This window comes from Pseudonocardia sp. DxW (assembly GCF_058448985.1).
This window is the reverse complement of sequence record NZ_JBZFLK010000003.1, coordinates 1-55,468: the sequence shown is the minus strand read 5'-3', so window position 1 is coordinate 55,468 and position 55,468 is coordinate 1. Positions and strand designations below refer to the sequence as shown.

General features: G+C 74.8%; 60 protein-coding genes (1 of these 60 cut by a window edge). 31 read left to right on the top strand and 29 right to left on the bottom strand.

Annotated features, from left to right (window positions below; translation table 11 throughout):
• On the top strand, nt 1-60 hold the final stretch of the coding sequence (locus tag ACVJO7_RS05355) for an amidohydrolase (RefSeq protein WP_491671983.1). The gene continues 1,185 nt to the left of window position 1, outside the view; only the last 60 of its 1,245 coding nucleotides appear in the window; its start codon lies off the left edge, out of view; its stop codon occupies nt 58-60.
• Between the two features lie 24 nt (nt 61-84).
• Here the strand turns inward: ACVJO7_RS05355 and ACVJO7_RS05350 are convergent, their stop codons facing one another.
• Nucleotides 85-738, bottom strand: a complete 654-nt coding sequence (locus tag ACVJO7_RS05350) for an FMN-dependent NADH-azoreductase (RefSeq protein WP_491671982.1) — start codon at nt 736-738, stop codon at nt 85-87.
• Nucleotides 739-833: 95 nt separating this feature from the next.
• Here ACVJO7_RS05350 and ACVJO7_RS05345 point away from each other — a divergent pair, with 95 nt between their 5' ends.
• Nucleotides 834-1,316 (top strand): MarR family winged helix-turn-helix transcriptional regulator, encoded by a 483-nt coding sequence (locus ACVJO7_RS05345; protein WP_491671981.1) that lies wholly within the window; start codon nt 834-836, stop codon nt 1,314-1,316.
• A 13-nt stretch (nt 1,317-1,329) separates the two neighbouring features.
• Here ACVJO7_RS05345 and ACVJO7_RS05340 read toward each other — a convergent pair whose 3' ends face one another.
• On the bottom strand, nt 1,330-1,788 hold the full coding sequence (locus ACVJO7_RS05340; RefSeq protein ID WP_344029189.1) for a gamma-glutamylcyclotransferase: 459 nt from the start codon (nt 1,786-1,788) through the stop codon (nt 1,330-1,332).
• A gap of 151 nt (nt 1,789-1,939) precedes the next feature.
• Here ACVJO7_RS05340 and ACVJO7_RS05335 point away from each other — a divergent pair, with 151 nt between their 5' ends.
• Nucleotides 1,940-3,343, top strand: a complete 1,404-nt coding sequence (locus tag ACVJO7_RS05335) for an NAD(P)H-quinone dehydrogenase (RefSeq protein WP_491671980.1) — start codon at nt 1,940-1,942, stop codon at nt 3,341-3,343.
• Here ACVJO7_RS05335 and ACVJO7_RS05330 read toward each other — a convergent pair.
• The 14 genes from ACVJO7_RS05330 to ACVJO7_RS05265 all read right to left on the bottom strand — a co-directional run bounded on the left by ACVJO7_RS05330 (nt 3,313) and on the right by ACVJO7_RS05265 (nt 16,089).
• Nucleotides 3,313-4,086, bottom strand: a complete 774-nt coding sequence (locus tag ACVJO7_RS05330; protein ID WP_491671979.1) for an ESX secretion-associated protein EspG — start codon at nt 4,084-4,086, stop codon at nt 3,313-3,315. The genes ACVJO7_RS05335 and ACVJO7_RS05330 overlap by 31 nt on opposite strands.
• Nucleotides 4,079-5,710 carry a hypothetical protein gene (locus ACVJO7_RS05325; protein ID WP_491671978.1) on the bottom strand — a complete coding sequence of 544 codons (1,632 nt, stop codon included), beginning with the start codon at nt 5,708-5,710 and terminating at the stop codon, nt 4,079-4,081. The genes ACVJO7_RS05330 and ACVJO7_RS05325 overlap by 8 nt, the downstream gene beginning before the upstream one ends.
• Nucleotides 5,707-6,036: a hypothetical protein gene (locus ACVJO7_RS05320; protein ID WP_491671977.1), complete on the bottom strand. Its 330-nt coding sequence runs from the start codon at nt 6,034-6,036 to the stop codon at nt 5,707-5,709. The genes ACVJO7_RS05325 and ACVJO7_RS05320 overlap by 4 nt, the downstream gene beginning before the upstream one ends.
• 166 nt (nt 6,037-6,202) lie before the next feature.
• Entirely contained in the window at nt 6,203-6,694 is a 492-nt protein-coding gene (locus ACVJO7_RS05315) for a hypothetical protein (protein WP_491671976.1), read from the bottom strand.
• A 239-nt stretch (nt 6,695-6,933) separates the two neighbouring features.
• Entirely contained in the window at nt 6,934-7,515 is a 582-nt protein-coding gene (locus tag ACVJO7_RS05310) for a GNAT family N-acetyltransferase (protein WP_491671975.1), read from the bottom strand.
• Between the two features lie 5 nt (nt 7,516-7,520).
• On the bottom strand, nt 7,521-9,293 hold the full coding sequence (locus ACVJO7_RS05305; protein ID WP_491671974.1) for an acetyl/propionyl/methylcrotonyl-CoA carboxylase subunit alpha: 1,773 nt from the start codon (nt 9,291-9,293) through the stop codon (nt 7,521-7,523).
• A gap of 292 nt (nt 9,294-9,585) precedes the next feature.
• Entirely contained in the window at nt 9,586-10,443 is an 858-nt protein-coding gene (locus ACVJO7_RS05300; RefSeq protein ID WP_491671973.1) for a TIGR04222 domain-containing membrane protein, read from the bottom strand.
• A gap of 147 nt (nt 10,444-10,590) precedes the next feature.
• Nucleotides 10,591-11,025 (bottom strand): SufE family protein, encoded by a 435-nt coding sequence (locus ACVJO7_RS05295; RefSeq protein ID WP_344029213.1) that lies wholly within the window; start codon nt 11,023-11,025, stop codon nt 10,591-10,593.
• Nucleotides 11,022-11,924 carry a sulfurtransferase gene (locus ACVJO7_RS05290; protein ID WP_491671972.1) on the bottom strand — a complete coding sequence of 301 codons (903 nt, stop codon included), beginning with the start codon at nt 11,922-11,924 and terminating at the stop codon, nt 11,022-11,024. The genes ACVJO7_RS05295 and ACVJO7_RS05290 overlap by 4 nt, the downstream gene beginning before the upstream one ends.
• Nucleotides 11,925-11,965: 41 nt before the next feature.
• Nucleotides 11,966-12,424, bottom strand: coding sequence for a nuclear transport factor 2 family protein (locus ACVJO7_RS05285; RefSeq protein ID WP_491671971.1), 459 nt, complete (start codon nt 12,422-12,424; stop codon nt 11,966-11,968).
• Nucleotides 12,424-13,080 carry a Maf family protein gene (locus ACVJO7_RS05280; protein WP_491671970.1) on the bottom strand — a complete coding sequence of 219 codons (657 nt, stop codon included), beginning with the start codon at nt 13,078-13,080 and terminating at the stop codon, nt 12,424-12,426. The genes ACVJO7_RS05285 and ACVJO7_RS05280 overlap by 1 nt, the downstream gene beginning before the upstream one ends.
• A gap of 9 nt (nt 13,081-13,089) precedes the next feature.
• The gene (locus ACVJO7_RS05275) at nt 13,090-14,181 is read right to left on the bottom strand and encodes an alpha/beta hydrolase (protein WP_491671969.1); all 1,092 of its coding nucleotides are present in this window, start codon (nt 14,179-14,181) and stop codon (nt 13,090-13,092) included.
• A 19-nt stretch (nt 14,182-14,200) separates the two neighbouring features.
• On the bottom strand, nt 14,201-14,449 hold the full coding sequence (locus ACVJO7_RS05270) for an acyl-CoA carboxylase epsilon subunit (RefSeq protein WP_344029231.1): 249 nt from the start codon (nt 14,447-14,449) through the stop codon (nt 14,201-14,203).
• A complete protein-coding gene (locus ACVJO7_RS05265; protein WP_491671968.1) occupies nt 14,449-16,089 on the bottom strand; it encodes an acyl-CoA carboxylase subunit beta in 1,641 nt (546 codons plus the stop codon). Before ACVJO7_RS05265 ends, ACVJO7_RS05270 begins: the two co-directional genes overlap by 1 nt.
• Before the next feature lie 139 nt (nt 16,090-16,228).
• Here ACVJO7_RS05265 and ACVJO7_RS05260 point away from each other — a divergent pair, with 139 nt between their 5' ends.
• The 3 genes from ACVJO7_RS05260 (at nt 16,229) to ACVJO7_RS05250 (ending at nt 18,695) form a co-directional block, all read left to right on the top strand.
• The gene (locus ACVJO7_RS05260) at nt 16,229-17,083 is read left to right on the top strand and encodes a biotin--[acetyl-CoA-carboxylase] ligase (protein ID WP_491671967.1); all 855 of its coding nucleotides are present in this window, start codon (nt 16,229-16,231) and stop codon (nt 17,081-17,083) included.
• 98 nt (nt 17,084-17,181) lie between these two features.
• Complete coding sequence (locus tag ACVJO7_RS05255; protein ID WP_491671966.1) at nt 17,182-17,763, top strand: PH domain-containing protein; 582 nt, start codon at nt 17,182-17,184, stop codon at nt 17,761-17,763.
• A complete protein-coding gene (locus ACVJO7_RS05250) occupies nt 17,760-18,695 on the top strand; it encodes a hydroxymethylglutaryl-CoA lyase (protein WP_491671965.1) in 936 nt (311 codons plus the stop codon). Before ACVJO7_RS05255 ends, ACVJO7_RS05250 begins: the two co-directional genes overlap by 4 nt.
• Here ACVJO7_RS05250 and ACVJO7_RS05245 read toward each other — a convergent pair.
• A complete protein-coding gene (locus ACVJO7_RS05245; protein ID WP_491671964.1) occupies nt 18,670-19,521 on the bottom strand; it encodes an inositol monophosphatase family protein in 852 nt (283 codons plus the stop codon). The genes ACVJO7_RS05250 and ACVJO7_RS05245 overlap by 26 nt on opposite strands.
• 74 nt (nt 19,522-19,595) lie before the next feature.
• On the opposite strand from ACVJO7_RS05245, the gene ACVJO7_RS05240 reads away from it, so the two are divergent.
• On the top strand, nt 19,596-20,252 hold the full coding sequence (locus tag ACVJO7_RS05240; protein WP_344029248.1) for a response regulator transcription factor: 657 nt from the start codon (nt 19,596-19,598) through the stop codon (nt 20,250-20,252).
• 3 nt (nt 20,253-20,255) lie between these two features.
• Complete coding sequence (locus ACVJO7_RS05235; protein ID WP_344029493.1) at nt 20,256-21,530, top strand: sensor histidine kinase; 1,275 nt, start codon at nt 20,256-20,258, stop codon at nt 21,528-21,530.
• On the opposite strand, the gene ACVJO7_RS05230 is transcribed toward ACVJO7_RS05235, so the two are convergent.
• A complete protein-coding gene (locus ACVJO7_RS05230; RefSeq protein WP_491671963.1) occupies nt 21,527-23,065 on the bottom strand; it encodes an acyl-CoA synthetase in 1,539 nt (512 codons plus the stop codon). The genes ACVJO7_RS05235 and ACVJO7_RS05230 overlap by 4 nt on opposite strands.
• A 1-nt stretch (nt 23,066) precedes the next feature.
• Complete coding sequence (locus tag ACVJO7_RS05225; RefSeq protein ID WP_491671962.1) at nt 23,067-23,861, bottom strand: SDR family NAD(P)-dependent oxidoreductase; 795 nt, start codon at nt 23,859-23,861, stop codon at nt 23,067-23,069.
• 128 nt (nt 23,862-23,989) lie between these two features.
• On the opposite strand from ACVJO7_RS05225, the gene ACVJO7_RS05220 reads away from it, so the two are divergent.
• On the top strand, nt 23,990-24,604 hold the full coding sequence (locus ACVJO7_RS05220; RefSeq protein ID WP_491671961.1) for a TetR/AcrR family transcriptional regulator: 615 nt from the start codon (nt 23,990-23,992) through the stop codon (nt 24,602-24,604).
• Here ACVJO7_RS05220 and ACVJO7_RS05215 read toward each other — a convergent pair.
• Nucleotides 24,601-25,119, bottom strand: coding sequence for a GtrA family protein (locus ACVJO7_RS05215; RefSeq protein ID WP_491671960.1), 519 nt, complete (start codon nt 25,117-25,119; stop codon nt 24,601-24,603). The two genes, ACVJO7_RS05220 and ACVJO7_RS05215, sit on opposite strands and share 4 nt — an antisense overlap.
• Nucleotides 25,120-25,153: 34 nt before the next feature.
• Between ACVJO7_RS05215 and ACVJO7_RS05210 the strand changes: the two genes are divergently transcribed.
• The gene (locus tag ACVJO7_RS05210) at nt 25,154-26,374 is read left to right on the top strand and encodes a 5-(carboxyamino)imidazole ribonucleotide synthase (protein WP_491671959.1); all 1,221 of its coding nucleotides are present in this window, start codon (nt 25,154-25,156) and stop codon (nt 26,372-26,374) included.
• A complete protein-coding gene (purE, locus tag ACVJO7_RS05205; RefSeq protein ID WP_344029509.1) occupies nt 26,374-26,889 on the top strand; it encodes a 5-(carboxyamino)imidazole ribonucleotide mutase in 516 nt (171 codons plus the stop codon). Before ACVJO7_RS05210 ends, purE begins: the two co-directional genes overlap by 1 nt.
• Before the next feature lie 241 nt (nt 26,890-27,130).
• Here purE and ACVJO7_RS05200 read toward each other — a convergent pair whose 3' ends face one another.
• On the bottom strand, nt 27,131-27,820 hold the full coding sequence (locus tag ACVJO7_RS05200; RefSeq protein ID WP_491671958.1) for a TetR family transcriptional regulator: 690 nt from the start codon (nt 27,818-27,820) through the stop codon (nt 27,131-27,133).
• Nucleotides 27,821-27,880: 60 nt separating this feature from the next.
• Between ACVJO7_RS05200 and ACVJO7_RS05195 the strand changes: the two genes are divergently transcribed.
• The gene (locus ACVJO7_RS05195) at nt 27,881-29,035 is read left to right on the top strand and encodes an acyl-CoA dehydrogenase (protein ID WP_344029516.1); all 1,155 of its coding nucleotides are present in this window, start codon (nt 27,881-27,883) and stop codon (nt 29,033-29,035) included.
• Between the two features lie 44 nt (nt 29,036-29,079).
• On the opposite strand, the gene ACVJO7_RS05190 is transcribed toward ACVJO7_RS05195, so the two are convergent.
• Nucleotides 29,080-29,679, bottom strand: coding sequence for a DUF998 domain-containing protein (locus ACVJO7_RS05190; protein ID WP_491671957.1), 600 nt, complete (start codon nt 29,677-29,679; stop codon nt 29,080-29,082).
• Between the two features lie 41 nt (nt 29,680-29,720).
• Here ACVJO7_RS05190 and ACVJO7_RS05185 point away from each other — a divergent pair, with 41 nt between their 5' ends.
• The 3 genes from ACVJO7_RS05185 to ACVJO7_RS05175 are packed head-to-tail and all read left to right on the top strand — an operon-like array spanning nt 29,721 to nt 33,406.
• On the top strand, nt 29,721-30,686 hold the full coding sequence (locus tag ACVJO7_RS05185) for a squalene cyclase (RefSeq protein WP_491671956.1): 966 nt from the start codon (nt 29,721-29,723) through the stop codon (nt 30,684-30,686).
• A gap of 29 nt (nt 30,687-30,715) precedes the next feature.
• The gene (locus ACVJO7_RS05180) at nt 30,716-32,218 is read left to right on the top strand and encodes an HNH endonuclease (RefSeq protein WP_491671955.1); all 1,503 of its coding nucleotides are present in this window, start codon (nt 30,716-30,718) and stop codon (nt 32,216-32,218) included.
• 9 nt (nt 32,219-32,227) lie between these two features.
• On the top strand, nt 32,228-33,406 hold the full coding sequence (locus ACVJO7_RS05175) for a benzoate/H(+) symporter BenE family transporter (protein ID WP_491671954.1): 1,179 nt from the start codon (nt 32,228-32,230) through the stop codon (nt 33,404-33,406).
• Here the strand turns inward: ACVJO7_RS05175 and ACVJO7_RS05170 are convergent.
• The 4 genes from ACVJO7_RS05170 to ACVJO7_RS05155 form a co-directional block, all read right to left on the bottom strand.
• Nucleotides 33,396-33,668 carry an MSMEG_0570 family nitrogen starvation response protein gene (locus ACVJO7_RS05170; RefSeq protein WP_491672213.1) on the bottom strand — a complete coding sequence of 91 codons (273 nt, stop codon included), beginning with the start codon at nt 33,666-33,668 and terminating at the stop codon, nt 33,396-33,398. The two genes, ACVJO7_RS05175 and ACVJO7_RS05170, sit on opposite strands and share 11 nt — an antisense overlap.
• A gap of 58 nt (nt 33,669-33,726) precedes the next feature.
• Nucleotides 33,727-34,962: a threonine ammonia-lyase IlvA gene (gene ilvA, locus ACVJO7_RS05165; protein WP_491672212.1), complete on the bottom strand. Its 1,236-nt coding sequence runs from the start codon at nt 34,960-34,962 to the stop codon at nt 33,727-33,729.
• A gap of 86 nt (nt 34,963-35,048) precedes the next feature.
• Nucleotides 35,049-35,786, bottom strand: a complete 738-nt coding sequence (locus ACVJO7_RS05160; RefSeq protein WP_491671953.1) for a TIGR03089 family protein — start codon at nt 35,784-35,786, stop codon at nt 35,049-35,051.
• A gap of 29 nt (nt 35,787-35,815) precedes the next feature.
• Nucleotides 35,816-37,351 (bottom strand): LCP family protein, encoded by a 1,536-nt coding sequence (locus tag ACVJO7_RS05155; RefSeq protein ID WP_491671952.1) that lies wholly within the window; start codon nt 37,349-37,351, stop codon nt 35,816-35,818.
• Nucleotides 37,352-37,641: 290 nt separating this feature from the next.
• Between ACVJO7_RS05155 and ACVJO7_RS05150 the strand changes: the two genes are divergently transcribed.
• From ACVJO7_RS05150 to ACVJO7_RS05125, 6 genes are read left to right on the top strand one after another with little or no spacing between them, the layout of a single operon-like run.
• The gene (locus tag ACVJO7_RS05150; protein ID WP_491671951.1) at nt 37,642-38,520 is read left to right on the top strand and encodes a glycosyltransferase family 2 protein; all 879 of its coding nucleotides are present in this window, start codon (nt 37,642-37,644) and stop codon (nt 38,518-38,520) included.
• A gap of 58 nt (nt 38,521-38,578) precedes the next feature.
• Nucleotides 38,579-39,649, top strand: coding sequence for a mannose-1-phosphate guanylyltransferase (manB, locus tag ACVJO7_RS05145; RefSeq protein ID WP_344029538.1), 1,071 nt, complete (start codon nt 38,579-38,581; stop codon nt 39,647-39,649).
• 26 nt (nt 39,650-39,675) lie between these two features.
• Nucleotides 39,676-40,593, top strand: a complete 918-nt coding sequence (locus ACVJO7_RS05140; RefSeq protein WP_358488128.1) for a DNA-3-methyladenine glycosylase family protein — start codon at nt 39,676-39,678, stop codon at nt 40,591-40,593.
• A gap of 19 nt (nt 40,594-40,612) precedes the next feature.
• Nucleotides 40,613-41,620: a 2-phospho-L-lactate transferase gene (gene cofD, locus ACVJO7_RS05135; RefSeq protein WP_491671950.1), complete on the top strand. Its 1,008-nt coding sequence runs from the start codon at nt 40,613-40,615 to the stop codon at nt 41,618-41,620.
• Nucleotides 41,610-42,962, top strand: coding sequence for a coenzyme F420-0:L-glutamate ligase (locus ACVJO7_RS05130; RefSeq protein WP_491671949.1), 1,353 nt, complete (start codon nt 41,610-41,612; stop codon nt 42,960-42,962). Before cofD ends, ACVJO7_RS05130 begins: the two co-directional genes overlap by 11 nt.
• Nucleotides 42,963-42,964: 2 nt before the next feature.
• On the top strand, nt 42,965-43,534 hold the full coding sequence (locus tag ACVJO7_RS05125) for an NUDIX hydrolase (protein ID WP_491671948.1): 570 nt from the start codon (nt 42,965-42,967) through the stop codon (nt 43,532-43,534).
• Here the strand turns inward: ACVJO7_RS05125 and ACVJO7_RS05120 are convergent.
• On the bottom strand, nt 43,503-44,273 hold the full coding sequence (locus ACVJO7_RS05120; RefSeq protein WP_491671947.1) for a site-2 protease family protein: 771 nt from the start codon (nt 44,271-44,273) through the stop codon (nt 43,503-43,505). The two genes, ACVJO7_RS05125 and ACVJO7_RS05120, sit on opposite strands and share 32 nt — an antisense overlap.
• Before the next feature lie 164 nt (nt 44,274-44,437).
• On the opposite strand from ACVJO7_RS05120, the gene ACVJO7_RS05115 reads away from it, so the two are divergent.
• Complete coding sequence (locus ACVJO7_RS05115; RefSeq protein ID WP_491672211.1) at nt 44,438-44,773, top strand: WhiB family transcriptional regulator; 336 nt, start codon at nt 44,438-44,440, stop codon at nt 44,771-44,773.
• Nucleotides 44,774-44,830: 57 nt separating this feature from the next.
• Here the strand turns inward: ACVJO7_RS05115 and ACVJO7_RS05110 are convergent, their stop codons facing one another.
• Nucleotides 44,831-45,304: a metallopeptidase family protein gene (locus ACVJO7_RS05110; protein ID WP_085914786.1), complete on the bottom strand. Its 474-nt coding sequence runs from the start codon at nt 45,302-45,304 to the stop codon at nt 44,831-44,833.
• A gap of 135 nt (nt 45,305-45,439) precedes the next feature.
• Between ACVJO7_RS05110 and ACVJO7_RS05105 the strand changes: the two genes are divergently transcribed.
• The 5 genes from ACVJO7_RS05105 (at nt 45,440) to manA (ending at nt 49,949) form a co-directional block, all read left to right on the top strand.
• A complete protein-coding gene (locus ACVJO7_RS05105) occupies nt 45,440-45,802 on the top strand; it encodes a DUF3499 domain-containing protein (protein WP_344029835.1) in 363 nt (120 codons plus the stop codon).
• Nucleotides 45,803-45,827: 25 nt separating this feature from the next.
• Nucleotides 45,828-47,240: a phosphomannomutase/phosphoglucomutase gene (locus tag ACVJO7_RS05100; RefSeq protein WP_344029553.1), complete on the top strand. Its 1,413-nt coding sequence runs from the start codon at nt 45,828-45,830 to the stop codon at nt 47,238-47,240.
• Between the two features lie 113 nt (nt 47,241-47,353).
• Entirely contained in the window at nt 47,354-47,566 is a 213-nt protein-coding gene (locus ACVJO7_RS05095; protein ID WP_344029556.1) for a Trm112 family protein, read from the top strand.
• Nucleotides 47,563-48,669 (top strand): SIS domain-containing protein, encoded by a 1,107-nt coding sequence (locus tag ACVJO7_RS05090; RefSeq protein WP_344029560.1) that lies wholly within the window; start codon nt 47,563-47,565, stop codon nt 48,667-48,669. Before ACVJO7_RS05095 ends, ACVJO7_RS05090 begins: the two co-directional genes overlap by 4 nt.
• Before the next feature lie 32 nt (nt 48,670-48,701).
• Complete coding sequence (manA, locus tag ACVJO7_RS05085) at nt 48,702-49,949, top strand: mannose-6-phosphate isomerase, class I (RefSeq protein WP_344029563.1); 1,248 nt, start codon at nt 48,702-48,704, stop codon at nt 49,947-49,949.
• Here manA and ACVJO7_RS05080 read toward each other — a convergent pair.
• Nucleotides 49,943-50,446: an Lrp/AsnC family transcriptional regulator gene (locus ACVJO7_RS05080; protein ID WP_344029567.1), complete on the bottom strand. Its 504-nt coding sequence runs from the start codon at nt 50,444-50,446 to the stop codon at nt 49,943-49,945. The genes manA and ACVJO7_RS05080 overlap by 7 nt on opposite strands.
• An 89-nt stretch (nt 50,447-50,535) precedes the next feature.
• Between ACVJO7_RS05080 and ald the strand changes: the two genes are divergently transcribed.
• From ald to ACVJO7_RS05060, 4 genes are all read left to right on the top strand, one after another.
• A complete protein-coding gene (ald, locus tag ACVJO7_RS05075; protein WP_344029569.1) occupies nt 50,536-51,636 on the top strand; it encodes an alanine dehydrogenase in 1,101 nt (366 codons plus the stop codon).
• Nucleotides 51,637-51,766: 130 nt separating this feature from the next.
• Nucleotides 51,767-53,311 carry an amino acid permease gene (locus tag ACVJO7_RS05070; protein ID WP_491671946.1) on the top strand — a complete coding sequence of 515 codons (1,545 nt, stop codon included), beginning with the start codon at nt 51,767-51,769 and terminating at the stop codon, nt 53,309-53,311.
• A gap of 69 nt (nt 53,312-53,380) precedes the next feature.
• On the top strand, nt 53,381-54,703 hold the full coding sequence (locus ACVJO7_RS05065; protein WP_491671945.1) for a glutamate mutase L: 1,323 nt from the start codon (nt 53,381-53,383) through the stop codon (nt 54,701-54,703).
• Nucleotides 54,704-55,030: 327 nt separating this feature from the next.
• The coding region (locus ACVJO7_RS05060; protein WP_491671944.1) for an adenosylhomocysteinase at nt 55,031-55,468 on the top strand (438 nt) is incomplete at its 3' end.

Here is a 55,468-nt window from a genome sequence, read left to right as displayed (position 1 = left end):
CCGTTCGGCTCCCGGGTGCTGGTGCACGCCGCGCTCGCGGCGCTCGCGGACGCCTCCTGACCGTCGCCGGGGCGCCCGCCCCGGTCAGGCGACCGACCGCAGCCGCAGGGTGACCGCGCGCCCGCCGCGCCGCGCGGCGTCGTGCGACTCGGTGAGCTGGGCCCGGGCCAGCTCGCGCAGCTCCGCCATCTGCGGGTTCACCTCGGCGAGCGTGAGCTCGGTCTCGATGACGTCGAGATCGAGCCCCCAGACGTCGACCAGGATCCGGCGCATCCAGCCGGTCGCGTGGTCCCAGCCCTCGCGCGGGGTCCCGGGCGCGTAGCCGCCCCCGCGTGCCGTCACGAGGAAGGCCGGCCGATCGGCCAGGGGCGTCTGCCCCGGTGCGAGCCGCGGATCGGTGATCAGGGTGTCGACCCAGGTCTTGAAGTGCTGCGAGACGCCGAAGTTGTACAGCGGGGCGCCGAGCACGAGCACGTCGGCGGACAGGACCTCGTCGGCCAGCTCGCGGGCGGTCCGCACGGCGCGCTCCTGTTCCGCGGAGCGGCCCTGCTCCGGCGCGAGGGCGGCGCTCGCCCACGCGTCGGCCGGGACGGGTTCGACGGCGAGATCGCGCCGGACCACCCGGGCGCCCTCGCCGAGCTCCTCGAGGATCGTGCGCTGCAGCGTGTCGGCGACGGCCCGGGTGACCGAGCCCTCGGTGCGGATGCTGGTGTCGAGCCGGAAGAGGGTGCTGCTCATGCGGGACCTGCTCTCGCTGGAAGATAATCTGTGAACCAGATGATCGTACATCATGATTATCTTGCCGCGAAGGTCGAATCTGTACGATTCGGGGCATGGCGGAGGCGGTGCAGGAGGTGCCCGACACCGGCGAGCTCGGCCGGTCGCTCGGCACGGTGCTGCGCGCCTACCTGCGGTCGGTGCACGAGCAGGTCGACGATCTGCCGGGCGGGCCGCGGGGGTTCCAGGTGCTGTCCGTCGCGGCGGGCGGCGCCTGCCACAACCAGGCGACGATCGCCCAGCTGCTCGGGCTGGACCGGACGGTGATGACCTACCTGGTCGACGACCTGGTGAAGCGCGACCTGGTGGAGCGCCGCCCGGACCCGGCGGACCGCCGGGCCCGGCAGGTCCTGCTCACCGAGGCGGGCCGGCGGCTGCTGGCGGAGGTGTCCGCGCGCATCGCCGAGGTCGAGGACCAGCTCCTCGCCCCGCTCGACGACGCGGAGCGTCCGCTGTTCCGCGACATGATCGGGCGGATCGCCCGGGCCCGGCCGGCCGACGACGCGGACCCCTGCACCGAACCCGGATCGGCCTGCTGAGCCGCGGGTGGCGTCAGCCGCCGGGTGAGGACTTCCGGCTCGGCCGGCTGCGCAGGTCGTTGACGTAGTCCGCGGGCGCGCCGGCCATCTCGGCGGCGTCGGCGATCACCCCGAGGTAGCGGGCCGACGGCTCGCCGCCCTCGTAGGCGTTGAGCACGTAGATCCAGGCGAGGACGCTGCCGTCCAGGGTGGCGACCCGCAGCCGCAGCTTCTTGTGCAGGCCGAGCTCGCCGCCCTCCCAGCGGTCGAGCTGCGCCTCGTCGTGCTCGGGGACGTCGTAGAGCACGACGAACACCTGCGAGCCCGGCTCCTCCACCACGGTGGAGAGCGCGCCCTCCCAGGTGTAGTCCTCGCCGCCGAACGTCAGCCGCCAGCCCTGGAGCCACCCGGTCCCGGCCATCGGCGAGTGCGGGGCGCGCTCCTTCATCTGCTCGGGGTCCATGTTCGACCCGTACGCGGCATACAGCGGCACGGGGGCAGCGTAGTGGCTCGGGGTCGGAGGGCGGCCGGGCGGGCCCCGCCCCGCCCGGTCGGCTGAACCGGACACGCGTACTGTGAAGCACTGTCCACGCCGGTGGCGAGGCCGCCGGCCCACCACCACCGACGTCTCAGGGGGACTTCCCGTGACCCGCATCGTCATCATGGGCGGCGGACCTGCCGGATACGAGGCCGCGCTGGTCGCGGCGCAGCACGGCAGCGAGGTGACCGTCGTCGAGCGGGACGGGATGGGTGGCGCCTGCGTCGTCTACGACTGCGTCCCGTCGAAGACGTTCATCTCGTCGGCCGCCGTCCGGGTGGACCTGCACCGCGCCGAGGACCTGGGCGTGCTGGTCGACCGCGGCAACTCGGCGGTCGACCTGCCCGCCGTCAACCAGCGGGTCAAGTCGCTGGCGCTGGCGCAGTCCGCGGACGTGCGCACCCGGCTGGAGAACGAGGGTGTCCGGATCATCGCCGGCACCGCGCAGTTCGACGGGCCCGGTGCCGGCCGGGCGACGCACGACGTCACCGCCACCCACACCGACGGCACCGTCGAGCGGCTGGTCGCCGACAACGTGCTGATCGCGACCGGCGCGACCCCGCGGGTGCTCGACTCCGCCCGGCCGGACGGCGACCGGGTGCTGGACTGGCGGCAGCTCTACGACCTGGAGGAGCTGCCCGAGCATCTCGTCGTCGTCGGGTCCGGTGTGACCGGCGCCGAGTTCTGTTCGGCCTACGTGGAGCTGGGCTGCCGGGTCACCCTGGTGTCCAGCCGGGACCGGGTGCTGCCGCACGAGGACGCCGACGCCGCCGCGGTGCTGGAGGAGGTCTTCGCCGAGCGCGGCGTGGAGATCCTCGCGCATGCCCGCGCCGACAAGGTGGAGAACACCGGCGACGGCGTGCTGGTGACGCTGTCCGACGGCCGCACGGTCGAGGGCTCGCACGCCCTGATGACGGTCGGGTCGGTGCCGAACACCGGCGACCTCGGCCTGGAGAAGATCGGCGTGGAGACCGACCGCGGCGGGTTCATCCCGGTCGACAAGGTGTCCCGGACGGCGGAGCCCGGCGTCTACGCGGCCGGTGACTGCACCGGGGTCCTGATGCTCGCGTCGGTGGCGGCCATGCAGGGCCGGATCGCGATGTGGCACGCGCTCGGCGAGGGCGTCGCGCCGATCCGGCTGCGGACCGTCGCGGCGAACGTGTTCACCCGGCCGGAGATCGCGACCGTCGGGATCAGCCAGAACGCGATCGACTCCGGCGAGGTCCCGGCGCGCACGGTGATGCTGCCGCTGTCGACGAACCCGCGGGCGAAGATGCGCGGCCTGCGCCGCGGCTTCGTGAAGCTGTTCTGCCGGCCGGCGTCCGGCGTGGTCGTCGGCGGTGTCGTGGTGGCGCCGGTCGCCAGCGAGCTGATCCTGCCGATCGCGATGGCGGTGCAGAACGGTCTGGGTGTCGAGGACCTGGCGCACACCTTCTCGGTGTACCCGTCGCTGTCCGGGTCGATCACCGAGGCGGGCCGTCAGCTGATGCAGCACTCCGACCTGGACTGATCCCCGAACAGCTGGTCGAGCAGGGCGCGCAGCGCCTGCGGGGACACCGGGGCCAGGGTGACCCACTCCGGCCCGGGGCCCGGTTCGGCGTCGCGGGTCAGCCTGTACCGGCCGCGCGCGGTGTCGACGACGGTGACGTACCCGGGCAGCCGGGCCGGGTTGCCCCAGCGGTCGAACCGGACCGCGCACACCTGGGCGTGCCGGGCCGGTCCGCGCAGCACCGCCTCCAGCCGCGCCGACGGCCCGGACCGCTCGGTGCCGGCAGCGTGGTCAGCGCCGTCGCTGAGCAGCCGCGCGAGCTCGGCGGTCGGCATCCCGGCCGCGGGCCCGGGGCCCGGGGGCGCCGGCGGGAGCACGGACACCGCCGCGTGCGCCGGGGAACCGGCGGCGACGGTCACGGTGCCGCCGGTGTGCACGGCGAGCACGCCGCCGTCGGTGCTCCCGGCCGCGACGGCGCGCAGCGCGGCCCCGTAGCGGGCGCGCACCTCCAGCTGCCGTTCGGGCCGGGCGAGCAGGGTGAACAGCCGCACCAGCCCGGGTGCGGGCCCGCGCGGGCCGGCGAGGCCGCGATCGCGCAGGGCGGCCATCACGGCGGCGACGCCCCGGGTGCGCTCGTCCGTGCTCCGCCCGGGCGAGGGCACGGACAGCGCCGCCGGGGTGGTGCCGAGCCCGAGCAGCTCCCAGACGACGTCGAACTCGGCGGCGGTGAGCCGGAACCGGGTCGCCGGGTCCCGCTCAGCCACGGCCCCGCCAGCGCTGCTCGGGGCGCAGCACCGCGTCGGCGGCCGGTGCGCCGGGCCCGGGTTCACCGGTCCCACCGGTCTCGCCGCTGTCGCCGGCCTCGGGGTTGCCGGTTCCGCCGGGCGAGTTCCGGTCGGCGAGCAGGCGCCAGGCCGGTGCGCGCCCGTCCGGTCCGGGTGCGGGAGAGGCGGCGCCGGACGCGGCGGGATGCGGGTGCACGGCCGCCGGTGCACCGGGTGCGACGGCGGCGGGGAGCACCGGCGCCGCGGGTACGGGTAGACCCGGCGGGGGCGTTGCCAGCGCGGTGAGGTGCGGGTTCGTGGTTGCCCGTGCCTCGGGTGCGGCGAGGCCCGGTTCCGTGGTCGTCGGTCCGCCGGGTGCGGTGACGTGCGGATCTTCGCCCGGCGCAGCGGCCTCCGGACGGGCACCCGGGTCCGCCCCCGGACCGACAGCCGACCCGACAGCCGGGCCGACGTCCGGCCCGGCCGCGGGGTGCGCCGATCGGAGGTCGCCGGAGCTCTCGCCCGCCGCACCGGAGGCCTCGGTGTGGCCCGGCCCGTCGCCGGACTGCATCCGACTTGCGGCGCCGGTGCCGGGCGTCGCACCGGGCTCCGGCCGTCCGGCCGCTCGTGCTCCCGCGGCAGCCGCGACACCGGCGGCGCCCAGCGCCCCGGCGGCCCCGCCCGCCACCCACCCCGGCCCGCCGCCCGTTCCCGGCCCGGCCACGCCCCCGGCACCGCCGGCCCCGGACCAGCCGGCCCCGGACCAGCCACCGCCCGGCGCGGCAGCACCGGCCAGGCCACCGCCCGACCAACCACCGCCCGGCGCGGCAGCACCGGTCACGCCACCATCCGGCGCGGCAGCACCGGTCGGGCCCGGCGCGGCGGCACCGATCGGGCCCGGTGCGGCAGGACCGGTCAGGCCCGGCGAGCCAGCACCGGGCCCGGCACCGCCCGGCCCGGCTCCGGGACCGCCCGGTCCGGGACCGGCCACCGTCGGACCACCCGATCCCGGACCACCCGATCCCGGACCACCCGATCCCGGACCACCCGAACCCGGACTGCCCGGCGCAGCCAGCCCCGCCGCCACGGACGCCCCCGCGGGAGCCGCCCCCGCCGTCACCGCGGGCGGTGCGGCCCAGCCGGTCCAGTGGGCCCCGGCGATCCGGCTGTCCTCGGCGTAGCGCTGCATCAGCTCGGCGGCCCGCGCCGCCGCGTTCCCGGCGGCGGCGTCCGCCGCGGCCCAGTCGGTGAGCACCGCCGCCCCGGCCGGGACGACCGCCGGTGGGGACGCGGCCGGGGGCTCGGTCATCCGGGCCCGCAGGCCGGCCGCCAGCGCGGCGTGCGCGGCGAGCCCGTCGGCGGTCCGGACCGCGTCGGCCGCGGCGCCAGCGGCCCAGCCGGCGAGCGCCCCGAGCGCCCCGGCGGTCACGTCGGCGGCGCCGCCGGACCAGCCGGCCGGGAGCTCCCGCACCCGGTCGGCGAGCTCCCGGTGCACGTCGCCGAGGGCCTCCGCGGCGTCCCGCCAGGCCCGTTCGGCCGCCGCCGACGCCGCCGGGCCGGGACCGGCGGCGACCATCGCGTGCAGTTCGGCGTGGCTCATCCCGGTCCAGCGCGGTGCGGTCACGACCGGGTCCAGGAGCGGACGATCCCGGCCTCGGTGCCGGCGTAGTCCCGCCCGGAGCGGGCGACCGCGTCCCCGACCCGGACGATCTCGGAGCGCAGCGTCCGGATCCGTTCGATCGCCGCACCGGCGGCGTCCGCGGCGTGACCGGCGTACCGGGCGGCCGCCTCGGCGCTCACCGGGTCACCCAGCCAGGGCCGGATCCGGCGGGCGTCGGCGTCGAGCAGGGTGAGGACCGTGGCGAGCCGGTCCGCGGCCCGGTCCAGCGCGGCCACGACGGCGGGCGGTGTCGTCGGATCGATCCGCAGATCCGGGCGGGGTACGGGCACGGCTGGCCTCCGGGACGCTGGGCGGGACGGCGGCACGCTAGCCACGGTCGTCCGCGGTCACGTCCGGTCGGCGGACCGCGGTCGCCATCGCGAACGACGGGCACCCCCGCCCGTGCCGGTCGTGATCCGGCACGCGCGGGGGTGCGCGTCTGCTGTGGCGCCGTGGCTACGCGGCGGCGACCGCGTGGCGGTCGTCCGCGTCGACGGGCCGGCACCCGCTGAGCGGGCACGGTGGTGGGGCCCAGGTCGTGGTGGCGAACGCGGGGACGAGCCCGGCGAACGGCCAGCGGCCCGCGAACCGCTGCAGGTACCAGAACACGAACAGGTGGTCCGGTTCCGCCGGGTCGACGACGAACTGCGGTCGGCCGCCGAGGTCGTCGACCCAGGCGGCGTAGGCGTTCGCGACCAGCCCCGGCGGGCGGGCGGCCCGCCGGGTGAGGAGCCAGTCCTCGGCCCGGCCGCGCCAGTCTGCCAGCGCCGTCGGGTGCACGGTGGCCCCCGGCAGCTCGCGGAGGTTCGCGGTGAATGTGCCGATCGTGACCCCGTCCGCGCCGTACGCGGTCGAGATCAGGGTGAGCAGGGAGTGCGGGCCCGGGATCGGGCCGTCGGTGTGGATGTGCGTCGTCACGTGTGGTGACGCCGGTGGGGCGAGGGGCATGACGGATCCTGTGCGTCGTTGGAGCTGGTGACGGCTCACGGCGCGGGACTGGCCTGCGTGGTGAGCGGATCCGCGGCGCGGTACTCCGCGTGGCGGGGTGGACCGGGCCCCGTGGATCGGGCACACGGGTTCGGTTGTGGAGTTTGGCGGTATCAAGTTGGGCGGTATGCGGTTGTCCGCCGCGGGCACCTGCCCGGTGTGCGCGGCGCAACGACGCTAGGGCCGCGGCGGCCACCAGGTCAACGCGCGTCCCAGGGAGCGGGATCGGTGTGCAGCCTGCCCAGCACGAGCACGTCGACCCGGGCCCCGTCGACCTCCCACGCCTCCCGCATCCGTCCCTCGTGGACGAAGCCGAGCGCGGCCGCGAGCGCCGCCGAGGCGTGGTTCGGCTCGGCGTGGTGGTAGGTGACCCGGTGCAGCCCGAGGCCGCCGAACCCGAACCGGACGACGGCACCGACGGCGGCCCGGGCGAGCCCCCGGCCGCGGGCGGCGGGCAGCGTCCAGCAGCGCACCTCGGCGGTGCCGTGCGCCAGGTCGAGCTGCTCCAGGGTGACCTCCCCGAGCATCTCACCGGTGGTCGGCTCGGCGACCGCCCAGGCACACCGCGTCCCGCTGGCCCAGCCGTCGATCCGGCCCGCGACGTGCGCGGTCACGGCGGCGTCGAAGTCCGCGGCCTCCGGATCGGGACGGTTGCGCCAGCGCCGGATCTCCGGGTCCCGCGCGGACGCGGCGACGGCCGGGCGGTCGTCCACCCGGTCGTCGTGCCGCGGGCCGCGCAGGTACCAGGCCCCGGCGTTGATCTCGACCGGGTCGAGCGACACCTGGCTCAGTCCTTGATCTCGCAGATCACGGTCCCCTGCGACACCGACGCACCCTGCTCGGCGCTGAGCCCGGTGACGGTGCCGTCCTTCGGCGCGGTGACCGGGTTCTCCATCTTCATCGCCTCCAGCACGACGATCAGGTCGCCCGCCGAGACGGTGTCGCCGTCGGCGACCGCGACCTTGATGATCGTGCCCTGCATCGGCGCGGTGACGGCGTCGCCGGAGACCTTGGTGCCGCCGCCCTTGCCGGCCCGCTTGCGCGGCGCGGCCTTCGCCGCGCCGGCGCCGCCGCCCCCGCCCAGCGCGAGATCGCCGGGCAGCGAGACCTCCAGCCGGCGGCCGCCGACCTCGACGACGACGGTCTGCCGCTCGCCGGTCTCCTCGTCGGCCCCGGCGCCGCCCTCGAACGGCGGCACCGTGTTGTCCCACTCGGTCTCGATCCACCGGGTGTGCACCGTGAAGTCCTCGACGGACTCGGCGGTGAAGGCCGGGTCCGCGGCGACCAGCCGGTGGAACTCCAGCACGGTCGCCATGCCCTCGACGCGGAACTCGTCCAGCGCGCGGCGGGCCCGCTCCAGGGCCTGCCTGCGGTCGGCGCCGGTGACGATGAGCTTCGCCAGCAGCGAGTCGAACTGGCCGCCGATCACCGAGCCGTCCTCGACGCCGGCGTCCACCCGCACGCCGGGGCCCGCCGGGTACCAGATCCGCTCGACGGTGCCCGGCGCCGGGAGGAAGTTGCGGCCCGCGTCCTCGCCGTTGATCCGGAACTCGATCGCGTGCCCGCGCGGCGCCGGGTCGTCGGTGAGCTCCAGCTCGTGGCCCTCGGCGATCCGGAACATCTGCCGGACCAGGTCGATCCCGGTGGTCTCCTCGGAGACCGGGTGCTCGACCTGCAGCCGGGTGTTCACCTCCAGGAAGGTGATCATCCCGTCCTCGCCGATCAGGAACTCGACGGTGCCGGCGCCGAAGTAGCCGGCCTCCTTGCAGATCGCCTTGGACGCGTCGTAGAGGGTGGTCCGCTGCTCGTCGGTGAGGAACGGCGCGGGCGCCTCCTCGACGAGCTTCTGGAACCGGCGCTGCAGCGAGCAGTCCCGGGTCCCGACGACGACGACGTTGCCGTGCTGGTCGGCCAGCACCTGCGTCTCGACGTGCCGGGGCCGGTCCAGGTAACGCTCGACGAAGCACTCGCCGCGGCCGAACGCCGAGGTGGCCTCGCGGACCGCGGAGTCGTAGAGTTCGGCGACCTCGGAGCGCTCGCGGGCCACCTTCATCCCGCGGCCGCCGCCGCCGAACGCGGCCTTGATCGCGACCGGGAGGCCGTACTCGTCGGCGAAGGCGAGCACCTCGTCGGCGCCGGAGACCGGGTCCTTGGTACCGGGCACCAGCGGCGCCCCGGCCCGGGTGGCGATGTGCCGGGCGGTGACCTTGTCGCCGAGGTCGCGGATCGACTGCGGGGACGGCCCGATCCAGGTGATCCCGGCGTCGATCACGGCCTGGGAGAAGTCGGCGTTCTCGGAGAGGAAGCCGTAGCCGGGGTGGATGGCGTCGGCGCCCGCCTGCTTCGCGGCACCGATCACCTTGTCGATGTCGAGGTAGGACTCGGCGGCGGTCGAGCCACCCAGCGCGAAGGCCTCGTCGGCGAGCCGGACGAACATGGCGTCCCGGTCCGGGTCGGCGTAGACGGCGACGCTCGCCAGGCCCGCGTCCTTCGCGGCTCGGATCACACGAACGGCGATCTCGCCCCGGTTGGCGACGAGCACCTTGCGCAGTGCGGGCACGGTACGAACTCCTCGGGTCGCAGGCGCCGGCCCGGTGCTCCGGCGCTGGGTTACCGGCGAGTGTAAGAGCCGGATCCCCGATCGTTCCGCGCGGAGACTGTGGTGAACGCAACTCACCCCGGACGGGTGGGGTCGCTGACGTCGTCGTGATCGGTCCAGAGGTGAGTCGGGCCACGTGAGGGGTGGTGCCCCGGGCGGAGGGTCCCCGCAACTCCACACCCCCCAGTGGTGGAGTTGCGGGGATCGCCGAGCCCCGACCCCCCGGGGCAGTCCTGTGCGGCGCGGCCGCCGCTCAGCCGCGCCCGCCGAGGGCGACGGCCCGCTGCGCGGCCAGTTCCTCGGCGAACGCGGGCTCCGCGGCGAGCATCGCGCCGAGCCCGAACGCGCCGACGCTGAGCGCCGCCGCGGCCGGTCCGATCGCCGTCCAGTCCGGGCGCATCGACGGCGCCAGCTCGGGATGCCGCTCCCGCACCCGGCGCAGCGCCTCGTCGCCGGCCCTGGTGCGCACCGGGATCCGCGCGCCGAGCAGCACCGTCACGGCGACCATGGCGAGCGTCGCGACCAGCAGCGCACCGACCGGGCGGCCGTTCGCCAGCCCGGCGAGTACCCGGACCAGGCCGAGTGCGGCCACCAGGCCGGGCGCGACGGCGGCCGAGCGGAGCCGGTCCCGCCCGGGGGCGCCCAGCACCAGTCCGGCGACCTCGAGCCGGCGGGCGATCCGGTGCAGCTCGGCGGCGACCGCGGCGTGCGTGCCGAGGCTGCGGCACGGGATCAGTCGGTGCGCCGAACGGTGGATCGCCCGCTGCAGCCCGGTCGCCGACCGGGTGACCGGACCACCCGCACGGACCTGGCCGGGTGTCCGGTCGGAGGTGAGCACGGTGCCGTCGACGTGCATCGCGGACAGCGCCGCGTACACCGCGAGGGCGGGTCCGCCGTTGAGGTACGCGACGTCCTCCGGGCGGCCGTCCACCGTGCGGACCCCGGCCGGGTCACCGGCGACGACCCGGGAGCGGTACCAGAGGGTCAGTGCCGTCACGACGAGGGCGAGCAGCAGGTACGCCGTGAGGAAGGCCGATGCGCTGACACCCCAGGTCTCGCCGGTGAGGTTCGTGCCCATTCCGGCCTCCCCGTGCAGGTCCGCGCGCTTCATCGTTCGAAGCAGTGTGCGCCCGCTCACGGGGAGGCTCGCCGGATTTCACAGAGACTTGAGGTTGCCCGGAGCGAACGGCCGACACCCGATCGGGTGGACTCGGCCGTTCGGTCCAGCACCCTCCGGCGCGGCCGTCACGGCCCGGTGTCAGCCGGTCGCCGACCGCACCTGTCGCTTGATCCGGGCCAGCATCGCGGCGATCCCGCGCAGCCGCAGCGGGCTCACCGCCTCGGCCAGGCCCAGGTCGGTGTAGAAGTCGTCGGGGACCTCCAGCACCGCCTCGGCGGGCTGGCCGTCCAGCCCGGTGTACATGATCGAGGCGAACCCGCGGGTGGTCGGCGCCTCCGGCGGCGCCGAGAAGAACAGGTGCACCGGGCGGTCACCGTCGTCGGCGACCTCGACGGCCAGGAACAGCGGCGACTGGCACTCGTGCACCTGCTCCATCGAGTCGGCGGCGTCGGCGTACCGCTCGGGCAGCTCGGGCAGCTCCCGGGACAGCTCCAGCAGCAGCTGCAACCGGTCCTTCGGGCCGAGCGCGGCGAAGTCGTCGACCAGTTCGGCGAGAGCCGGTGGGAGGCTCACCCGCGCTCCTCGCCCTGCGCGATCGGCACCCGCACCGCGTTGCCCCACTCGGTCCAGCTGCCGTCGTAGTTGCGGACCCGGTCGAAGCCCAGCAGGTAGGTCAGGACGAACCAGGTGTGGCTGGAACGCTCGCCGATCCGGCAGTAGGCGACGACGTCGTCGGAGGGCTTGAGGCCCTGCTCCTGCTCGTAGATCGCGGCCAGCTCGGCGCGCGACCGGAACGAGCCGTCGTCGGCGGCGGCGCGGGCCCACGGGACGCTCGCGGCACCCGGGATGTGCCCGCCGCGGACCGCGCCCTCCTGCGGGTAGTCCGGCATGTGCAGCTTCTCGCCGGTGTACTCCTGCGGCGAGCGGACGTCGACCAGCGCCCCGCCGCCGTCCGGCACCAGCCGGAGGTGGGCGAGCACGTCGTCCTTGAAGGCCCGGATCGCCGCGTCGTCCCGCTCCACGACCGGGTAGTCGGCGCGGGCCGGGGTGGGGGTGTCGGTGGTGGTCTCGCGGCCCTCGGCGATCCACTTCGCCCGGCCGCCGTCGAGCAGCCGCACGTCGGCGTGGCCGAACAGCGAGAACACCCACAGGGCGTAGGCGGCCCACCAGTTGTTCCGGTCGCCGTAGACGACGATCGTGGTGTCCCGGCCGATGCCGCGCTCGGACATGATCTCGGCGAACCGCTCCCCGTCGACGTAGTCACGGGTCACCGGGTCGTTCAGCTCGGTGTGCCAGTCGACCTTCACCGCGCCCGGGATGTGGCCGGTGTCGTAGAGCAGCACGTCCTCGTCGGACTCGACGACGACCAGGCCGGGATCGGCCAGGTGCTCGGCCAGCCAGGCCGTGGTGACCAGCCGCTCGGGGTGCGCGTACTCGGCGAGCTTGGGGTCCGGGTCGTTCGTGACAGCCATGGCGGGAGGGTAACCGCGCGGCCGGTCACCCACACGCGGGCTCAGACGCCGAAGTCGGAGTCGTCCCCGTCCGGGCGCGGACCGTGGATCGTCCGGTCCTCCGGCGCGATCCACAGGTCGTTGATGCTGGCCTCGCGCCTGCGCATCAGGCCGTTGTCGGCGAACTCCCAGTTCTCGTTGCCGTAGCTGCGCCACCACTGCCCGTCGGCGTCGCGGGACTCGTACCGGAACCGCACCGCGATCCGGTTCCCGCCGAACACCCACAGCGACTTGCGCAGTGCGTAGTCGAGCTCGCGTTCCCACTTCGCGGTCAGGAACGCGACGACCTCGTCGCGGCCGGTCAGCCAGGTGTCGCGGTTGCGCCACACGGTGTCGGGTGTGTAGGCGAGCGCCACCTTCTGCGGGTCGCGGGTGTTCCACGCGGCCTCGGCGGCGAGCACCTTCTTCCGGGCGCCGGCCTCGTCGAACGGCGGGAACGGGGGACGGGAACCGTCACTCATCAGGACTCCTTGCCACCCGGGACCGGCACTCCGGACCGTGGGTGCCAGAGGTCGACCACGCTCACCCCGATCCCGCCGAGCAGCCGGCGCAGCAGCGGGAGGCTGATCCCGATCACGTTCGACGGGTCCCCGTCGATGCCGTCGACGAACCAGCCGCCGAAGCCGTCCAGGGTGAAGGCGCCCGCCACGTTCAGCGGCTCGCCGGTGCCGAGGTAGGCGGTCAGCTCCTGCGGGGTCGGATCGGCGAACCGGACCCCGGTCACCGCGTGCCCCTCGGCCTCCTTGGCGACCGCGCCGCCGGCCAGCAGCAGCACCGCGTGCCCGGTGAGCAGCTCACCGGTCCGGCCCGCCATGGACAGCCAGCGGCGGCGTGCGGTGTCCGGATCGCCGGGCTTGCCGACCAGCTCGCCGTCGACGTGCAGCATCGAGTCGCAGCCGACCACCAGCGCGTCCGGGTGCTCGGCGGCGATCCGGCCGGCCACCGCCGCCGCCTTGGCCGCGGCCAGCAGGGTCACCTTGCGCGCGGGCTCGGCGTCCGGGTGGGCGGCGAGCAGGGCGTCCTCGTCGACGTCGGAGACCTCGACGAGCGGATCGGCGCCCGCGGCGCGGAGCACGCCGAGCCGGGCGGGGGAGGCGGAGGCGAGAACCAGTCGCACGGGCGGACCCTATCCGCCGCCGGGACAGCCGACCGGCGGGAACCCGTCGGCGCGCCCGGCGAGCCACGGCAACGAGTCGGCGAGCGCGGCGGAGAACAGGTCGAAGTCGTGCCCGCCGCCGTCGACGGTCCGGGTGCAGACGTCGATCCCGGCCGCCCGGGCGGCCGGTGCGAGCCGGTGCGCGGCGGCCAGCGGCTGCGGATCGGCGGAGCCGGTCTCGAACCAGCCGCCGAGGCCGGGGAAGCGCCGGGTCGCCAGCAGCGCGGCGGGCTCGTGCGCGGCGAACGCGGCCCGGTCGCCGTCGAACAGGTCGCCGACGGTGGTCCCGACGGCGTTGGTGTCGCCGGACCGGGGCCCGGCCAGGCCCGCGTAGTCGCCGAAGGTGCCGAACACGGCGGGATGGCGCAGCGCGAGCATGACCGCGCAGGAGCCGCCCTCGGACAGCCCGGCCACCGCCCAGGCGGGGCCGGGACCGAGGGTGCGGAAGGTCCGGTGCACCGCGGCGACCAGGTCGTCGGTCAGGTAGGTCTCGGCCCTGCCGGCCGGGCCGTCGACGCACTCGGAGTCGGCGGTGACCGATCCGTTGATGTCCGGCATGACCAGGATCGGGGCCCGGCCGCCGTGCGCGGCGGCGAACGCGTTCGCGGTGTCGGCGGCGCGGCCGCCGTCGATCCAGTCCTGCGGCGATCCGGGGGTGCCGTGCAGCAGCACCACCACCGGGAGCTGCGGCCGGGGCCGGGCGAACCAGGCCGGCGGGACCCAGACCAGCGCCGGCCGGGCGTCGAACCCGGACGCCGCCGCCGGGATCGGGAACGGCGCGATCTCGCCGTGGCCGGGGACGCCGGTGCGGGTCAGCAGCTCGTCGAGCGCGACCTGGTCGGCCGGTGCGTCGCCGAGCACGAACCCGAGATCGCGGTAGTAGTCGTAGTAGCCGTTGGCGAGCGCGCCGGTGTTGACGACGAGCAGCACCAGCACGACGGCGAGCACCCCGGGCCGCGGGAGCCGCAGCAGCCGCAGACCGACGACCACCAGCACGCTGACCGCGGCCAGCGCGGCCAGGAACCCGGTCGTCGTGATGTCGGTCCGCAGCAGCGCGTTCACCGGGACGGCACCGGCGACGTCAGCGGGGCAGCCCCGAGGCGCGCCAGGCCCCGCGCCCCGCGACCAGCGGGGCGCGCAGCTGGGACGCCGGGTGCGACCACAGGTCCGGCGCGGCGGGTGCCCGCTCCGGCCCGCCCGCGCCGGCCGCCGCGGCGACGACCGCGGTGAGCGCGGCCAGCTCGTGGTCGTCCGGGTTGCCCCGGACCACCCGGAACAGCGCGCGGCGCTGCTCCGGGGTCTGCTCGGTGCTCTCCTGCGGGCCGGCCATCAGAGCGGGATGTTCCCGTGCTTGCGGGTGGGGCCCTGCTCCCGCTTGGTGGCGAGCATCCGCAGCGCGCGGCCGACGTAGCCGCGGGTGTGCGACGGCGGCACGACCGCGTCGATGTAGCCGCGGTCGGCGGCGATGTAGGGGTTGCAGAGGGTGTCCTCGTAGTCCTGCTGCAGCTTGGCCCGCTTCGCCGCCAGCTCGTCGCCCTCCAGGGCCTTGAGCTCCTTGCGGTAGAGGATGGACACCGCGCCCTGCGCGCCGGTGACCGCGATCTGCGCGGTCGGCCAGGCGATGTTCACGTCGGCGCCGAGGTGCTTGGAGCCCATCACGTCGTAGGCGCCGCCGTAGGCCTTGCGGGTGATCACGGTGACCTTCGGGACGGTCGCCTCGGCGTAGGCGTAGATCAGCTTGGCGCCGCGCCGGATGATCCCGTTCCACTCCTGCTCGGTGCCCGGGAGGAAGCCGGGGACGTCGACGAAGGTCAGCACCGGGATGTTGAACGCGTCGCAGGTCCGGACGAACCGGGCGGCCTTCTCGGAGGCGTCGATGTCCAGGCAGCCGGCGAACTGGGTCGGCTGGTTCGCGACGACGCCGACGCTGCGGCCCTCGATCCGGGCGTAGCCGATCACGATGTTCGGCGCCCACAGCTCCTGGATCTCCAGGAAGTCCTCGTCGTCGACCACCCGGCTGATGACCTCGCGGATGTCGTACGGGGTGTTCGCCGAGTCCGGGATCAGCGTGTCGAGCTCGAGATCGGAGTCGGTGAGCCCGTCGGTGATCGAGCCGTCGACGGGCTCGGCGGCCGGGAACTCCGGCGGCTCGGACAGGTTGTTCGACGGCAGGAAGCTCAGCAGCTGCTTGACGTAGTCCAGCGCGTCCGACTCGTCGCCGGCCAGGTAGTGCGCGACGCCGGAGCGGGAGTTGTGCGCCCGGCCGCCGCCGAGCTCCTCCATGTCGACGTCCTCGCCGGTGACGGTCTTGATCACGTCCGGGCCGGTGATGAACATGTGGCTGGTCTCGTCGACCATCACGGTGAAGTCGGTGATCGCGGGGGAGTACACCGCGCCGCCCGCGCACGGGCCCATGATCAGCGAGATCTGCGGGATCACGCCGGAGCTGCGCACGTTGCGGGTGAAGATCTCGCCGTAGAGGCCGAGGGCGACCACGCCCTCCTGGATCCGGGCGCCGCCGCCGTCGTTGATGCCGATCATCGGGCAGCCGATCTTCGTCGCCAGATCCATCACCTTGACGATCTTCTCGCCGTAGACCTCGCCGAGCGCGCCGCCGAACACCGTGGCGTCCTGCGAGAAGATCGCCACCGGGCGGCCGTCGATGGTGCCGGTGCCGGTCACCACGCCGTCGCCGAACGGGCGCTTGTCCTGCATCCCGAAGTTGGTCGACCGGTGCCGGGTCAGCGCGTCCAGCTCGACGAACGAGCCGGGATCGAGCAGCTGGTCGATCCGCTCGCGTGCGGTCTGCCTGCCCTTGGCGTGCTGGCGCTCGACGGCCGCCGCGGATCCGGCGTGGATCGCGTCGTCGAAACGCTGGTACAGGTCGGCGAGCTTGCCCGCCGTGGTGTGCACGTCAGGTGCGGCCCCACCGTCGTCCGGGGTCGCCATCGGCTCCGTTGCGGCGCTCATGAGGCGGGAGCCTAACCCGGCGGATGCGCGCCGATCGGCGTGATGTCCGCCGCAGCGCACCCGGTCGGGTGAGGAGCGTTATCGATCCGGGTCCTGCCGAGGGCGACGGTGTGCCGTACGCCCGTTACGGTGCGCGGTGATGACGACCGGGACGAACCCCGACGAGGGTGCCGACGAACCGCTGGACGTGTACGCCCTGCGCACGGCGGTGCTGCGCCCGGCGGGCGGCTGGACGGCGCTGGACGTGGTCGCCTCCACCGGCTCCACGAACGCCGACCTGCTCGCCGAGGCCGGTCGGGGCGCGCCGGACCGGTCGGTGCTGATCGCCGAGGAGCAGGTGCGCGGCCGCGGCCGGCTGGACCGCACCTGGACCTCGCGGCCCGGTGCGGCGATCACGATGTCGGTGCTGTGGCGCCCCGAGGGGGTGCCAGCCGACCGGCTGGGCTGGCTGCCGATGCTGGCCGGGGTGGCGCTGGTGGACGCGGTCACCGAGGTGGCGCCGGGCCTCCCGGCCGCCCTGAAGTGGCCGAACGACCTGCTCGCCGGGCCGTCCCGGGGCAAGGCCGCCGGCATCCTGGCCGAGATGACGGCGGTGTCCGGTGGCGGGCCGGGCGTCGTGCTGGGCATCGGTCTGAACGTCGCCACCCCGCCGCACGAGCTGCCGTGGGGGGCGACCTCGCTGGCCGCGCACGGGCTGAGCGCGACCCGCCCCGAGGTCGTCGTGGCGCTGCTCGGGCACCTGTACCTGCGCGAGGCCGAGTGGCGCGACGCCGGCGGGGACGCCGACGCGTGCGGGCTCCGGTCGGACTACCGGTCGCGCTGCGCCAGCCTCGGCTCCCGGGTCCGGGTGGAGCGCCCCGGCGGCGACCACATGGTGGGGATGGCCGAGGACGTCGACCCGCAGGGCAGGCTGCTGGTGCACCTGGAGAACGGCGACCGGGTCGCGGTCGCCGCCGGCGACATCGTGCACCTGCGCGCGGCCGATCATCCGTAGCACACCGCCGGCTCAGCCGGCTCACCCGTTGCGCTGACCAGCGGGTTCGCACCGCGCGTCGGCCCGGCGACCGGCCCGCGCCGTTCTAGCCTGGGGTCATGGCGTTCCCGGACGACGCGCTCGGCGAGGACGAGCGCGTCGTGCTGCTCGGCCGGCCGCACTGGCGGTTGTGCCTGCGCCCGGCCTGCGCGCTGCTGCTGGTGGCGGCGGTGGCCGGGTTCGCCGCGGCGGTGGTGCGGTTGCAGGTGTGGGCGCCCTGGGCGTGGGCGCTGCTCGGCGTGCTGGCCGGGCTCGCCGTGACCCGGACGACGGTGCTGCCGCTGGTCCGCTGGCGCTGCTCGCACCTGCTCGTGACGAACCTGCGGTTCGTCGTCCGGGAGGGGATGGGCGCCCGGGAGGGGCTGGACGTGCCGATCGACCGGATCGACGCGGTGCGGGTCCGCAGCACCACCGTCGAACGGCTGCTGGGCTGCGGCACCCTGGCGCTGGACGTGGCGGGGGAGCGGCTGACCTTCCGGCACGTCCCGGTGGTGGAGCGGGTGCAGGCCCGGCTGCACCGGGAGATCGGCCGGACCGGGAGCGCGCGGCGCGGCGCGGCGGACACGGCGCCGGGGGAGACGCAGCGCACATCCCTCCGGGGGCGTGCGGGTGCCGCGGCCCGGGAGAGGATGGGGGCGTGAGCAGCCTGCCGACGACGGTGCGCGACGCCGATCTCCCCGAGCGTGTCGAGATCTACGAGGTCGGGCCGCGCGACGGCCTGCAGAACGAGTCGGCCGTGATCCCGGTCGAGATCAAGGCGGAGTTCCTGGACCGGCTCGCCGACGCCGGGCTGCGCACCCTGGAGGCGACCAGCTTCGTGCACCCGAAGTGGGTCCCGCAGCTCGCCGACGCCGCCGACCTGCTGGCCCGGCTGCACCGCCGCGACGGGCTCGACTACCCGGTGCTGACGCCGAACGAGCGCGGCCTGGACCGGGCGATCGAGGCGGGCTGCGACCACGTCGCGGTGTTCGCCTCGGCCACCGAGACCTTCGCGAAGCGCAACCTCAACCGGACCCTCGACGAGCAGTTCGCGATGTTCGAGCCGACCGTCACCCGCGCCGTGCGCGAGGGCCTGCGGGTGCGCGCGTACGTGTCGATGGTGTTCGGCGACCCGTGGGAGGGCGGCGTCGACCCGGACCAGGCGGCCGCGGTGGGGGCCCGGCTGATGGAGATGGGCTGCGACCAGCTCTCGCTGGGCGACACGATCGGCGTCGCCACCCCGGCGCACGTCGGAGCGGTGCTGGACGCCTGCGCCGCGCGCGGTGTCGGCGTCGACCGGATCGCCGTGCACTTCCACGACACCTACGGCCAGGCGCTGGCCAACACCCTCGCCGCGCTGCGCCGCGGCGTGACGACGGTGGACGCCAGCGCGGGCGGTCTGGGCGGCTGCCCGTACGCCGGGTCGGCGACCGGCAACCTCGCCACCGAGGACCTGGTGTGGATGCTCGACGGGCTGGGCATCGCGCACGGCGCCGACCTGCGGGCGCTGGTCGACACCAGCGTCTGGATGGCCGGGCACCTGGGCCGGCCGTCGCCGTCGCGGGTGGTCACCGCGCTGGCGCCGGAGTCCTGACCCCGGCCGTCCCGCGGAGCACGCCCAGCACGTCGTCGTGCAGCAGTCCGTTGCTGGTCAGCCCGTGCCCGCCGGCGTAGGTCGGGTTCCCGGTCAGGTCGGTCAGCCGGCCACCGGCCTCGGCGACGACGGCGGCCGGTGCGGCCAGGTCCCACGGATTCGCCGCCGGTTCCACGGCCACGTCGAGCACGCCCTCGGCGACCAGGCAGTGCTGCCAGAAGTCGCCGAACGCGCGGGACTCCCAGCACACCTCGGTGAGCGCGGTCCAGCCGTCCCGGGAGACCGGCCCGGGCTCGGTGCGGAAGGTGTCCTGGTTGGTGGTGGAGACGTAGGCGTCGGCGACGTCCGAGACGCCGGACACCGTGATCCGGTGCGGGGTGCCGGACGGCAGGTCGCGGGCCCACGCCCCGGCGCCGGTCGCGCCCCACCAGCGCCGGTGCAGGGCCGGCGCGCTGACCACGCCGACCACCGGCACACCGTCGACGACCAGCGCGATCAGCGTCGCCCAGGCGGGCACGCCCCGGGAGAAGTTCTTGGTGCCGTCGATCGGATCGACCACCCAGCCGCGCCCGGTCGGCGCGCCGCCGCTCGCACCGCGCTCCTCGCCGAGCACGGCGTCCCGCGGGCGCTCGTGGCCGAGCGCCGCGCGGATCGCGTCCTCGGCGGCGGTGTCCGCGTCGGTCACCGGCGTGCGGTCCGGCTTCCGGGTGACCCGCAGGTCGGCCGCCCGGAACCGGGGGAGGGTGATCGCGTCGGCGAGATCCGCCAGCCGCAGCGCGAGATCGAGGTCACGCGGGTCGGCGGGCACGTTCTGCTCGGGGCTCACGTTCGGCGAGCATGCCAGTCCACACGCACGGCTCCGCGACCCCGTCCCGGGCCGGCGGGCCTATGCTCGGCACGATGACCACCGTGGTGCTTGCCGAGGACGATGCGGCGATCGCCGAGCCGCTCTCCCGGGCACTGCAGCGGGAGGGATACGACGTCGAGGTCGTGTCGGACGGGCTCGGGGCGCTGGACCGGGTCACCCGTGACCCGGCGGACCTGCTCGTGCTCGATCTCGGACTGCCCGGCATGGACGGCCTGGAGGTGTGCCGGCGGGTCCGGGCCGCCCGGTCCGATCTGCCGGTGCTGATGCTCACCGCGCGCACCGACGAGGTCGACTTCGTGGTCGGTCTCGACGCCGGCGCCGACGACTACGTGTCTAAGCCGTTCCGGCTCGCCGAGCTGCTCGCCCGGGTGCGGGCGCTGCTGCGCCGCCGCACCCAGGACGTCGTCGAGGTGGGGGGCCTGCGGATGGAGCTCTCCGGGCGCCGGGTGCTGCTCGACGGCGAGGAGGTCACCCTCGCGAACAAGGAGTTCGAGCTGCTGCGGGTGCTGATGACGCACGCCGGGCAGGTCGTCACCCGGGAGGAGATCCTGCACGCGGTGTGGGGCGACGCCGACATGAAGTCGTCGAAGACGCTGGACATGCACATGTCGTGGCTGCGCCGCAAGATCGGCGGCGAGAAGCGCATCGCGACCGTCCGCGGGGTCGGGTTCCGCTACAACGCGGACTGACCGATGCGCCGCCGGATCCTGGTCTCGACGCTGCTCACCGTCGCGGTGACGGCGCTGTTCCTGGGCGGTCCGCTGGCGCTCGCGACCTGGCAGCTCGTCGAGGACTTCACCCGCGCGGAGCTGACCCAGCGGCTCGAGCAGCTGACCGGGACCCTGGAGAACAGCGGCACCGCCGCGCCACCGCCGGGCGCGATCGAGCTGGCGATCCCGGCGAACAGCAGGCTCACCATCGAGATCCCGGACACGCCGACGATGGAGTACGGCGTCCGCGAGGTGGTCGACCCGGTCGCCGAGTCGCTGCCGTTCGGGCCGGGCGGGACGATCACCCTGGCCCAGCCGACCGCGATCATGCGGGCCCAGCAGACCCAGGTCGTCCTGGTGGTGATGCTGCTGGTCGGCTTCTCGGTGACGGTCGGCACCGGGGTCGCGATCTACACCGCGCGCCGGCTGTCCGATCCGCTGCGCGATCTCGCGGCCCGGGCGGCCCGGCTGGGTGCCGGGGACTTCCGCCGCTCCCCGGCCCGCTACGACATCGCCGAGCTGGACCGGGTCTCGGAGGTGCTCGACTCCTCGGCGACGGCGCTGGCACAGCTGCTGCAGCGCGAGCGGGCGCTGGTCGGGGACGTGTCGCACCAGCTGCGCAGCCGGATCACCGCGCTGCAGCTGCGGCTCGACGAGCTGTCCACCCATCCCGATCCGGACGCCCGCCGGGAGGCGCTGGCCGCGCTGGAACAGACCGAGCGGCTGACCGGGGTGCTCGACGACCTGCTGGAGTCCGCCCGCGCCGCCCGCGCGGTGGGCGCCGAGCCGGTCGACCTGGCCGAGGCGCTGGAGGAGGTAGCGCAGGAGTGGCGGGTGCCGCTGTCGCGGGCCGGGCGGTCGCTGCGGTTGCGGGTGCCGGACGGGATGCTCGCCCGGGTCACCGCGGCCCGGCTGCGGGAGGCCGTCGGCGCGCTGGTGGACAACTCGGTGCAGCACGGCGACGGCCAGGTGACGATCAGCGCGCGGGCCGCGGACAACGCGTTGCAGGTGGAGGTCTCCGACACCGGCCCCGGGGTGCCGGAGGAGCTCGTCCCGCACGTGTTCGACCGCGGGGTGTCCGCGCAGTCGTCGACCGGCCTGGGGCTGGCGCTGGCCCGCACCCTGGTGGAGGCCGACGGCGGGCGGCTGGAGCTCTACCGGGCCCGGCCGCCGGTCTTCCGGATCTACCTGCCCGCGGCCCGCACCGACGACGTCGCGGCCGGTGCGCCGGCGGCGGAGCGGACCGGCCCCCGCTAGGGCGCGGCGAGCTGCTTCTTGATCTCGGTCTTCAGCACCTTGCCGATCTTGGAGCGCGGCAGGTCCGGCCAGATCTCGATCTGCTTCGGTGTCTTGACGGCGCCGATCCGGCCCTTGACGAACGACGTCAGCTCCGCGGTGTCCAGCTCGGCGCCGGGGCGCAGCTGCAGGACGGCGGTGACCCGCTCGCCCCACTTGTCGTCCGGCAGCCCCACCACGGCGCAGTCGGCGATCCCGGGATGGGCCATCAGGGCCTGCTCCACCTCGGCGGAGTACACGTTGAAGCCGCCGGTGATGACCATGTCCTTGGCCCGGTCGACGATGAACAGGAACCCGTCGTCGTCGAGGTAGCCGATGTCGCCGGTGTGGTGCCAGCCGTGTGCCGACGCCTGGGCGGTGGCATCGGGATCGCGGTGGTAGCCGCGCATCACCAGCGAGCCGCGGACGACGATCTCGCCGCGCTCGCCCCGGCCGAGCAGCCGCCCGCCGTCGTCCATCACGGCGACGGTGACCAGCGGGGACGGCCGCCCGGCAGAGGACAGCCGGGCCCGCGCGGGCTCCCCGTCCGGGCCGAAGTGGTCCTCCGGGGGCATCGTCGAGATCATCATCGGCGCCTCGGTCTGGCCGAAGAGCTGGGCCATCACCGGCCCGATCCGGGTCAGCGCCTCCTCCAGGCGGGTCACCGACATCGGTGCGGCGCCGTACCAGAAGCACTGCAGCGACGACAGGTCCCGCCGGTCGAGCGAGGGATGGTCGAGCACCATGTAGATCAGTGTCGGCGGCAGGAAGGTGTGCGTGACCCGGTGCCGCTCGACGTGGTCGAGGAAGCCGCCGACGTCCGGGCTGCGCATCACGACGACCGAGCCGCCCCGGCACAGCACCGGGAAGCAGAGCACCCCGGCGGCGTGCGTGAGCGGGGCGAGCGCCAGGTAGACCGGCCGCCCGCCGCGGGCCGGCCACGGGTAGCTCATCAGCGTGATCGCCGTCATCGTCTCGATGTTCGTGCCGGTCAGCACGACACCCTTGGGGCGCCCGGTGGTGCCCCCGGTGCCGACGATCATCGCCACGTCGTCCGGGCAGGGCCGGTCGACCGGCCCGGTGCCGCCGGCCAGGAAGGTCTCCCAGCCCAGCGCCCAGCCGGGATCGCCGTCCAGGCAGACCAGCGTCCGCAGCCCGGGCAGGTCGTGCCGGATCGCGTCCACCAGCGGCGCGAACGCCGCCTGGAACACCAGCACCGAGCAGCCGAACAGGTCGAGCAGCTCGCGGTTCTCGGCGGCCTCGTTGCGCGGGTTGACCGGGCACCACACGGCGCCGGCCCGGCTGATGCCGAACACGCAGGTGAACGCGGTGGGATCGTTCGCGGACAGCACCGCCACCCGGTCACCCGGCTCGACCCCCGCGGCGGCGAGGGCGGCGGCGATCCGGTCGCCGAGCTCCCGCACCTCGCCGTAGCTGCGGATCTCGCCGTCGCAGACCAGGCACGGTGCGTCGGGGCCCAGCGACACACCCTTGTCCAGGTGGTCGATCAGGCGCATCTCACATGCCCATCCCGCCGTCGACGGGCAGCCCGGCGCCGTTGACGAAGCGGGCGGCGTCGGAGGCGAGGAAGGCGACCGCGTCGGCGATGTCGGTGACCTCGCCGAGCCGGCCGGACGGGGTCAGCTCGATCACCGCGCCGACCGCGGCCTCGGGGCTCTCGAACAGCCCCAGCCCGGACGTCTCGACGGCCAGCTTCTGGCCCATCGCGGTCGGGACCAGCCCGGGGTACACGCAGTTGACCCGCACCCCGTAGCCGAGCTTGCCGGACTCCATCGCGGCGACCCTGGTCAGCCGGTCGACGGCGGACTTGGTCGCGGAGTACCCGCCGATCGCCGGGAACGCGATGGTCGCGGCGACCGAGGCGACGTTGACGACGGTGCCGCCGCGGCCGGCCGGGCCGCCCGGGCGCATCGCCCGGAAGGCGTGCTTGATCCCCAGCATGGTGCCGACGACGTTGACCTCGAGCATCCGGCGGACGTCGTCCGGCTCGGTGTCGACGAGGAGCTGGGTGACCTCGATCCCGGCGTTGTTCACGACGACGTCGAGGCCGCCGAACCGCTCGACGGTGGTGGCGACGGCGGCCGACCAGGACGCGTCGTCGGTCACGTCGAGCCGGACGGCCCCGTGCTGGTCGCCGAGCGCCTCGGCGAGCTTGCCGCCGAGCTCCTCCTGGACGTCGGCGATCACCACCCGGGCCCCCGCGGCGGCCAGCGCCCGGGCCATGCCCTCGCCCAGACCCTGGGCTCCTCCGGTGACGAGTGCGGTACGGCCGGTCAGATCGATCTGGGTCACTGGCACTCCTGTGTGCAGGTGATGGGGACCACACCATGGGCGATGATCCATCCGGCTGTCAAGAAATCTCCGGCCAGATGTCAAGTTTTCTGTGACCGGTCGTCCGGTGATCGGTTAGAGTCCCGGTCATGGCGCGGGCGAATCCGGTCGACAAGCACGACGCGCGGCGTCGTGCGCTCGCCGACTCCGCGCTGCGGACGCTCGGCGAGCTCGGCTACGCGCGGTCGTCGCTGCGCGAGATCGCGAACAACTCGCCGTTCAGCCACGGGGTGGTGCACTACTACTTCGCCGACAAGCTCGATCTCATCGTCTACTGCGTGCGGCGGTACAAGGCGGTCTGCGTCACCCGCTACGACGGCGCGGTGGCCGGCGCGACGACCGCGGACGGCCTGGTGGCGGCGTTCGCCGGCAAGCTGCGCGAGACGATCGTCGAGGAGGCCCCGATGCACCGCCTCTGGTACGACCTGCGCGCGCAGAGCATGTTCGAGGAGAGCCTGCGCGAGCCCGTCGAGCAGATCGACCGGACGTTGGAGGAGATGGTGTGGCGGGTCGTCGTCCGCTACGCCGAGCTCGCCGTGGCCGAGCCCGCACTGCCCCCGCACACCGCCTACGGCATGCTCGACGGCATCTTCCAGCAGGCGCTGCTCGGCCACCTGTCCGGCGACGGCGCGGCGCTGGACACGCTGCGCGACGAGGTGCACGACGTCATGCCGCTGCTGGTGCGCGCGGCCGCCCGGGTCTAGTCGGCGGTCGGCGGCACCGGCTGGCGTCGCACGAACTGCTCCGGCCAGACGAACCGGCGGAACGCCCACCAGCGGAACGCCATCCCGGCCAGCGTCCCGACGATCTGCCCGGACACGAAGTCGGCGATCTCCTGGGTGACCAGCGAGACGCCCGGCACCTGCAGCTCGAGCACGTACCGCGAGATCGCCAGCGGCGCCGAGTACACGGCCACCCCGGCCCCGCTGATCAGGAAGAACAGCGCCGCCTCGTGATGCCGCTCGCGGCCGCCCCTGGTGCGGAACGACCACTCCCGGTTGAGCACGTACGACACGATCGTCGCCACCAGCACCGCGAACACCTTCGCGGTGACCGGCTTGGTGTCCAGCACGGTCGTCTTGAGCAGCAGGAACACCACGGTGTCGATGACCCAGGTGGTGCCGCCGACCATCAGGAACTTGATGAGTTCGCGGTGCTTGATGGCCTTGTCACGGTACGGCTGGGGGATCCGCGCGAGCGTCGCCTCCACCACCGTCACGTGGGCGATCGTGCCAGATTACGCTTCACGTCCTGTGGAGAGGGTTGACAGCGCAGGGAAGAGCGGGCTGCCCACGGTCGGCATGGTCGGCGGCGGGCAGCTGGCCCGGATGACCGCCCAGGCGGCCGTCGCGCTCGGGCAGACACTGCGGGTGCTGGCGGCCTCGCCGGACGACCCGGCGGCCCGGGTCACCCCGGACGTGGTGGTCGGCGATCCGGACGACGCCGGCGCGCTGCGCGAGCTCGCCGTCGGCTGCTCGGCGGTCACCTTCGACCACGAGGGCGTCCCGCAGGAGGTGCTGCGGCCACTCGCCGAGGCGGGGATCCCGCTGCGGCCGCCGCCGTCGGCGCTGGTGCACGCCCAGGACAAGCTCGTCATGCGCAGGCGGCTGGCCGCGATGGGCCTGCCGGTGCCCGACTTCGCGGAGGTGGACGGCGCCGCCGACGTCGAGGCGTTCGGCGCGGCGCACGGCTGGCCGGTGGTGCTCAAGGCCACCCGCGGCGGGTACGACGGCCGCGGCGTCTGGTTCCTGCGCGGCCCGGACGCCGCGCTGGTCACCGACCTGCTCGAGCGCGGCACCCCGCTGATGGTCGAGACCGCGGTGCCGATGGTCCGGGAGCTGGCGGCGAGCGTGGCCCGGTCGCCGTTCGGTCAGGCGGCCGCCTGGCCGGTGGTGGAGACCCTGCAGGTCGACGGCCAGTGCGCCCGGGTCACCGCGCCCGCACCCGGGCTCGGCGACGACGCGGCCGCGCGGATCCAGGAGACCGCCCTGCGGATCGCGGCCGAGCTGGGCGTGATCGGGCTGCTGACGGTCGAGCTGTTCGAGACCGCACCCGGCGAGATCGTGATCAACGAGCTGGCGATGCGCCCGCACAACTCCGGGCACTGGACGATCGAGGGCTCCGTCACCTCGCAGTTCGAGCAGCACCTGCGCTCGGTGCTGGACTACCCGCTCGGTGCCACCACACCGGTCGCGCCGGTCGCGGTGATGGCGAACGTGCTCGGCGCGCCCGAGGAGCCCGCGATGTCGATGGACGAGCGGCTGCACCACTGCTTCGCCCGCTTCCCGGACGCGCGGGTGCACCTCTACGCCAAGGACGGCCGGCCGGCCCGCAAGATCGGCCACGTGACCGTGCTGGGCTCCGACGGCGACGCCGTGCGGGAGCGCGCCGAGCTGGCCGCCGGCTGGCTGGCCACGGCGAGGTGGGCCGACGGCTGGTCGGCGCACGCGGACGACCCCCGAGAGGACTCCTGATGGCCGAGGCGAGCACCCCCCGGGTGGGGGTGGTCATGGGCAGCGACTCCGACTGGCCCGTGATGAGTGCGACCGGTGCGGCGCTGGACGAGTTCGGCGTGCCGTGGGAGGTCGGCGTCTACTCGGCGCACCGGACCCCGCAGCGGATGCTCGACTACGCCGCCTCCGCCGCCGACCGCGGGCTGCAGGTGATCGTCGCCGGGGCGGGCGGCGCCGCGCACCTGCCCGGGATGGTCGCCGCCGCGACCCCGCTGCCGGTGATCGGCGTGCCGGTGCCGCTGAAGTACCTCGACGGGATGGACTCGCTGCTCTCCATCGTGCAGATGCCCGCCGGGGTGCCGGTCGCGACCGTCGCGGTCGGGAACGCCCGCAACGCCGGGCTGCTCGCCGTGCGCATCCTCGGCGCCGGGGACGAGGCGCTGCGCCAGGCGATGGTGGAGTTCCAGGCCGACCTGGAGCGGACCGTGCTGGACAAGGACGCGGCGCTGCGGGCGACCGCGCGCGGGCAGGGCTGAATTCTCCTGGCGCCGGGCCCGAGCACGTGGTTACGGTGTCGGTACACGGGAGAGGAGGTGGTCCGAGCAGATGAGCTACTGGACACGTGAGGTGGCCCTCAGCTAGCACCACGTTCTGCCGGGCGGGGGGCGACCCCGGCCCGGAGACGGTCGTGGAAGCCGGTGTGGTGCCGGCAATACCAGACGGTCACCCGTGATCCCCGGATCCTGTGGATCCGGGGATCACGCACGTCCGGGTCGTTCAGCGGGAGTCGCTGCGCCGTTCGAGGGCCAGCGCGGCCCGCTCCAGCCGCCGGGTGACCTCGGCCAGGTCCGGCTCGGTGTCGACCTCCAGCGGCAGCATCGGCGCGACCCGGCGGAAGTGGTCGACGCAGGCGGGCAGGTCCGCGTCGCGAGCGCCGTCGGCGAGCCAGCGGTGCAGCGCCTGGTTGTGCGCGGCGACCAGCGCCGCCGCCGTCACCGCGGCGCGCAGCTCGCCGTCCGGCCGGCCGGTCAGCCGGGCCGCGAGCTCGCGGGTGAACAGCCGCCGGTAGTGGTGCACCGAGGCGGCCTCCCGGTCCCGCAGTGCGGGCACCGTGCCGACCAGCGCGAACCGCTGCCGGGCGACCTCCGGGTCGACGGTGTAGAGATCGAAGACGGTCTCCGCGGCACGCAGTGCCAGCGACAGCAGCGGCTCGTCCGGGTGCGCGTCGGCGAACACCTCGGCGATCCGGGAGAGGCCGCGCTCGTGGTCGGGCGACAGCGCGTCCTCCTTGCCGCGGAAGTAGCGGAAGAAGGTCCGGCGGCCGACGCCGGCCGCGGCCGCGATGTCGTCGACCGTGGTGTCGTCGTAGCCCCGCTCGGTGAACAGCCGGGCGGCCGCGGCGACCAGCTCCCGCCGGACCTCCGCACGCCCCTCGGGGGAACGCCCGCGGCGAGTGCTGCTCGTCATGGCACGGAGGGTAGCAAGACGCGTTGCCTCGTGGCACGGAGTGCCGTTAAGATTCGCACCATGAACAGCGACTTCGACAGCTACCGGCTCAGCGACGAGCACCAGGCCCTGCGCGAGGCGGTGCGGGACCTGGCGGAGAAGGAGATCGCTCCGCACGCCGCCGAGGTCGACGAGCAGGCCCGGTACCCGGTCGAGGCGCGGGACGCGCTGGTCAAGGCCGGTTTCCACGCCGTGATCATCCCCGAGGAGTACGGCGGCGAGGGTGCCGACGAGCTCGCCGGGTGCATCGTCATCGAGGAGGTCGCCCGGGTCTGCGGCTCGTCGTCGCTGATCCCCGGGGTGAACGGCCTCGGCCTCACCCCGGTGCTGCTGTCCGCCTCCGACGACCTGAAGAAGCAGGTGCTCCCCTCGGTCGCCGCGGGCGAGGCGATGTTCAGCTACGCGCTGTCCGAGCGCGAGGCGGGCTCCGACGCCGCCTCGATGCGCACCCGCGCCCGCCGCGACGGCGACGAGTGGGTGCTCAACGGCACCAAGTGCTGGATCACCAACGCCGGCGAGTCCACCTGGTACACCGTGATGGCGGTGACCGACCCGGAGAAGAAGGCGAACGGGATCTCCGCGTTCGTCGTGCACAAGGACGACCCCGGCTTCGAGGTCGGGCCGAAGGAGCGCAAGCTCGGCATCAACGGCTCGCCCACCCGCGAGATCTACTTCACCGACGCCCGCATCCCGGCCGACCGGATCATCGGCGCCGAGGGCACCGGGTTCAAGACGGCGCTGCGCACCCTCGACCACACCCGGCCCACCATCGGCGCCCAGGCCGTCGGCATCGCCCAGGGCGCGCTCGACGTCGCCACCGCGTACGTCAAGGAGCGCAAGCAGTTCGGGAAGGCGCTCGCCGAGTTCCAGGGGCTGCAGTTCATGCTCGCCGACATGGCCATGAAGGTCGAGGCGGCCCGGCAGCTGGTGTACGTCGCCGCGTCCCGCGCCGAGCGCGGCGAGGCCGATCTCGGCTTCATCTCCTCGGCCGCGAAGTGCTTCGCCTCCGACACCGCGATGCAGGTGACCACCGACGCCGTGCAGCTGCTCGGCGGCGCCGGGTACACCCGGGACTTCCCGGTCGAGCGGATGATGCGCGACGCCAAGATCACCCAGATCTACGAGGGCACCAACCAGATCCAGCGGATGGTGATGGCGCGCAACCTGCTCAAGTGAGACGAGCGGGGCGCTGAGCCCGGTGGTGGGGTCCCGGCGCCCGCTCAGCCGAGCAGTGCGACGTGCGCGAACACCAGGCCGAGCCACAGCCAGCCCACCCCGATCACCACGCGCTGCACCAGCCCGGCCCGCGGGTCGTCGTTCTCCCACGCGGTGCCGAACGCGCCGAACCCGGCGAGCAGCAGCGCGGCCGTCACGCCCGAGTACCAGCGCCAGCCGGTATCGGCCAGCGTGAAGGCGGCGATCGCGGCTGCGACCGGTAGGGCGAGGAACACCACCGCTCCGGCGTGGTCGTGCAGGTCGTGCCGCCGGGTCGTCGTCTCCGGCGTGCCGTCGGGCGTGCCGGGGGGATAGCCGCGCATCGGGTCCATCCGGAACACCCCGGACGCGACCAGTGCCAGCCCGAAGACGCCGACGGCCACGCCCAGCAGGACGTGCGTCGGCGCGAGCGCGAGCGCGCCGGTGGTGATCGCGAGCCCACAGACGACGAAGTTCGCCGTCTGGATCCCGCCGCGCGGCCCGAGCGCGAGCGCGCTGACCGGATGCCGGACCGGGCTGTAGCCGGGCCGGGTGGCGCCGTCGATCAGGAAGGTGACGACGAACAGCCACGAGCCGAGTGCTCCGGTCCACAGAAGAGCCGTCATAAGGGACAGTTCTAGTCGAACCGGACGGTGCTGGGGGATCGATGGACGCTGCGACGCGGGACTGGCTGCTCGACTCCGATCCGGCGCTGCGCTGGCAGGTCGAGCGCGACCTGATCGGCGCACCGTCGCAGGTGTGGCGACGGACCAGGGCGCGGGTCGCGACCGAGGGGTTCTGCGCGCGGTTGCTCGCCCACCAGGATCCGGACGGCCGGTGGGCGGGCGGCGCCTACTTCCCGGCGGAGCCGACCGGGGTGGACGGGCAACCCTGGACGGCCACCACCTGGTCGCTGAACGCGCTGCGCGAGTGGGGCCTGACGCCGCAGGTCCTTCGGGACCGCCGGACGGTCGAGCCGCTGGAGCGGAACTGCCGCTGGGAGTACGACGACCTTCCCTACTGGGACGGCGAGGTCGACTGCTGCATCAACGCCTGCACCCTCGCCAACGGGCTGTGGCTCGGGCGCGACATGGAGCCGCTGGCGCACCGGTTCGTCGAGCACCGGCTCGACGACGGCGGCTGGAACTGCGACCGGGGCGACGGTGCGCGACGGTCGTCGTTCCATTCGACCCTGAACTCGCTCGCCGGGCTGCTCGCGCACGAGACGGCGACCGGGGGCACCGCGGCGACCCGGGCGGCCCGCAGCGCGGGCGAGGAGTATCTGCTCAGCCGCCGCCTGCTGTACCGGCGCTCGACCGGTGAGCGGGTCGGGTCGTGGGTCGACCGGTTCGCCTACCCGTTCCGCTGGCGCTACGACGCACTCCGCGCGACCGACCACTTCCGTCGCGCGGCCGCACTCGACGGGGGACGGCCGGATCCGCGGCTGGCCGACGCGGTCGCGCTCGTCCGTGCGGCGCGGGGCGCGGACGGCCGGTGGCGGCAGGGCGAGCGTGATCCGGGAGCGGTCTGGTTCGAGGTGGACGCCCCGGCCGGGGAGCCGTCGCGGTGGCTGACGCTGTACGCGCTCCGGGTGCTGGCCTGGTGGGAATCCGATGTGGAAAGCGCTCGATAGAAGGCCTGGTGATGCGCTGCTGTTCGAACATGTGGTCGAGTGAGGGCGGACCGGGTGCCGATCCCGGCTGTGCCGATCCGGTCGTCGCCGTCCTCGGGTCGGTGCTCGAGGCGCTGGCCGGGCTCCCCTCGGATCCCGGTGGCGCCACCGGCGCCGGGCCGGCGGTCCGGATCGACCGGATCGCGCTGTTCGAGCGCCTCCGTGCCGTGGTCGCCGCCGGGCACGGCGCCGAGATCGTCGGCTTCGCCCGCGCCGCCGTCGAGGAGCGGATCGCCGCCGGCGATCTCGATCCACGCACCGCCGAGCGCGGGATCGCCGACCAGGTCGCGCTGGCCTGCCGGATCTCCCCGTCGGCCGGCTCGCGACGGCTGGGCAGCGCCCGCGCGCTGCACCTCGACCTGCCCCGGGTCTGCGCGCTGCTGCGGGCGGGGCGGATCAGCGAGGAGGTCGCCGAGCACGTCGTGTCGGAGACCCGCCATCTCGACCGGGAGGCCCGGCGCTCGGTCGACGAGCAGCTGGCCGGTGCCGGCATCGACGAGCTCGGCCGCCGGGCAGCGGCGGCGCTCGCGCGGCGGCTGGCCTACGAGTGCGACCCGGCGGCGTACGTCGCCCGGGGCCGCACCGCCCGCACGGACCGCCGGGTCGGGTGGCGGCCCGCGCCGGACACGATGGCGGTGCTGTCCGCCTGCCTCCCGGTCGAGCAGGGCGTCGCCTGCCTGGCCGCACTGCGCCGGCACGCCGATGCGGTGGTCGGCGCCGGATCCGATCGCAACCGCGACCAGATCATGGCCGACACCCTGGTCGAACGCCTGACCGGGCAGGCCCGGGCGGCCGACGTGAACGTCGAGCTCGGCATCGTGATCGGGGTCGACCAGCTGGTCGATCCCGCCGCCGGTGGCACCGCCGAGATCGTCGGCCACGGCCCGGTCCCGGTCGGCATCGCCCGCGACATCCTCGCCGGCACCCAGGGGCGGCGCTGGTGGCGGCGGTTGTTCGCCCGCCCGGCCGGTGGGCTGCTGGTCGGCGCCGATCCGCGGCGGCGGTACTTCGGCGGGGTGCCGGCCGCCCTGGTCCGGATCCGCGACGACGACCGCTGCCGCGATCCCTACTGCGACGCCCCGGGCCGGCACATCGACCACATCGTCCCCGCCCGCCGGGGTGGCCCGACGACCCCGGCGAACGGGCGGACGGTCTGCGTCCGCGGCAACCTCGTCCGGGAGCTGCCGGGCTGGTCGGTCGAGGTGCTGGCGGACGGCCTGGGCGACACGCCGCACACGGTGCGGACCACCACGCCGACCGGGCACACCTACCTCGGCCGGGCGCGCCGGACCGGATCACCAGGATCACGGCGGCGGGCCGGTCCCCGAGTGCTCGGTGGCTGTGCTCGCCGTCGCTGGTCCATGTCGCGGCTCCGCCGGCTACCGGGCCGACCTCGTCGCCTGCCCGCCCCGCCCCCGCGGGGCCGCGGGTCACCGGGAGGTGCCCGACGACGCACGGGCCGTGTCCGCCGGAGACGGGTGCCGCGGATCTAGGGTTCTCCCGTGGAACGATCGTTGCTGCAGCCGGTGTCGGTCGGGATCGTGTCCGCCGTCGTCGGGGTCACCAGCTCGTTCGCGGTCGTACTGGCCGGGCTCACCGCCGCCGGGGCCGATCCGGCGCAGGCCTCGTCCGGGCTGGTGGTGCTCACCGCGCTGATGGGCCTGGCCACGTTCTGGCTGAGCCGGCGCTCCCGCCGTCCGATCACCGTCGCCTGGTCGACCCCGGGGGCCGCGCTCCTCGCCACCACCGGGGCGGTCGCCGGGGGCTGGCCGGCGGTGGTCGGCGCGTTCCTGCTCACCGGGGCGCTGATCGTCCTCACCGGATTGTGGGGCCGGCTCGGTAGCCTCGTCGGATCGATCCCGGCGCCGCTGGCCCAGGCGATGCTCGCCGGGGTCCTGCTGCCGCTCTGCCTGGCGCCGGTCCGGGCGCTGGCCGAGCAGCCGCTGCTGGTGGCCCCGATCGTCGTCGTCTGGGTGGTGCTGCAGCGGTTCGCGCCGCGCTGGGCGGCGCCCGCGGCGTTCGTGCTGGCGCTGGCGATCGTCATCGTGCTCGCCGACGGCTGGTCCTGGCTGCAGCCGCCCACGCTGACGGTGACCGCGCCGTCGTTCTCGGTCGCGGCCGTCGTCGGCGTCGCGCTGCCGCTCTACGTGGTCACGATGGCCTCGCAGAACCTGCCCGGCGTCGCCGTGCTCGGCGCCGCCGGTTACCAGGTCCCGTGGCGGCAGGCGATGGTGGTCACCGGCGCCGGGACGATGATCGGCGCCACCGCCGGCGCGCACGCGATCAACCTGGCCGCGATCACCGCCGCGCTGCCCGCCTCACCCGAGGCGCATCCGGACCCGGCCCGGCGCTGGATCGCCTCCCAGGCCAACGGCATCACCTGCCTGGTGCTGGCACCGCTCGCGACGACCCTGGCCGCGCTGGTCGCGGCCGCGCCGCCCGGGGTGATCGAGTCCGTCGCGGGGCTGGCGCTGCTGGGGACGTTCGCGGCCGCGGTGACGGGGGCGATGGCGGTACCGGCGGGCGCCGAGGCGGCTCCGGCGGCCCGGGTGCCGGCCGCGATGGCGTTCCTGTTCGCCGCGGCGGGGTTCACGATCGGCGGGATCGGCTCGGCGTTCTGGGGGCTGGCCGTGGGGATCGTGCTGCACCTGGTGCTGACGGCGCGCCGGGTCAGTGCCTGAACGACTCCACCCGCACCTCGTCGGTGGGCTCGAACCGCCCGGCGGCGGCCGTGATCAGCGCGATGGTGCGCGCCGACTGGCTGCAGCCGAAGCCGTACTTCGCGCGGACCCGGGCGTCGGCGATCTCCATGCACGTCCGGCTGCGGTCCACGAAGTCCGCGACCGGGTACGACACCCCGGCCGCCAGGTGCTCCTCCACGACCAGCGACGGCGAGTAGTAGCTGACCTCGGTGCCGTCCGGCCACCGGACGTCGAACATCATCTCGGGCACGCCCGCGACGCTAGGTGCCCGCGGTTACCCCGGTGTTGCCCGCGGGCACTTACAGGATGAACCCGAACAGCGGGCTGTCCGGCGGGATCTGCTCGATGTGCGGCGGGGCCTCGTCCATCCGCTTGAGCAGCGCGGGCAGGTCGTCCGGCGAGCCCAGCTCGACCCCGACCAGCGCGGGCCCGGTCTCCCGGTTGGAGCGCTTGGTGTACTCGAACAGGGTGATGTCGTCGTCCGGGCCGAGCACGTCGTCGAGGAACCGGCGCAGCGCGCCCGGCTCCTGCGGGAACTCGACCAGGAAGTAGTGCTTGCGGCCCTCGAACACCAGCGCGCGCTCGACGATGTCGGCGTAGCGGCTGACGTCGTTGTTGCCGCCGGAGAGCAGGCACACCGTGCTCGCGTCGCGCGGGATGTCGAGCAGGTCCAGCGCCGCCGGGGACAGCGCGCCCGCGGGCTCGGCGATGATCCCGTCGGACTGGTAGAGCGCCAGCATCTCCACGCAGATCCGGCCCTCCGGCACCGCGACCAGCTCGACGCCGGACTCGCGCACGACGTCGAAGGTCGCCGCGCCGACCCGGCGCACCGCGGCGCCGTCGACGAACGGGTCCAGCGCGGCCAGCTCCACCGGCTCGCCGGCGGTCATCGCCGCCGCCATGCTGGCCGCGCCGGCCGGCTCGACGCCGACGATCCGGGTCGACGGCGAGTGTTCCCGCAGGTAGGTGACGGCCCCGGCGAGCAGCCCGCCGCCGCCGACCGGCACCACGAGCAGGTCCGGCGGGTCCGCCAGCTGGGACAGGATCTCCCGGACGATGGTGCCCTGCCCGGCGACGGTGCGCGGATCATCGAACGCGGGGACCTGGGTCGCCCCGGTGGACTCGGCGTCGGCACGGGCGGCCGCCGCGGCGTCGTCGTAGGTGTTGCCGACCACCCGGATCTCGACCGCGTCCCGGCCGAGGCGGGCGACCCGGTCGCGCTTCTGGCGCGGTGTGGTGCCCGGCAGGTACACCCGCCCGCGCACGCCGAGCCGCTGGCAGGCGAACGCGACGCCCTGGGCGTGGTTGCCCGCGCTCGCGCAGACCACGCCGGCCGCCCGGTCGGTCTCGGGCAGCTGGGCGATCAGGTTGTACGCGCCGCGGATCTTGTACGAGCGGACCGGCTGCAGGTCCTCGCGCTTCACCCAGACCTCGCCGCCGAGCGCGTCGGACAGCCGCGGGTTGAGCTGCAGCGGGGTCGGTCCGATCACGGCGCGGAGCCGGGCCGCCGCGTCGTCGACGTCCGCGGCGCTCACCCGGGTGCCGGGGGCAGGGGAAGTGCTGGGGTTCACGATCGACCAGCGTCTCACGGCCGCACCGGCCGGCCTGCACCAGGGAGTGGTCAGCCCAGCCGTACGGTGGCGCGCTCGGTCTCCGCCCGCCGCTCCAGCGATCCCTCGGCGTTCACCACCTGGACCAGCGAGGCGCCCGCCGCGAGCACCGCGAGCAGCCCGTCGCGCAGGCCCTCCGGCGAGTCCCAGGCGAGGGTGGACAGCACCCGCGCGCCCCCGGTCAGCTCCAGCGCGGCGGCCCGGGCGAGGGCGGCGTCGAGCACCTCGGCGCCGGTCGCCCCGTCCCAGGCGACGGCGTCGCCGGGCACCGGGTCCCAGGGCACGAAGTCGTCGCCGTGCACCCGCACCTCGCTCGCGAAGTCCAGCACCCCGGTGGGCAGCCCGGTCAGGCCGCGCCCGAACGCGTCCAGCGAGAACGCCACGATCGCGTCCGCGCCGGCCGCCAGCGCGGTGTCCAGCCGCGCGGCGTCGGCCAGCACCAGGTCCGCCGTGGCCGGGTCGCCGACCAGCTCGGCGCCGCAGGACCACACCGCCAGCAGCGCGGCCGCCGTCTGCCAGTGCGCGGGGAGCAGCACCGACACCCGGCTGCCGGGTTCGACGTCGCACTCGTCGCGCAGCAGGTTCGCCGCCTTCGCCGTCCAGTTCGCGGCGGTGGTGCCGGACAGCTCCATCCGCTCGCCGGTGGCGTCGTCGTAGTGGGTGAACAGCGGGCGCGCGGCGGCGGTGCCGAGCGCCGGGCCGAGCAGGGCGTCGGTGAGGTACAGGCCGGAGCCGAAGACGGTGGTCATCGTCCGCCGACGCTACCCAGCGCCGGTCGTCAGTCGATGCAGGGCACCCCGCCGGCCGAGATCGGCGGGGTGGCGGGCGCGGGTGCGGGGGAGGGGCCGGAGCCGGAGCCGCCGGTCTGCGCGGCGCCCGCGGACGACGAGGTGCCCGCGCCGGAGTAGTCGGCGCCGATCAGCACCTGCACCCGGCCCTGGCCGACGGCGTCGGACTGCTCGACCCCGATCCCGCCGAGCGCGCCGGCGACCCGCCGCGCCCCGGCGTCGCCGTCGGCCTGGCTGTAGCGGACGACCGAGGTGGTCCGTTCCGGCGCGTTGCCGATCTCGCCGGGGGTGATCCCGTTCTGCCCGAGCACGCCGGCGACCCGGGCGGCGAGACCGGTGGTGCCGGAGCCGTTCGCGACGTCGGCGACGACCGGTGCGGGTGCCGGTGCGGGCTCGGCCTCCGGCTCGGGTTCCGGCGCGGGCTCGGTGTGCCGGGCGACGAACTCCTGCACGTCCTGCGGGTCGACGACCAGCACGTCGCCGCTGCCGGTGTTGCGCGGGCCGCCGGTCGGGATGGTCAGGAAGTCCATCTGCCCGGCCGCGATCTGGGAGGCCTCCTCGGCGAACCCGAGGATGTCCCAGCCGCTGTCGATGACCACGGACCTGTGCACGACGTCGATCAGCGCGCCCAGCTTCGTCGGGTCGGCGAGCGTGCCCGAGGACAGCACCTTGTTCGCCACCGCGGCCAGGAACACCTGCTGCCGGGTGATCCGGGACAGGTCGCCGCCGGCCAGGCCGTGCCGCTGCCGGACGAAGGCCAGCGCGTCGGCGCCGGAGATGGTCTGCGGCCCGGCCGGCAGGTCGATCCCGGAGAACGCGTCCCGGGCCGGGGCCTTGAGGCAGACCTCGACACCGCCGATGGCCTGGGTGAGGTTGTAGAAGCCGAGCAGGTTGACCTCGGCGTAGTGGTCGATCCCGAGCCCGGTCAGGTCCTGCACGGCGCCGATCAGGGCCTGCCGCCCGGCCTGGGAGGACTCCTCGTCGACCTGCTTCGGGTCGGCCATGCCCTCCTCGACCAGGCGGGCCGCGGCCTGCGCCTTGGTCTGCGGGTAGGCCGCGTTGATCTTGTTGCGGCCGAGGCCCGGGATCCGCACCTCGGAGTCGCGCGGCACCGAGAACGCGGTGGCCCCGCCGCCGTCCGTCGGGACGTGCACGACGATGATCGTGTCCGAGTTGAGCACGCCGTCCTCGGCGCCGCTGCGCAGCTCGGCCAGCACCTCGGCGGGCAGCGGATCGCCCTGCGCGTCGGTGCGGCTGTCGACCCCGACCAGCAGGATGTTCCGCTCGCCGCCCGCCGAGCCGCCGAAGATCACGTTGGTGGTGGTGATGCCGCCGGTGACGTCCCGGTAGAGCGTCCACACCGCGCCGGTCAGCAGCAGGGTGAGCACCGACATCGCGGCGACGCCCACCTGGAACCGGTACAGCCAGCGCCGACCGGTGGACGGCCGGGCGGGCGGGCGGCGATCGGCCGGACGGGCGGACGACGGCGGGTACGGACGGACACGGGGCCGGCGGGGGTCGCTCATGCCCGCCTCCCCTCACGTCGGTCCGGGCTGCCGATCGGGTTCAGGGTGCAGCATCGGGGCCCTTCCCGGGGGCCGTACCGGCATGCGTGTCGGCCCGGTCGCCCGGATGCTTGATCCGGCACGGACTTGAGGGTGACGTTGCGGCGCACCGCGTCGTCGCTGATCGGACGGCCGGGGACGGTTCGGGAGGGGATATCCCCAGTGCTGCGGTCGTCACCGGGTGTGACGTTCGCGGCGCGATCGTGACGCCGCCCGGGCGGCGGTGGCCCGGCCTCGCTAGCGTGCCCGGTGTGCAGCCATCCGTGCGGACCTACGGCGACCGGGTCGCCGTCGTCACCGTGACCTACTCCCCGGGGCGCACCCTGGACGCCTTCCTGGACTCGCTGGCCGGTGCGACCGGCCGGTCCGGCGTGCCGGTGGTCCTGGCCGACAACGGCTCGGTCGACGGCGCCCCGGAGCGGGCCGCCCGGGAGCGGGACGAGGTGCGGTTCCTGCCGATCGGCGAGAACGTCGGCTACGGGGCCGCGGCCAACCGCGGGGTCGCCGGGCTGGACGACTCCTACGGCTGGGTGGTCGTCGCGAACCCGGACCTGGAGTGGGCCCCCGGCTCGCTGGACGCGCTGCTCGACGCCGGTGTGCGGCATCCGCGCGCCGGCGCGCTCGGCCCGCTGATCCGCGAGCCCTCCGGCGAGGTCTACCCGTCGGCGCGCGAGGTCCCGTCGCTGCTCGCCGGTGCCGGGCACGCCGCGCTCGGGCCGGTGTGGCCGGGGAACCCGTGGACCACGGCCTACCGGCGGTCCCGCGAGGACCTCACCGAGCGGCCGGCCGGCTGGCTGTCCGGGTCCTGCCTGCTGCTGCGGCGGACCGCGTTCGACTCGGTCGACGGCTTCGACCCGCGCTACTTCATGTACTTCGAGGACGTGGACCTCGGCCGCCGGCTCACGCTCGCCGGCTGGCAGAACGTCTACGTACCCTCGGCCGAGGTGACGCACGTCGGCGGCGTCTCCACCGGCAAGCCGGAGGTGTCGGCGCGGATGCTCGCCGAGCACCACCGCAGCGCCTACCGGTTCCTGGCGGACCGGCACCCGGGCCCGGCCCGGGCACCGCTGCGGGCCGCCGTCCGGGCCGGGCTCGCCGTCCGCTCGCGACTCGCGGCCCGCGCGGGCTGAGACCGGCTCACCGGAGCCGACCGAGAGCTGACGAGAGAACACCTGAGGGGGAACCGCGTTGCAGGACGTCGAGGCGGTCGTTCTGGTCGGGGGCAAGGGCACCCGGCTACGGCCACTGACCCTGTCGGCGCCCAAGCCGATGCTGCCCACCGCGGGGGTGCCGTTCCTGGCGCACCTGCTGTCCCGGATCCGCGAGGCGGGCATCCGGCGGGCGGTGCTGGGCACGAGCTACCTGGCCGAGACCTTCGAGGAACACTTCGGGGACGGCACCGCGCTGGGGCTCGACCTGACCTACGTGACCGAGACCGAGCCGCTGGGCACCGGCGGCGGGATCCGCAACGTCGCGCAGAAGCTCTCCGCCGAGCACGTCATGATCTTCAACGGGGACGTGCTGGCCGGCACCGACCTGCGGGCGGTGGCGGACACGCACCGCTCCTCGGGCGCCGACGTCACGCTGCACCTGGTCCGGGTGCAGAACCCGCGGGCGTTCGGCTGCGTGCCGACCGACCCGAGCGGCCGGGTCCTGAAGTTCCTGGAGAAGACCGAGGACCCGCCCACCGACCAGATCAACGCCGGTTGTTACGTGTTCCGGCGCGAGGTCATCGACACCATCCCCGAGGGGCGCCCGGTGTCGGTGGAGCGCGAGACGTTCCCGGACCTGCTGGCCTCCGGCGCGCACGTGCAGGGGCACGTCGACGTCGCCTACTGGCGGGACATGGGCACCCCCGGCGACCTGGTGCACGGCTCGGCGGACCTGGTCCGCGGCGTCGCGCCGTCGGCGGCGCTGCCCGGCCCGACCGGCGAGGCGATGATCCTCGACGGCGCCGAGGTGGCGTCCGACGCGCTGGTGTTCGGCGGATCGACGATCGGCCGCGGCGCCCGGATCGGGTCCGGCGCGAAGATCGAGGGCTCGATGCTGTTCGACGGCGCCGTGGTCGCCGCCGGGGCGGTCGTGGAGAACTCGGTGATCGGCGCCGGCGCCGTCGTCGAGGAGGGCGCCAGCGTGCGGGACACCGTGGTGGGCGACCGGGCGGTGATCGGCGCGCACTGCGAGCTGCGGCACAACCTGCGGATCTGGCCGGACGTCACGCTCCCGCCGCACGGGATCCGGTTCTCCCCCGACGTGTGAGCCCCGGCCGAGCCCCGGCGGTGACGATGCGAGACCGCGAGTGGCACCCGCCGTACCCGCTCGACCTGTACGGGGTGCTGTCCCCGCTGCGCCGCGGCCGCGGTGACCCGACGTGGCGGACGGCGAGCGACGGCGCCGTCGTCTGGCGGGTGAGCACCACGCCGGACGGCCCGGCCACGGTGGCCTACCGGCGCCGGGCCGGCGGGCCGGTGCGGGCCACCGCCTGGGGGCCCGGCGCGGACTGGGAGATCGACCGGCTGCCGTCGCTGCTCGGCGGCGACGACGACCCGTCGGTGTTCGTCGCGCACCATCCGCTGGTCGCCGACGCGGTCCGGCGGATGCCCGGCCTGCGCCTGGGCTCGTCCGGCCGGGTGTGGGACGCGCTGCTGCCCGCGGTGCTGGAGCAGAAGGTGACCGGCACCGAGGCCCGGCGGTCGTTCCGCGAGCTGGCCCGGCGGTTCGGCGACCCGGCGCCCGGCCCGGCCGGGGTGGTGCCGGACGGGATGCGGGTGCCGCCGACCCCGGAGCAGGTCCGGGCGATCCCGGACTGGGAGTGGCACCGCGCCGGGGTCGATCACGCGCGGCGCTCGGCGATCCTGCACGCCGCCGTCGTCGCGCACCGGCTGGAGGCGGCCGCCGGGCTGGCCGGCGAGCCGGGGCGGGTGCTGCTGCGCCGGGTCCGCGGGATCGGCGTGTGGACCGCGGCGGAGATCGCCCAGCGGGTGTGGGGCGATCCGGACGCGGTGAGCTTCGGCGACTTCCACATCCCGAACACGGTCGGCCACGCGCTGCTCGGCCACGACCTCGACGACGCGGGCCTGCTGGAGGTCCTGGCGCCCTACGCCGGGCAGCGCCAGCGGGCGGTCCGCTACATCGAGTCGTCGGGGTTCCGGCGGCCGCGGTTCGGCCCCAGGTTCTCCCCGCGCGACTACCGCACCCTGTGACCGCCGTAGGGTCGTTCCCGTGAAGGTCACCGTTCTGGTCGGAGGGGTCGGCGGGGCCCGCTTCCTGCAAGGCGTGAAGGCGGCGCTCGGCCTGCCCGCGACCGGGCCCGCGCCCGAGGGCCATCCGCACGAGATCGACGCGGTCGTCAACGTCGGCGACGACATCTGGCTGCACGGCCTGCGGGTCTGTCCGGACCTGGACACCTGCATGTACACCCTCGGCGGCGGCATCGACACCGGCAAGGGCTGGGGCCGTTCGGAGGAGACCTGGTCGGTCGCCGAGGAGCTCGCCGCGTACGGGGCCGACCCGACCTGGTTCGGGCTGGGCGACCGGGACGTCGCCACCCACCTGGTCCGCACCCGGATGCTGCGCGCCGGCTACCCGCTGTCCCAGGTCACCGAGGCGCTCTGCCACCGCTGGCAGCCCGGCGTACGGCTGATCCCGGCCTCCGACGACCGGGTCGAGACCCACGTCGTCATCGACAACCCGGAGCCGGGCGACACCGACGACGCAGCGCCGCAGGTCGCCGTGCACTTCCAGGAGTGGTGGATCAGGCACCGGGCCGCGCCGAAGGCGTACCGGTTCGCCTCGGTCGGCGCCGACCAGGCCGCGATCCAGCCGGACGCGCGGGCCGCGATCGCCGGGGCGGACGTCGTGCTGGTGGCGCCGTCGAACCCGGTGGTGAGCATCGGGACGATCGTGTCGGTCCCGGGTGTCCCACAGGCACTCGCGACGACCCCGGCGCCGATCGTCGGGCTGTCGCCGATCGTCGGCGGCCGCCCGGTGCGCGGGATGGCCGACGCCTGCCTGACCGCGATCGGCGTCGAGACCAGCGCCGAGGGCGTCGGGCGGCACTACGGCGGGCGCGGCGAGGGCGGCCTGCTCGACGGCTACCTGGTGCACACCGGCGACACCGCCACCGTGCCCGGCGCGACCGTCCGCGAGGTCCCGCTGCTGATGACCGACGTCGAGGCGACCGCGGAGATGGCCCGCGCCGCGTTCGAGGTGGCCGGTCGTGCCGTCTGAGCCGTTCCCCGACCACGCCTCGGCCGGGCTGGAGATCCGCCCGGTGCCCGGCCTGCCCGAGTTCCGTCCCGGCGACGACCTCACCGCGGTGCTCGCCGACGCGCTGGGCTGGCTGCGCGACGGCGACGTCGTCGTCGTCACCAGCAAGGTCTTCTCCAAGGTGGAGGGCAAGCTGGTCCCGGCCCCGGCCGACGAGGAGGAGCGCGACGCGCTGCGCCGCAGGCTGGTCGATCAGGAGACCGAGCGGGTGCTGGCCCGGCGCGGGAGGACGCTGATCGTCGCCGGGAAGCTCGGCATCGTGCAGGCCGCGGCCGGGATCGACGGGTCGAACGTGCGCCGCGACGAGCTGGCGCTGCTGCCCGCCGATCCGGACGCCTCGGCCGCCGCGCTGCGCGCCGGGCTGCGCGAGCGGCTCGGGGTGGACGTCGGCGTCGTCGTCACCGACACCCTGGGCCGGACCTGGCGGATCGGGCAGACCGACGTCGCGATCGGCTCGGCCGGCGTCCCGGTGCTGCACCGCTACGGCGGCGCCGTCGACGCCCAGGGCAACGACCTGCTGGTCACCGAGATCGCGCTGGCCGACGAGCTCGCCGCCGCCGCCGACCTGGTCAAGGGCAAGCTCGGCGCGGTGCCGGTGGCCGTCGTGCGCGGCATGACTTTGACCGACGACGGCTCGGTCGCCCGCGATCTCATCCGCCCGCTCGAGGACGACCTGTTCTCGCTGGGCACCGAGGAGGCGCTCGCCCTCGGCCGCCGCGAGGCGGTCCTGCTGCGCCGCAGCACCCGCGAGTTCGCCGACGAGCCGGTGGACGCCGCCGCGCTGCGCCGGGCCGTCGGCGTCGCGCTGACCGCGCCCGCCCCGCACCACAGCACCCCGTTCCGGTTCGTGTGGCTGCGCGACCCCGGGCGCCGGTCCGCGGTGCTGGACGCGATGCGCGACCGCTGGCGGGCCGATCTGGCCGCCGACGGGCGCCCGGCCGACGAGATCGAGCGCCGGCTGGCCCGCGGCGACCTGCTGCGCCGGGCACCCGAGCTGGTGCTCGCCTTCCGCAGCGGCGAGGGCATGCACGACTACCCGGACGCCGCCCGCGCCGCCGCCGAGCGGGACATGTTCACCGTCGCCGGCGGCGCCGCGGTGCAGGCGCTGCTGGTGGCGCTGGCGGCCGAGGGGCTGGCGTCCTGCTGGGTCGGGTCGACGATCTTCGCGCCCGAGGTGGCCCGCTCGGCGCTGGAGCTGCCGGCGGACTGGGCGGCGCTCGGCGCGGTCGCGGTCGGGGTCCCGGCGCAGCCGCTCGGCCCGCGCGCCCCGCGGGACACCGCCGAGCACCTGCTGGAGATGTAGCGATGGTGACAGCGGCGACGGCGGCCCGTGAGCTGACCGGCTGGGAGCCGCCGGACGAGGCGCAGCGGGCGCTGCGGTACGCGCTGCTGGCGTTCCTGGACGCCCGCCCGGACGACGCCTGCGACCGGTCCTGTGCCCCCGGGCACCTGACGGCGTCCGCCCTGCTGCTGGACGCGGCGGGCGAGCACACGCTGCTGACCCTGCACCCGCGGGTGGGGCGCTGGATCCAGCTCGGCGGGCACTGCGAGCCGGGGGACGACTCGCTGCGCGCGGCGGCGCTGCGCGAGGCGACCGAGGAGTCCGGGATGGACGGGCTGGCGATCGGCGAGCAGCCGCTGCACATCGACGTCCATCCGGTCACCTGTTCGGGCGGTGTGCCCACCCGGCATCTGGACGTGCGCTACCTGGTGCGCGCCCCGGCCGGGGCCCGGCCGCGGATCAGCGACGAGTCGCTGGATCTGCGCTGGTGGCCGGTGGACGCGCTGCCCCCGGACAGCGACACGGTGCCGGCGATGGTCGCCGCCGCCGGGGGAGCGGCGGTCACAGGTTCCGCCAGAAGAACAGCGCGCTGAACCCCTGCCCGGCGAGCTGGGCGTCGCCACCGGCCAGCGCGTAGAGGATCTGGGTGCCGGTGAAGAACAGCGCGCTCACCCCCGGCACGAACAGCAGCACCCCGAGCAGCGCCAGCGGCGCCCACGGCCGCACCTTCTCGCCGAACCGCTGCGCGGGGGCCGACAGGTAGGGCTCGAGCGCGCCCCACCCGTCCAGGCCGGGGACCGGCAGCATGTTCAGCACGAACGCGACGACCTGGAACAGCGCCAGCGCGGAGAGCCCGGCGGCGACCGGGCGCGGCATGCCCGGGAACAGCGCGACGACGACGATCAGCGCGAAGCCGACGACCAGGTTCGCGGCCGGCCCGGCCAGCGAGACCCCGGTCCGCCAGGCCCGCGAGCGCAGCGCCCACTGGTTGATCCAGACCGCGCCGCCGGGCAGCGGCAGGCCGCCGATCAGCAGGATGATCAGCGGCAGCACCAGGGACAGCCCGGGATCGGTGTAGCGGCGGATGTCGAGGGTGAGATAGCCCTTCATCGCGACCGAGGTGTCGCCGCCCTTGTAGGCGGTGATGGCGTGCCCGAACTCGTGCAGGCACAGCGACACGACCCAGCCGGCCAGCACGATCACGAAGACGCCGGTGATTGCGAGCGCCTCGGACCCGGCCGGGACCGCGGCGGCCGCCAGCGCCACCCCGAACAGGGTGATGCCGACGAGCAGGAGGAACCACGGGCTGATACGGCGGGTCAGGGAAGGCACGTACCCATCCTCCCGAACCGATCAAACGGACGCGCGTGGGGCTTCACTCGTTCGGCAGAGCCGGCTTGCACAGAGCGAATGTCGGCGCTGTACTTACAGCGGTGTCATTCGCCGGTGCGTTGCGGGGAGGTGGGCGAGTGGACGACGTCGAGGGGTTCATGCGGATGCTGCGGCCGGCGGAAGCCGGGCCGGGGGCCGAGCGGCCGGTCGTGGAGGATCACGACCGGGTCGCGCAGGTTCTGGACCTGAAGGGGCTGCTGGACGAGGTACCCGGGGACGAGGTGCCCGACTGGCAGGAGCGTGCGCTCTGCGCCCAGACCGATCCGGAGGCGTTCTTCCCGGAGAAGGGCGGGTCCACCCGGGAGGCGAAGCGGATCTGCTCCGGCTGCGAGGTCCGGGCCGAGTGCCTGGAGTACGCGCTGGCGCAGGACGAGCGCTTCGGGATCTGGGGCGGCCTGTCCGAGCGGGAACGACGGCGGCTGCGCCGAGCAGCCGTCTGAGCCGTACCGGCCCGGGTCACCGCGAGGTGCCCGGGCCGTCGTGCACCGGGGGCCCGGTCAGTTGCCGTCGACCGCGTCCGGCTCGATGTTGAGGTACTCCGCGACCTGCTCGACCAGCACCTCGTGCACCAGGTCGGCCAGGTCCTCGCCGTTGCGCGCGCGGGCCTCCAGCGGGCGGCGGTAGAGCACGATCCGGGCCCGGGTCGGGATCCCGGCCGGGTCCACCCCGGCCGGCACCAGGTGCGCCAGCGGGACGCCGACGTCGGCGAGCACCCCGGTGCCCCAGACCACCTCGTCGGGTGAGGTCCGGTCCACGCTCGGCACGTCGTCGACGGCCAGGTCGAGATCGGCCAGCTCCGGCCCCCAGCGGGCCTCGATCGGCTCCAGGGCCTCCAGCACCTTCGCGTCGAACCGTTCGGCCCGGGTGCGGAAGGCGGGCGTCGACACCGGATACATCAGTCCGCGCAGTCCCCGGCCGCGACGGTCCCGGCGGCGTGGGGTGCGGCGGAGCAGGCGGTGGGCGGTGGACACCGGTGCAGTCTAGGCCCCGCCGCGGCGGTCGCGGAGCGGTGACGGCCCGTCGGTGGAGCGCCGTACACCGAGCCGGGTGCGCGTCGCAGTGCGGCGGACGCGGGCGTACGGGCTATCGTCCCCCGTGTGTTGAGTGTGCGGAGATGTTCACGGACGGGCTGCACCGAGCTCGCCGTCGCCACGCTCACCTACGTCTACGCCGACTCCACCGCCGTCGTCGGGCCGCTGGCGACCCAGGCCGAACCGCACTCCTACGACCTGTGCACCGGGCACGCGCACAACCTGACCGCGCCGCGCGGCTGGGAGGTCGTCCGGTTCGAGGGCGAGTTCGCCCCGCCCCAGCACACCGGCGAGGACCTCACCGCGCTCGCCGACGCCGTCCGCGAGGCGGGCCGGGTGGACCGGCCGGTCGAGGTGGTGGCCCGGCCCGGCGGGACCGGCAGGCGGGGGCACCTGCGGGTGCTGCCGACCCCCGACGAGGACAGCGCGGACGGGTGAACGGCCTGAGATAGGGTCAGTCGTCGTGCCCGACCTCTCGGCGATCGTGAAGGCCTACGACATCCGCGGTGTCGTCGGCGAGCAGCTCGACGAACCGGCCGCGCGCGCCCTCGGCGCGGCGACCGCGCGGCTGGTCGCTGCGGACCGGCCGGCCCCCTCCGCGGTGGTCGTCGGCCGGGACATGCGGGACAGCTCACCCGCGCTGGCGGCCGCGTTCGCCGACGGGGTGACCGGTCAGGGTCTCGACGTCGTCGACATCGGGCTGGCCAGCACCGACATGCTGTACTTCGCCTCCGGCTCGCTGGACCTGCCGGGCGCCATGTTCACCGCCAGCCACAATCCGGCCCGCTACAACGGCATCAAGCTCTGCCGGGCGGGTGCGGTGCCGATCGGGCAGGACAGTGGGCTCACCACCATCCGGGACGACGCCGGCCGGCTGCTCGCCGACGGGATCGTGCCGGTCGCGGCCACCGGCACCGTCCGCACCGGGGACATGCTCGCCGGGTACGCGGCGTACCTGCGCTCGCTGGTCGACCTGTCCTCGCTGGACGCGGGCCCGGAGCTGACCGTGGTCGTCGACGCGGGCAACGGGATGGGCGGGCACACCGTCCCGACCGTGTTCGACGGGCTGAACGTGCGGGTGGTGCCGCTGTACTTCGAGCTCGACGGCACCTTCCCGAACCACGAGGCGAACCCGCTGGAGCCGGCGAACCTGGTCGACCTGCAGAAGCTCGTCGTCGCCGAGGGCGCCGACCTGGGCCTGGCCTTCGACGGCGACGCCGACCGCTGCTTCGCCGTCGACGAGCGCGGCGACGCGATCAGCCCGAGCGCCATCACCGGCCTGGTCGCGGTCCGCGAGCTGGGCCGGGCGCGCGACGCCGGCGAGCCGTCCGCCGCCGTCATCCACAACCTGATCACCTCGCGGGCCGTCCCCGAGCTGGTCGCCGAGCACGGCGGCCGGCCGGTCCGGACCCGGGTCGGCCACTCGTTCATCAAGCAGACGATGGCCGAGACCGGCGCGGTGTTCGGCGGCGAGCACTCGGCGCACTACTACTTCCGGGACTTCTGGAAGGCCGACTCCGGGATGCTCGCCGCGCTGCACCTGCTGGCCGCGCTCGGCGAGCACCGGCGCGCGCAGCCGGGCGGCACGCTGTCCGGCCTGATGACCGCCTACGAGCGCTACGCCGCCTCCGGCGAGATCAACTCGACGGTCGCCGACCAGGCGGCGAAGGTGGCCGAGATCGAGGCGGTCTACGGTCCGCGGCCGGGGGTGGCGCTCGACCGGCTGGACGGCCTGACCGTGACGCTGCCGGACGGCTCGTGGTTCAACCTGCGGGCCTCGAACACCGAGCCGCTGCTGCGGCTGAACGTGGAGGCGCCGGACGACGCGGCGGTCCGCAGCCTGGTCGACGAGGTGCTGGCGGTCGTCCGCGCCTGAGGTGCCGCGCACCCCGGGTGACCGCCGCAGCGGGCGCCGGTACCCGGTCGGCCCCCGCGCGGTGCCGACCCGTGGTGGCAGCATCGACTCCAGACATGACGACGAGGAGAACCGTGGCCGTACAGCTCGACCCCCAGCTGCTCGAGATCCTGGCCTGCCCGTGTGACGCGCACGCCCCACTGCGTCCCGGCACCGCGGGCGAGCCGGGCGCGGACGCGCTGACCTGTGTGTCCTGCGGCCGCTCCTTCCCGGTCACCGACCAGATCCCGGTGCTGCTGCTGGACGAGGCCCTCCCGGGGACCGGTCCGGCGAGGGACGACGGGTGAACGGCGTGCTCGACGACACCCTGCTGGCCGACCCGGGCGAGCTGATGGCCCGGGACACGACCGGCGTGCTGCGGGCCGCCGCGACGGCGGGGGCGCAGGTCCGGTCCGCGGTGCACGCCTGCGACGAGGCCGGTCTGGCCCGGCTGCGCGGGCACCGGCCGCGGGCGCTGGTGCTGCTGCGCAGGCCCGGCGTGTCCGGGGCGGTCGCCGATCTGGTGACCGCGCTGCTCGGTGACCGCTGCCCGGTCCCGGTGGTGCACGCCGCGGTGGTGCCGGGCTGGGTCGGGCCGCTGGACGTCGTCGTCGCGCACACCTCCGATCCGGCCGATGCCGAGCTGGCCGAGTCGATCGCGATCGCGGTCCGCCGCGGCGCCGAGGTGATCCTGTCGGCGCCGGACGCCGGGCCGGTCGCCCAGGCGGGTGCCGGGCGGGCCCGGCTGGTCGAGCCGCGGATCCCGCTGCCCGAGGGGCTCGGCTTCGCCCAGGCGCTGGCCGTCGTCCTGGTGACGGTCACCGAGCTGGAGCTGATCACGCCCGCCCCGGCCGCCGGGCTGGAGGCGCTGGCCGACGCGCTGGACGCCGAGGCCGAGCGGAACCAGCCGGGGCACGAGCCGTTCGTGAACCCGGCGAAGTCGCTGGCGCTGCGGCTGGCCGAGCGGACCCCGCTGCTGTGGGGGGTCGATCCGGCCGCCGCGGCCGTCGCCCGGCAGGGGGCGACCGCGCTGGCGGCGCACGCCGGCGTCGTCGCGCACGCCGCCGATCTCGGCCAGGCGGGCACGCTCGCCGGGCTGCGGGTGGCGGTGGACCTCGCCGAGCGTTCGGCCGGGGTGTTCCACGACCCGTTCGACGACGCCGATCCGGACCGGGACGCGGCCCCCGCCCCCCGGCTGGTGCTGCTGGGCACCGGCGAGGAGGACCCGCAGGCGGTCAGCCGCCGCACGCTCGGCCGGGAATGGCCGAACGCCGACGTCGCGCACCCGGTCGAGGAGGTGCCGCGGGGCACCCGCGACGCGGTCCTGCTGCGGGCCGCCGTGCTGGCGCTGCGCGTCGACATCGCCGCGGTCTACCTGGGCCTGGCCGGCCGGGCCGCGCTCGGCACCTGACACACCCGCGAACAGCTGACACCGGGAGACCCGTGGAACTGCTGGAGAACCCGATCCGGACCTACGCCTGGGGGTCGCGGACCGTCATCGCCGACCTGCTCGGCGAGCCGGTGCCGTCCCCGCACCCGCAGGCCGAGCTGTGGCTGGGCGCGCACCCGGCCGCGCCGTCGACGGTGGGCGGTCCCGCGGCGCGGCGCCCGCTGCACGAGCTCATCGGGCAGGACCCGGCGGCCGCGCTCGGCCCGGGCCGGGAGCGGTGGTCCGGGCGGCTGCCGTTCCTGCTGAAGGTGCTCGCCGCCGAGGAGCCGCTGAGCCTGCAGGCGCACCCGAGCCTGGAACAGGCCCGGGAGGGCTGGGCCCGGGAGAACGCGGCGGGCATCGCGGTGGACGCGCCGAACCGCAACTACCGCGACGCCAACCACAAGCCGGAGCTGATCTGCGCGCTCTCCGAGTTCGTCGCGCTGGTCGGCTTCCGCGAGCCGTCCCGGACGGTCGAGCTGTTGCGCGCGCTCGACGTGCCCGAGCTGGCGTCCTACACCGAGCTGCTCGCCGGGCAGCCCTGCTCGGACGGGCTGCGCGCGCTGTTCACGACCTGGATCACGCTGCCGCAGTCGGTGCTCGACGGCCTGGTCCCCGCGCTGCAGGAGGGGGCGGTGCGGCTGCTGGGGGCCCGCACGGCCGACAGCGAGCGGTTCGCCGGGGAGGCGCGCACCCTGCTGGACCTCTCCGAGCGCTACCCGGACGACGCCGGCGTGCTGGCCGCGCTGCTGCTCAACCGGATCACCCTGCAGCCCGGCGAGGCGCTGTACCTGCCCGCCGGGAACCTGCACGCCTACCTCTCCGGCGCCGGCATCGAGCTGATGGCGAACTCGGACAACGTGCTGCGCGGCGGCCTGACCCCGAAGCACGTCGACGTCCCGGAGCTGCTGCGGGTGCTGGACTTCGCCGCGCCGCCGCCGCCGGTGCGCACCGCGCGGCCGGATCCGGGCACCGACGGCTGGTACCGCTACGACGTCGGGGCGGAGGAGTTCCTGCTGCGCCGCGCCGACACCGGCGGCCGGGACAAGCTCGACGTCCCGGGTGCCGGGGCGCGGATCCTGCTGTGCACCGCGGGGGCCGCCACGGTCGCCGCACACGGCGAGGAGGTGGAGCTGCCGCGGGGCGCGGCGGTGTACCTGGCCGCCGCCGACACCGGCGCCGTGCTCACCACCGGCGACGACGGCGCCACCGTGTTCCTGGCGGGCGACGGGCTCCAGCCCGGCGGGGAGCGGTCTCAGTAGGTGTTCGGCGCCCGGTGGTGCTCGAAGATCAGTGACGTCCGGGTGCCCGCGACCTCGGTCCAGGAGTTGAGCGCGCCGACCAGCTCGCGCAGCGCGACCGTGTCGGCGGTGGCGACCCGGATCATGTAGTCGTCGTCGCCCGCCAGGAAGTACACGTCGCGCACCGCGGGCAGCCGGGACGCCCGGGCGACGAACTCGTCGAGGCGGTCCCGCGCGTCGGCCTGCAGCCGCACCGAGATCATCGCCTGCAGCGGGTGGCCGGTGGCGGCCGGATCGACGTCGGCGTGGTAGCCGCGGATCACCCCGCGCTCGCGCAGCGCCCGGATCCGGCCGAGGCAGGTGGACGGCGCGATGCCCACCGCGGCGGCGAGCGCGTTGTTCGGCGCGCGGGCGTCGCTCTCCAGCAGCCGCAGCAGCGCGCGGTCGATGTCGTCGAGCCGAACGTCGTTCGGCCGGGCTGTTCGACGGAGGGACAGTCCTGAAGATTCTTCGCTCAACGTCGCTCCTTTGAGAATCTTCGTCGTGCTTGTTGGCAGCGTACCGCTTCTTCTTCACCATTGACCGTAGTCGAGGTGAGGAGCGAGACATGCGCGTCGCAGTGCCGAAGGAGACCAAGGACAACGAGTTCCGGGTCGCCCTGACCCCCGCCGGGGTGCACGAGCTGGTCCGGCGCGGGCACGAGGTCGTCGTCGAGCACGACGCCGGTGCCGGCTCCGCGATCGCCGACGCGGACTACAAGGAGGCCGGCGCGCAGATCCTGGCCGACACCGCCGAGGTGTGGGGCTCCGCCGAGCTGCTGCTCAAGGTGAAGGAGCCGATCGAGTCCGAGTACGGCTTCCTGCGGCCCGACCTCACGCTGTTCACCTACCTGCACCTGGCCGCGTCCCGGCCGTGCACCGACGCGCTGCTGGCCGGCGGCACCACCTCGATCGCCTACGAGACGGTGCGGACCGCCGACGGCAGGCTGCCGCTGCTCGCCCCGATGAGCGAGGTCGCCGGCCGGCTGGCGCCGCAGGCCGGCGCGTACCACCTGATGCGCTCGGCCGGTGGCCGCGGCGTGCTGATGGGCGGCGTCCCCGGCGCTCCCGGCGCCGACGTCGTCGTGCTGGGTGCCGGGGTCGCGGGCGCGAACGCGGTCGCCATCGCGGCCGGCATGCAGGCCCAGGTGACCGTGCTGGACATCGACGTCGACAAGCTCCGCGCGATCGACGAGCGCTACGCGGGCCGGGTCCGCACCGTCTACTCCACCGGTCTCGCCGTGCGCGAGGCCGTGACGAACGCCGATCTGGTCATCGGCGCGGTGCTGGTGCCGGGCGCCAAGGCGCCGACCCTGGTGCCGAACGAGCTGGTCGCGCAGATGCGCCCGGGTGCGGTGCTGGTCGACATCGCGATCGACCAGGGCGGGTGCTTCTCGGACTCGCGGCCGACCACGCACGCCGAGCCGACCTACCCGGTGCACGAGACCGTCTTCTACTGCGTCGCGAACATGCCGGGCGCGGTGCCGCACACCTCCACCCGGGCGCTGACCAACGCCACGCTGCCCTACCTGCTGCGGCTGGCCGACCAGGGCTGGGAGGCGGCCACGGCGGCCGATCCGGCGCTCGCCGCCGGTCTGTCCACGCACCGGGGCGAGCTGCTCTCGGCCGAGGTCGCCGAGGCGCACGGGCTGCCGCACCGCGCGAGCTGAGCCGCCGCCGCGGCCGTTCCCGCAGGTCACGGGGACAAAAGCGACATTCCACCGCGCAATCTCATTGTGACCTCAAATCTGGGTTCCGATTCGTGACGCAAGGCTGCTGGCGGTCGTAACTTCACCGCCCATGACGGTCACGAGCCGTGGTGGCGGGATCTTCCGCACCAAGACGGTCGAGCAGTCCATCCGGGACACCGACGAGCCGGACACCCGGCTCAAGAAGGATCTGGGGACGATCGACCTGATCGTCTTCGGCGTCGCGGTGGTGATCGGTGCCGGCATCTTCACCCTCGCCGCGAGCACCGCGGGCAACATCGCCGGGCCCGCGGTCTCGCTGTCGTTCGTGCTGGCCGCGGTCGCCTGCGGCCTCGCCGCGCTGTGCTACGCCGAGTTCGCCTCCACCGTGCCGGTCGCCGGCAGCGCCTACACGTTCTCCTACGCCACCTTCGGCGAGTTCCTCGCCTGGATCATCGGCTGGGACCTGGTGCTGGAGTTCGCAGTCGGCTCGGCCTACGTGTCGAAGGGCTGGTCGGAGTACCTGGCCCAGACGCTCGGCCTGTTCGGCGCCGACGTGTCGACGTCGTTCGACCTCGGCGGGTTCTTCTCCTTCGACTGGGGCGCGCTGCTGCTCGTCGTCGCGCTGGCGTTCCTGCTCTACCGCGGCACGAAGCTGTCCAGCCGGGTCAGCCTGGTGATCACCGCGATCAAGGTGCTGATCGTGCTGTTCGTGATCGTGCTCGGGCTGTTCTACGTCAACGCCGCCAACTACACCCCGTTCGTGCCGTCGCCGGAGGCCGGGACCACCGAGACCGGCACCGGCATTCAGCAGTCGCTGCTGTCCTTCTTCGGCGGCGCCTCGTCCAGCGTGTTCGGCGTCTACGGGGTGTTCGCCGCGGCCGCGATCGTGTTCTTCGCCTTCATCGGGTTCGACGCCGTCGCTACCACCGCGGAGGAGACGAAGAACCCGGCCAAGGCGCTCCCGCGGGGCATCCTGGGTTCGCTGGCCATCGTCACCGTGCTCTACGTCGCGGTCGCCCTGGTGATCACCGGGATGGTCCCGTACACCGAGCTCGCCACCCAGCCGGACGGCACCCGGGCCACCCTCGCCACCGCGTTCGCCTCGCTCGGCGTCGACTGGGCGGCGACGATCATCGCCCTGGGCGCCCTGCTCGGCCTCACCACCGTCGTCATGGTGCTGATGCTCGGGCAGATCCGGGTCATCTTCGCGATGTCCCGCGACGGCCTGCTGCCGACCGGTCTGGCGAAGACCAACAGCTTCGGCACCCCGGGCCGCGCCACTTGGCTGATCGGCACCGTGATCGCCCTGGTCGCGACCTTCTTCCCGGCCGACGACCTGGAGCAGATGGTCAACATCGGCACCCTGTTCGCGTTCGTGCTGGTCTCGATCGGCGTGGTCGTCCTGCGCCGGACCCGGCCGGACCTGCCGCGCGGCTTCCGCACGCCGCTGGTGCCGCTGGTGCCGATCCTGGCGGTGCTCGCCTGCGTGTGGCTGATGCTCAACCTGTCGGTGGAGACCTGGCTGCGGTTCGTGCTGTGGATGATCATCGGCGTGGTGATCTACTTCGCGTACTCGCGGAAGAACTCGGTGCTCGGCAGGCGCGAGCGCGGCGAGCTCCCGGCGCAGGCGCAGGCGCAGGCCGCCCCGGAGTAGCCCAGGGCCGGGCGCTACCGCTGTTCGGCGACTCCTCGTGACCGCCCGACAGCAGTACGCTCGCATCCCATGACCGTCCCACCGCCCGGTGATCCGGACAGCCCCGCGGTCTGTCTCGACGTCGGCTCGTCCTGGACGAAGGCGGTGCTGGTACTGCCGGACGGCACCCCGGCCGGCTTCGCCGAGCACCCGACCACCCCCGACGTGGACGAGGGCGTCGACGCCGCGGTCGCCGCCGCGGCGGCCTCGGCGGGCCGCGCCGGCGGCCCCACCCCGCCGGTGCTGGCCTGTTCCTCGGCGGGCGGGCCGCTGCGGCTCGCCGTGGTCGGCGCGGAACGGCTCACCACGGTCGAGGCCGGGCACCGGGTCTGCCGGTCCGCGGGCGCCCGGGTGGTCGGCGTGCACACCGGGCCGCTGGAGGGCCGCGGGGTGCGCGAGCTCGCCGCCCAGGAGCCCGGCGCGGTGCTGCTGCTCGGCGGGCCGGACGGCGAGGACCCCGGCGTGCTCCTGCACAACGCCGGCCGGCTGGCCCGCACCCGGGGCCGGTGGTCGGTGCTGCTCGCCGTCGATGCCTCGGCCCGGGCGGACGCGCTGGAGCTGCTGCGGGCCGGTGGGCGCACCGTGCGGTCCTGCCCGAACCCGACACCGCGGCCGGGCGAGATCGTGCCCGGCCCGGTCCGTGACGCGGTCGCCGAGCTGTACGCCCGGCAGGCCCCCGGCGCGCGGCCGCGCCGCCCGGGGGAGCGGGCCCGCACCCGGACGCCGGTCGCCGTCGCCGACGGTGCGCGGGCGCTGGCCCGGCTGACCGGGACCGGGGTGCTTGTGGTCGACGTCGGGTCGGCGACCACCGGCGTGCACGGCTGCGTGCCGGACGGCGGCGGGTTCCCCGCCGAGGCGGTGATGACGGTCGAGGGGGACCTCGGCGTCCGCGACGGTGCCGCAGGCGTCCTGGTCGAGGGCCAGACCGAGGGGCTGGTCGATCCGGTGGAGGCGGACCTGCTCGGGCCGGCTGTCGCCGCGCTCGCCACCTCGGGCGCCGCGGTCCCGGCCGACCGCGGTGCCGCGGCGGAGGACCGGCGGCTCGCGGCCGTCGCCGCCGTCGTCGCGCTGCGCAGGCACCTGCGGTACGCCGGCCGGATCGATCCGGCGGGCTCGGGCGGCCGTGATATCGGTCTCGTCGTCCTGACCGGCGGGGTGTTCCGGCAGCGGGACCCGGCGGGGCTCGCCGCGGTGGCCGCGACGGTGCGTCGTGATCCCGCGCTGATGACCGCTCTCGCGCAGGTCGACGTCGAGGTCGACAGCGAGTCCGTGCTGGCCCCGGCCGGTCTGCTGGCCGCGCACGGACGCGAGCGGGCGGCGGGTGTGCTGCTCGCCGAGCGGCTGCTGGGATGATCGTCACCGGCGCCCGGAGCGGTTGACACCCACCGGGCGCCTGGGAACGATGGAGCCCGCGAGAGAGTCGGGCGCCGAGAGGCGCTGCAGCGGTGAACCGCTCGGCTGCGCGAGCAGCGGGCACGATCCGCCACGCTCGGGCCCGACCCGCCACGGACGAGGAAAGGGCGCCTGTCTCCGACGAGGAGGGAGGGCCGACGTGACCCGTCCTGGGCCCGTTCTCCCATCCTTCCTGCGCGGAGCGCCCACCCGTCCGGTTCCGCGGCCGGTCACCCCCGGCCGTACGGATGAGTTCGACCCGATCGCCCGAGGAGGCGCACCCACCCCATGACCGCATCCCAGACCACCGGCCACCCCAAGCTGCAGACCGTGAACGGCCTCGACTTCGCCATCGCCGACATCAACGGTCACGAGGCGGGCCGCAAGGACATCCGGCTGGCCGAGAACGAGATGCCGGGCCTGATGGACCTGCGCCGCGAGTACGCCGAGGCCAAGCCGCTGCACGGCGCCCGGATCGCGGGATCGCTGCACATGACCACGCAGACCGCGGTGCTGATCGAGACGCTGGTCAGCCTGGGTGCCGACGTGCGCTGGGTGTCCTGCAACATCTTCTCCACCCAGGACGACTCGGCCGCCGCGACCGTGGTCGGCCCGCACGGCACCCCGGAGAGCCCGCAGGGCGTCCCGGTGTTCGCCTGGAAGGGCGAGACGCTCGAGGACTACTGGTGGTGCACCGAGCAGCTGTTCAAGTTCCGCGACGAGAAC

Coding starts and splice junctions, on each gene's coding strand:
- ACVJO7_RS05195 (WP_344029516.1), top strand. CDS start 27,881: ATGAACAGCGACTTCGACAGCTACCGGCTCAGCGACGAGCACCAGGCC.
- ACVJO7_RS05065 (WP_491671945.1), top strand. CDS start 53,381: ATGACCGTCCCACCGCCCGGTGATCCGGACAGCCCCGCGGTCTGTCTC.
- ACVJO7_RS05290 (WP_491671972.1), bottom strand. CDS start 11,924: ATGGCTGTCACGAACGACCCGGACCCCAAGCTCGCCGAGTACGCGCAC.
- ACVJO7_RS05190 (WP_491671957.1), bottom strand. CDS start 29,679: ATGACGGCTCTTCTGTGGACCGGAGCACTCGGCTCGTGGCTGTTCGTC.
- ACVJO7_RS05220 (WP_491671961.1), top strand. CDS start 23,990: ATGGCGCGGGCGAATCCGGTCGACAAGCACGACGCGCGGCGTCGTGCG.
- ACVJO7_RS05345 (WP_491671981.1), top strand. CDS start 834: ATGGCGGAGGCGGTGCAGGAGGTGCCCGACACCGGCGAGCTCGGCCGG.
- ACVJO7_RS05070 (WP_491671946.1), top strand. CDS start 51,767: ATGACGGTCACGAGCCGTGGTGGCGGGATCTTCCGCACCAAGACGGTC.
- ACVJO7_RS05315 (WP_491671976.1), bottom strand. CDS start 6,694: ATGCCCCTCGCCCCACCGGCGTCACCACACGTGACGACGCACATCCAC.
- ACVJO7_RS05140 (WP_358488128.1), top strand. CDS start 39,676: ATGCGAGACCGCGAGTGGCACCCGCCGTACCCGCTCGACCTGTACGGG.
- ACVJO7_RS05255 (WP_491671966.1), top strand. CDS start 17,182: ATGGCGTTCCCGGACGACGCGCTCGGCGAGGACGAGCGCGTCGTGCTG.
- ACVJO7_RS05235 (WP_344029493.1), top strand. CDS start 20,256: ATGCGCCGCCGGATCCTGGTCTCGACGCTGCTCACCGTCGCGGTGACG.
- ACVJO7_RS05350 (WP_491671982.1), bottom strand. CDS start 738: ATGAGCAGCACCCTCTTCCGGCTCGACACCAGCATCCGCACCGAGGGC.
- ACVJO7_RS05260 (WP_491671967.1), top strand. CDS start 16,229: ATGACGACCGGGACGAACCCCGACGAGGGTGCCGACGAACCGCTGGAC.
- ACVJO7_RS05170 (WP_491672213.1), bottom strand. CDS start 33,668: ATGATGTTCGACGTCCGGTGGCCGGACGGCACCGAGGTCAGCTACTAC.
- ACVJO7_RS05200 (WP_491671958.1), bottom strand. CDS start 27,820: ATGACGAGCAGCACTCGCCGCGGGCGTTCCCCCGAGGGGCGTGCGGAG.
- ACVJO7_RS05115 (WP_491672211.1), top strand. CDS start 44,438: ATGCTGCGGCCGGCGGAAGCCGGGCCGGGGGCCGAGCGGCCGGTCGTG.
- ACVJO7_RS05160 (WP_491671953.1), bottom strand. CDS start 35,786: ATGACCACCGTCTTCGGCTCCGGCCTGTACCTCACCGACGCCCTGCTC.
- ACVJO7_RS05270 (WP_344029231.1), bottom strand. CDS start 14,449: ATGGCCGGCCCGCAGGAGAGCACCGAGCAGACCCCGGAGCAGCGCCGC.
- ACVJO7_RS05185 (WP_491671956.1), top strand. CDS start 29,721: ATGGACGCTGCGACGCGGGACTGGCTGCTCGACTCCGATCCGGCGCTG.
- ACVJO7_RS05230 (WP_491671963.1), bottom strand. CDS start 23,065: ATGCGCCTGATCGACCACCTGGACAAGGGTGTGTCGCTGGGCCCCGAC.
- ACVJO7_RS05240 (WP_344029248.1), top strand. CDS start 19,596: ATGACCACCGTGGTGCTTGCCGAGGACGATGCGGCGATCGCCGAGCCG.
- ACVJO7_RS05180 (WP_491671955.1), top strand. CDS start 30,716: ATGTGGTCGAGTGAGGGCGGACCGGGTGCCGATCCCGGCTGTGCCGAT.
- purE (WP_344029509.1), top strand. CDS start 26,374: ATGGCCGAGGCGAGCACCCCCCGGGTGGGGGTGGTCATGGGCAGCGAC.
- ACVJO7_RS05125 (WP_491671948.1), top strand. CDS start 42,965: ATGGTGACAGCGGCGACGGCGGCCCGTGAGCTGACCGGCTGGGAGCCG.
- ACVJO7_RS05155 (WP_491671952.1), bottom strand. CDS start 37,351: ATGAGCGACCCCCGCCGGCCCCGTGTCCGTCCGTACCCGCCGTCGTCC.
- ald (WP_344029569.1), top strand. CDS start 50,536: ATGCGCGTCGCAGTGCCGAAGGAGACCAAGGACAACGAGTTCCGGGTC.
- ACVJO7_RS05285 (WP_491671971.1), bottom strand. CDS start 12,424: ATGAGTGACGGTTCCCGTCCCCCGTTCCCGCCGTTCGACGAGGCCGGC.
- ACVJO7_RS05265 (WP_491671968.1), bottom strand. CDS start 16,089: ATGAGCGCCGCAACGGAGCCGATGGCGACCCCGGACGACGGTGGGGCC.
- ACVJO7_RS05300 (WP_491671973.1), bottom strand. CDS start 10,443: ATGAAGCGCGCGGACCTGCACGGGGAGGCCGGAATGGGCACGAACCTC.